Annotated in this window: 49 protein-coding genes (1 of these 49 running past the window's edge); 34 read left to right on the top strand and 15 right to left on the bottom strand. The window is 50.4% G+C overall.

Translation table 11 applies throughout. The annotated features are described in order from the left end of the window. Positions 1–300 carry the beginning of an acetylxylan esterase gene (locus TJ79_RS10650; protein ID WP_040950280.1) on the bottom strand. Its footprint begins 660 nt before the window's first position, so only the first 300 of its 960 coding nucleotides appear in the window; its start codon is at positions 298–300; its stop codon lies beyond the left edge, outside the window. A gap of 365 nt (positions 301–665) precedes the next feature. Between TJ79_RS10650 and TJ79_RS10645 the strand changes: the two genes are divergently transcribed. The 7 genes from TJ79_RS10645 (at position 666) to TJ79_RS10615 (ending at position 11,221) form a co-directional block, all read left to right on the top strand. Then, complete coding sequence (locus TJ79_RS10645; protein WP_040950279.1) at positions 666–2,468, top strand: sensor histidine kinase; 1,803 nt, start codon at positions 666–668, stop codon at positions 2,466–2,468. Next, entirely contained in the window at positions 2,461–4,023 is a 1,563-nt protein-coding gene (locus TJ79_RS10640; RefSeq protein WP_040950278.1) for a response regulator transcription factor, read from the top strand. Before TJ79_RS10645 ends, TJ79_RS10640 begins: the two co-directional genes overlap by 8 nt. Before the next feature lie 301 nt (positions 4,024–4,324). Then, positions 4,325–5,260 (top strand): ABC transporter permease, encoded by a 936-nt coding sequence (locus tag TJ79_RS10635; protein WP_238322951.1) that lies wholly within the window; start codon positions 4,325–4,327, stop codon positions 5,258–5,260. Between the two features lie 22 nt (positions 5,261–5,282). Next, complete coding sequence (locus TJ79_RS10630) at positions 5,283–6,185, top strand: carbohydrate ABC transporter permease (RefSeq protein WP_040950329.1); 903 nt, start codon at positions 5,283–5,285, stop codon at positions 6,183–6,185. Between the two features lie 99 nt (positions 6,186–6,284). Continuing rightward, positions 6,285–8,027 carry an ABC transporter substrate-binding protein gene (locus TJ79_RS10625; RefSeq protein ID WP_040950276.1) on the top strand — a complete coding sequence of 581 codons (1,743 nt, stop codon included), beginning with the start codon at positions 6,285–6,287 and terminating at the stop codon, positions 8,025–8,027. Between the two features lie 174 nt (positions 8,028–8,201). Next, positions 8,202–10,595 carry a glycoside hydrolase family 95 protein gene (locus tag TJ79_RS10620; RefSeq protein WP_040950275.1) on the top strand — a complete coding sequence of 798 codons (2,394 nt, stop codon included), beginning with the start codon at positions 8,202–8,204 and terminating at the stop codon, positions 10,593–10,595. A 170-nt stretch (positions 10,596–10,765) separates the two neighbouring features. After that, positions 10,766–11,221 (top strand): Dps family protein, encoded by a 456-nt coding sequence (locus TJ79_RS10615; protein ID WP_040950274.1) that lies wholly within the window; start codon positions 10,766–10,768, stop codon positions 11,219–11,221. 103 nt (positions 11,222–11,324) lie between these two features. Here the strand turns inward: TJ79_RS10615 and TJ79_RS10610 are convergent, their stop codons facing one another. Then, positions 11,325–12,287, bottom strand: a complete 963-nt coding sequence (locus TJ79_RS10610; RefSeq protein WP_052339478.1) for a DMT family transporter — start codon at positions 12,285–12,287, stop codon at positions 11,325–11,327. Between the two features lie 14 nt (positions 12,288–12,301). Next, entirely contained in the window at positions 12,302–12,871 is a 570-nt protein-coding gene (locus TJ79_RS10605; RefSeq protein ID WP_052339477.1) for a M15 family metallopeptidase, read from the bottom strand. Between the two features lie 16 nt (positions 12,872–12,887). On the opposite strand from TJ79_RS10605, the gene TJ79_RS28675 reads away from it, so the two are divergent. From TJ79_RS28675 to TJ79_RS10545, 12 genes are all read left to right on the top strand, one after another. Continuing rightward, positions 12,888–13,154 carry a hypothetical protein gene (locus TJ79_RS28675; RefSeq protein WP_420319384.1) on the top strand — a complete coding sequence of 89 codons (267 nt, stop codon included), beginning with the start codon at positions 12,888–12,890 and terminating at the stop codon, positions 13,152–13,154. A gap of 167 nt (positions 13,155–13,321) precedes the next feature. Further along, positions 13,322–17,116: a glycosyltransferase family 39 protein gene (locus TJ79_RS25905; RefSeq protein ID WP_052339475.1), complete on the top strand. Its 3,795-nt coding sequence runs from the start codon at positions 13,322–13,324 to the stop codon at positions 17,114–17,116. A gap of 51 nt (positions 17,117–17,167) precedes the next feature. Further along, positions 17,168–18,238 carry a glycosyltransferase family 2 protein gene (locus TJ79_RS10590; protein ID WP_081756834.1) on the top strand — a complete coding sequence of 357 codons (1,071 nt, stop codon included), beginning with the start codon at positions 17,168–17,170 and terminating at the stop codon, positions 18,236–18,238. Then, the gene (locus tag TJ79_RS10585) at positions 18,235–18,747 is read left to right on the top strand and encodes a GtrA family protein (protein WP_052339474.1); all 513 of its coding nucleotides are present in this window, start codon (positions 18,235–18,237) and stop codon (positions 18,745–18,747) included. The genes TJ79_RS10590 and TJ79_RS10585 overlap by 4 nt, the downstream gene beginning before the upstream one ends. 112 nt (positions 18,748–18,859) lie before the next feature. Then, positions 18,860–20,188, top strand: a complete 1,329-nt coding sequence (locus TJ79_RS10580; RefSeq protein WP_040950271.1) for an MATE family efflux transporter — start codon at positions 18,860–18,862, stop codon at positions 20,186–20,188. A gap of 135 nt (positions 20,189–20,323) precedes the next feature. Then, complete coding sequence (locus TJ79_RS10575) at positions 20,324–20,893, top strand: RNA polymerase sigma factor (protein WP_052339473.1); 570 nt, start codon at positions 20,324–20,326, stop codon at positions 20,891–20,893. Further along, entirely contained in the window at positions 20,890–21,771 is an 882-nt protein-coding gene (locus TJ79_RS10570; RefSeq protein ID WP_040950270.1) for a DUF4367 domain-containing protein, read from the top strand. The genes TJ79_RS10575 and TJ79_RS10570 overlap by 4 nt, the downstream gene beginning before the upstream one ends. A gap of 72 nt (positions 21,772–21,843) precedes the next feature. After that, positions 21,844–22,083 (top strand): hypothetical protein, encoded by a 240-nt coding sequence (locus TJ79_RS10565; protein WP_040950269.1) that lies wholly within the window; start codon positions 21,844–21,846, stop codon positions 22,081–22,083. A 286-nt stretch (positions 22,084–22,369) separates the two neighbouring features. Then, positions 22,370–23,596, top strand: coding sequence for a globin-coupled sensor protein (locus TJ79_RS10560; RefSeq protein ID WP_162162940.1), 1,227 nt, complete (start codon positions 22,370–22,372; stop codon positions 23,594–23,596). A gap of 116 nt (positions 23,597–23,712) precedes the next feature. Next, positions 23,713–26,052, top strand: coding sequence for a YcdB/YcdC domain-containing protein (locus tag TJ79_RS10555; RefSeq protein WP_040950267.1), 2,340 nt, complete (start codon positions 23,713–23,715; stop codon positions 26,050–26,052). 194 nt (positions 26,053–26,246) lie between these two features. Further along, positions 26,247–28,001 (top strand): sensor histidine kinase, encoded by a 1,755-nt coding sequence (locus TJ79_RS10550; protein ID WP_052339472.1) that lies wholly within the window; start codon positions 26,247–26,249, stop codon positions 27,999–28,001. 117 nt (positions 28,002–28,118) lie between these two features. Further along, complete coding sequence (locus TJ79_RS10545; RefSeq protein WP_040950266.1) at positions 28,119–29,687, top strand: response regulator; 1,569 nt, start codon at positions 28,119–28,121, stop codon at positions 29,685–29,687. Positions 29,688–29,761: 74 nt separating this feature from the next. Here the strand turns inward: TJ79_RS10545 and TJ79_RS10540 are convergent, their stop codons facing one another. Next, entirely contained in the window at positions 29,762–31,243 is a 1,482-nt protein-coding gene (locus TJ79_RS10540; protein ID WP_040950265.1) for a glycoside hydrolase family 5 protein, read from the bottom strand. Positions 31,244–31,998: 755 nt separating this feature from the next. Between TJ79_RS10540 and TJ79_RS10535 the strand changes: the two genes are divergently transcribed. From TJ79_RS10535 to TJ79_RS10520, 4 genes are all read left to right on the top strand, one after another. After that, positions 31,999–32,919 carry an ABC transporter permease gene (locus TJ79_RS10535; protein WP_040950264.1) on the top strand — a complete coding sequence of 307 codons (921 nt, stop codon included), beginning with the start codon at positions 31,999–32,001 and terminating at the stop codon, positions 32,917–32,919. Positions 32,920–32,941: 22 nt separating this feature from the next. After that, complete coding sequence (locus TJ79_RS10530) at positions 32,942–33,880, top strand: carbohydrate ABC transporter permease (RefSeq protein WP_040950263.1); 939 nt, start codon at positions 32,942–32,944, stop codon at positions 33,878–33,880. A 54-nt stretch (positions 33,881–33,934) separates the two neighbouring features. Further along, positions 33,935–35,524 (top strand): ABC transporter substrate-binding protein, encoded by a 1,590-nt coding sequence (locus tag TJ79_RS10525; RefSeq protein WP_040950262.1) that lies wholly within the window; start codon positions 33,935–33,937, stop codon positions 35,522–35,524. Between the two features lie 116 nt (positions 35,525–35,640). Further along, positions 35,641–37,695 carry a beta-galactosidase gene (locus TJ79_RS10520; RefSeq protein ID WP_040950261.1) on the top strand — a complete coding sequence of 685 codons (2,055 nt, stop codon included), beginning with the start codon at positions 35,641–35,643 and terminating at the stop codon, positions 37,693–37,695. A 125-nt stretch (positions 37,696–37,820) separates the two neighbouring features. On the opposite strand, the gene TJ79_RS10515 is transcribed toward TJ79_RS10520, so the two are convergent. Next, positions 37,821–39,209 (bottom strand): SpoVR family protein, encoded by a 1,389-nt coding sequence (locus TJ79_RS10515; protein WP_040950260.1) that lies wholly within the window; start codon positions 39,207–39,209, stop codon positions 37,821–37,823. A gap of 247 nt (positions 39,210–39,456) precedes the next feature. Here TJ79_RS10515 and TJ79_RS10510 point away from each other — a divergent pair, with 247 nt between their 5' ends. Genes TJ79_RS10510 through lipB form a run of 3 tightly spaced genes read left to right on the top strand, consistent with a single transcriptional unit; the run spans position 39,457 to position 41,301 of the window. Further along, positions 39,457–39,720, top strand: a complete 264-nt coding sequence (locus tag TJ79_RS10510) for a lipoyl domain-containing protein (protein WP_040950259.1) — start codon at positions 39,457–39,459, stop codon at positions 39,718–39,720. Further along, positions 39,717–40,577 (top strand): lipoyl synthase, encoded by an 861-nt coding sequence (gene lipA / locus TJ79_RS10505; protein ID WP_040950258.1) that lies wholly within the window; start codon positions 39,717–39,719, stop codon positions 40,575–40,577. Before TJ79_RS10510 ends, lipA begins: the two co-directional genes overlap by 4 nt. Position 40,578: 1 nt before the next feature. Continuing rightward, the gene (lipB, locus tag TJ79_RS10500; protein ID WP_052339471.1) at positions 40,579–41,301 is read left to right on the top strand and encodes a lipoyl(octanoyl) transferase LipB; all 723 of its coding nucleotides are present in this window, start codon (positions 40,579–40,581) and stop codon (positions 41,299–41,301) included. A gap of 74 nt (positions 41,302–41,375) precedes the next feature. On the opposite strand, the gene TJ79_RS25900 is transcribed toward lipB, so the two are convergent. The 3 genes from TJ79_RS25900 to TJ79_RS10485 form a co-directional block, all read right to left on the bottom strand. Next, entirely contained in the window at positions 41,376–41,840 is a 465-nt protein-coding gene (locus TJ79_RS25900; RefSeq protein ID WP_052339470.1) for a DUF2231 domain-containing protein, read from the bottom strand. A gap of 13 nt (positions 41,841–41,853) precedes the next feature. Then, entirely contained in the window at positions 41,854–42,582 is a 729-nt protein-coding gene (locus TJ79_RS28670; protein ID WP_420319385.1) for a sensor histidine kinase, read from the bottom strand. 574 nt (positions 42,583–43,156) lie between these two features. Then, on the bottom strand, positions 43,157–43,849 hold the full coding sequence (locus tag TJ79_RS10485) for a response regulator transcription factor (RefSeq protein ID WP_040950257.1): 693 nt from the start codon (positions 43,847–43,849) through the stop codon (positions 43,157–43,159). Positions 43,850–44,143: 294 nt separating this feature from the next. Here TJ79_RS10485 and TJ79_RS10480 point away from each other — a divergent pair, with 294 nt between their 5' ends. The 3 genes from TJ79_RS10480 to TJ79_RS10470 are packed head-to-tail and all read left to right on the top strand — an operon-like array spanning position 44,144 to position 46,531. Then, a complete protein-coding gene (locus TJ79_RS10480) occupies positions 44,144–44,764 on the top strand; it encodes an FMN-binding protein (RefSeq protein WP_040950256.1) in 621 nt (206 codons plus the stop codon). Then, complete coding sequence (locus TJ79_RS10475) at positions 44,764–45,687, top strand: FAD:protein FMN transferase (protein WP_040950255.1); 924 nt, start codon at positions 44,764–44,766, stop codon at positions 45,685–45,687. The genes TJ79_RS10480 and TJ79_RS10475 overlap by 1 nt, the downstream gene beginning before the upstream one ends. Continuing rightward, entirely contained in the window at positions 45,680–46,531 is an 852-nt protein-coding gene (locus TJ79_RS10470; protein WP_052339468.1) for an RnfABCDGE type electron transport complex subunit D, read from the top strand. The genes TJ79_RS10475 and TJ79_RS10470 overlap by 8 nt, the downstream gene beginning before the upstream one ends. A gap of 4 nt (positions 46,532–46,535) precedes the next feature. Here the strand turns inward: TJ79_RS10470 and TJ79_RS10465 are convergent, their stop codons facing one another. Further along, positions 46,536–47,423, bottom strand: coding sequence for a helix-turn-helix transcriptional regulator (locus tag TJ79_RS10465; RefSeq protein WP_238322938.1), 888 nt, complete (start codon positions 47,421–47,423; stop codon positions 46,536–46,538). A gap of 157 nt (positions 47,424–47,580) precedes the next feature. On the opposite strand from TJ79_RS10465, the gene TJ79_RS10460 reads away from it, so the two are divergent. Beyond that, a complete protein-coding gene (locus TJ79_RS10460; protein WP_052339467.1) occupies positions 47,581–49,548 on the top strand; it encodes a glycoside hydrolase family 127 protein in 1,968 nt (655 codons plus the stop codon). Positions 49,549–49,594: 46 nt separating this feature from the next. On the opposite strand, the gene TJ79_RS10455 is transcribed toward TJ79_RS10460, so the two are convergent. The 5 genes from TJ79_RS10455 to TJ79_RS10435 all read right to left on the bottom strand — a co-directional run bounded on the left by TJ79_RS10455 (position 49,595) and on the right by TJ79_RS10435 (position 53,078). Next, positions 49,595–50,026 (bottom strand): DUF6442 family protein, encoded by a 432-nt coding sequence (locus tag TJ79_RS10455; protein ID WP_040950254.1) that lies wholly within the window; start codon positions 50,024–50,026, stop codon positions 49,595–49,597. Continuing rightward, on the bottom strand, positions 50,023–50,226 hold the full coding sequence (locus tag TJ79_RS10450) for a helix-turn-helix transcriptional regulator (protein ID WP_040950253.1): 204 nt from the start codon (positions 50,224–50,226) through the stop codon (positions 50,023–50,025). The genes TJ79_RS10455 and TJ79_RS10450 overlap by 4 nt, the downstream gene beginning before the upstream one ends. A gap of 173 nt (positions 50,227–50,399) precedes the next feature. After that, positions 50,400–51,209: a histidinol-phosphatase gene (locus tag TJ79_RS10445; RefSeq protein ID WP_040950252.1), complete on the bottom strand. Its 810-nt coding sequence runs from the start codon at positions 51,207–51,209 to the stop codon at positions 50,400–50,402. Between the two features lie 29 nt (positions 51,210–51,238). Continuing rightward, complete coding sequence (locus tag TJ79_RS10440) at positions 51,239–52,141, bottom strand: LysR family transcriptional regulator (protein ID WP_040950251.1); 903 nt, start codon at positions 52,139–52,141, stop codon at positions 51,239–51,241. A gap of 145 nt (positions 52,142–52,286) precedes the next feature. Beyond that, entirely contained in the window at positions 52,287–53,078 is a 792-nt protein-coding gene (locus tag TJ79_RS10435; RefSeq protein ID WP_040950250.1) for a TIGR01457 family HAD-type hydrolase, read from the bottom strand. Between the two features lie 231 nt (positions 53,079–53,309). Between TJ79_RS10435 and TJ79_RS10430 the strand changes: the two genes are divergently transcribed. The 3 genes from TJ79_RS10430 to TJ79_RS10420 all read left to right on the top strand — a co-directional run bounded on the left by TJ79_RS10430 (position 53,310) and on the right by TJ79_RS10420 (position 55,584). Further along, a complete protein-coding gene (locus TJ79_RS10430) occupies positions 53,310–54,092 on the top strand; it encodes an SDR family NAD(P)-dependent oxidoreductase (protein WP_040950249.1) in 783 nt (260 codons plus the stop codon). Positions 54,093–54,229: 137 nt separating this feature from the next. Further along, complete coding sequence (locus TJ79_RS10425; protein ID WP_040950248.1) at positions 54,230–54,811, top strand: RNA polymerase sigma factor; 582 nt, start codon at positions 54,230–54,232, stop codon at positions 54,809–54,811. Then, positions 54,811–55,584: a DUF4367 domain-containing protein gene (locus TJ79_RS10420; RefSeq protein WP_040950247.1), complete on the top strand. Its 774-nt coding sequence runs from the start codon at positions 54,811–54,813 to the stop codon at positions 55,582–55,584. The genes TJ79_RS10425 and TJ79_RS10420 overlap by 1 nt, the downstream gene beginning before the upstream one ends. 41 nt (positions 55,585–55,625) lie before the next feature. Here the strand turns inward: TJ79_RS10420 and TJ79_RS10415 are convergent, their stop codons facing one another. After that, positions 55,626–56,231, bottom strand: a complete 606-nt coding sequence (locus TJ79_RS10415; RefSeq protein WP_040950246.1) for a hypothetical protein — start codon at positions 56,229–56,231, stop codon at positions 55,626–55,628. 240 nt (positions 56,232–56,471) lie between these two features. On the opposite strand from TJ79_RS10415, the gene TJ79_RS10410 reads away from it, so the two are divergent. Next, the coding region (locus TJ79_RS10410; RefSeq protein WP_052339466.1) for a DEAD/DEAH box helicase at positions 56,472–57,671 on the top strand (1,200 nt) is incomplete at its 3' end.

The following is a 57,671-nucleotide window of genomic DNA, read 5'->3' as shown; positions in this document are numbered from 1 at the left end:
CTCCGGATCACCCTTGGCTCCGGTATAGCCGTGGAAATGGACAATGCAGGGTAACTTCCCGTCTGAAGCCGACGGCGGAAGCAGATAATGGGCGTGAATGGGCGTCTCCGCATCGCCTTCGTAAACGATTTTGTAAGCTTTGACTCCTTTGAGTGGCGTAAGAACCTGATCTCGCGTGAATCCGACGGGACCACTGTTTTTCGCTAAGATGCCGTTCCAAAAAGTATCAAAGTCCGGTTGTCTGTAATCGGTGGAGACAAAACTTTGTAACTCCATATGGCGTCTCAAGATTGCATCCATGTTCCAGCCTCCGATGAAGGGATTGCGGCTTGGGAGCCGACCCGCTCATTGTAGCATGATTTCCGGGTCATGGTAATTTATTCCTGCTTTATTGTTGTTCCCAAATTCGTGAGGAAAGTTCGATTCATCTACCTCTGACGAATCGACATCGTTTACCCCATTGCGGGTTACGGGAAAATCGGGAAGTAGTGCAATGTTGACATTTGAATAATTTGACCTGAGAAATCACTAATTGTAACATGAATTGTACACTGATTATGATATGTTTTTGTCCGAGTGTTCATTTTAAAATAGAGATAAGTCCTATTTTGTCAGAGGTGAAATCGCTTACAACAACTTCATTTTCAACAAGAAGGAGAACACTTATGATCCGGTTAATCCGGCTGTTCTTTCGCAAGACTAACGACTTGAAGATCCGCAACAAGCTGATCTTTTCCTTTTTGTTTATCGTCGTCGTGCCGGTGCTTATCGTCGGTACTTATTTGACCAGCGAGCTTCGGCAAATGGCCCTGGACAGCGCCATAAACCGCGCAAGCGAAAACGTGGCTAAAGTGAAGAAGCAGACGGAGGAAACCCTCAAGGTTCTTAACGATATATCGTATATCTTAAGCTATGATAAAAACTTGGCGGAAATCGTCAACAAGCATTATGAATCCGCCTATGACATCGTCCGGGATTACCGGGATTATGACATCATCCGCAAGTACATCCAGTTTTACCCGGAGCTGTCCAGCATCCGTTTTTACATGGACAACCCTACCTTGATCAACAATTATGAGTTCATTCCACTGGACGCAGCGACAGCACAGAAGTACTGGTATCAAAAAGGCGCGGAGGGTAAAGGGAAGATCGTCTGGTACGCCATAGAGGACGAAACGAATAACAACTCGGTTAAGTTAAGTCTTATTCGCCGAGTCAAATTCAATCAATACTTCAGCTTCGGCATACTCGTCATCGCCGTCAATCCCAATGTGTTGAACACGATCGTAGCCGAGGAGCCTTTCGATACGATGATCGTGGACGATAACAATTACGTGATCGCGGCAAACCGCCAAACTTTGCGGAACCGGACGCTGGAGGGCATTCATTTCACCCAGGAAGAAGGCCAACTGAAAACCGGCATCTACTCGGGGAACGTAAACGGCAAGCTGTCGAAAATTTTGGTGGAGGATTTGCAACCATCGCTAAGCTTGAATGGTTTGCATATCATCTCCATCATTCCCGTCGCCAACATCACGAGCTCGGCTAAAGCAATCAGTTGGAAAGGCATCGGGATTATTTTGGTCAGCCTTTTTGTTGGCGTCATTTTATTCTATGGATTCTCCCAAATGCTGACACGCCGCATCTACATCATGAGCCGGCAGATCAGCCGGGTGTCCATGGGCAATTTGAATACGGAGGTCAAAGTTGACGGGAACGACGAAATTGGCCAGCTCTCCCGGCAGCTCAATTCCATGGTCATCAGCATCCGAGAACTAATGGACGAGGTAAACGACTCCCACAGGCAAAACGAAAATCTGCTGGTCAAGCAAAATGAAATCAAATTCAAAATGATGGCGAGCCAAATCAATCCCCACTTCCTGTTCAATGCATTGGAGTCCATCCGGATGAAGGCGCATATTAAAGGGGAAACGGAAATATCCAAGGTGGTGCGCACCCTCGGCAAGCTGATGCGGAAAAACTTGGAGGTAGGCGGGCGGAACATTACACTTAAAGATGAGCTAGAGATGGTTCGCTGCTACCTGGAAATTCAAAAATTCCGTTATGGTGACCGGCTCTCCTATGAGATCGACGTGGAGCCTTATGCGGAGAAAGTCAGCTTGCCCCCGCTAATCATTCAGCCCTTGGTCGAGAATTCTGTTATCCATGGCCTTGAGAACAAAGAGGGAACCTGTACCATCCTTGTAAAAGCGGAGATGGAGGGTGACTTGGTGCATATTCATGTTACGGATAACGGCGCCGGAATGAGTGCGGAGAAAATTGAACAGATTTATGAAGCGATCAACGACCCCGAGGATCGGGAAGGCAACCGCATCGGGCTGCGTAATGTCCATCAGCGACTGCTCCTGTATTACGGGGGAAATAACGGCTTGCATATTGAAAGCGAGCTGGGCGTTGGAACGCACATTCATTTTATCATCGAGGCAGGGAGGGAATGGAATGTATAAAGTGGTGATTGTCGATGATGAGCCTTCCATTCGCGAAGGGCTCCGGACGATAGTCGGTTGGGAAGATTACGGATTCGAGGTTGTGGGAGCGGCAGCAAACGGCAATGAGGCGCTAGCGCTGCATCAAACGCTGTCCCCCGATTTGATGATCGTTGATATTCGCATGCCCGGCATGGACGGCTTGCAATTGATCGAAAGGTTGAGGACGATGGATTCACAGGTGCATTTCCTCATCCTCACCGGGTATGCGGATTTTGAATATGCCAAAAAGTCATTGTCGCTGCATGTGGACGGCTATCTCCTGAAACCGGTAGACGAAGATGAGCTGGCCGAGTATTTGCAGCTTCTCATCGAAAAGCTAACCAAGGAGAAAGTGGCGGAAACCGAGCTTCGGAATTGGAAAAGGGAGCTGTTCATTCACAACCTGCTGGAATTTCCCCACCAAATGCAATCTGATGATGCCGAAGCGGAAGCGGAACCGCTCGGCCTATTGTGGAAAGCCTATCAAGTGGTGATGCTCAAGCTGCTCAATCCCGATGAGAATCCCGAAACGACACTTCTCTTCAAACGAAAGCTGTCCGAGCACTTTGATCAAAAAGGAAAAGGCCTTGTTTTCTATAACGGTCCTTATCTTGGAATTCTGTTGAAAGACGTGATCAAGTACGAGCAAGGGCTGAAGGCGATTTCCACCGAAATTGCAGGCATCGCCAAGAGCGGCGATTTTCAATTTTATGGCGCAGCTAGCGACGTGGTCTACCGGTTGCAGGAAGTGGGACACGCCTGCGAATCGGCGCTGCAGTTGGTTAGACTAGCCTTTTTCTATGAGAAATCAGCCATTATATCAAAGGATTCCATTCCTTTGACGGCACCCGGTGCCGCTGCGGTGGGAAGAAATGAGGAAGAGGAGCGGAATTCACCGGATGAGCGTCTCTATTACGCTCTGGATATTGGCAGTCGGGATGCGGTTTTGTCGGCAGTGGAAGAGCTTTGCTTGGCAGCGGCTGATGAGATGTCGGAGCAAACGGCGAAAGACCGGGCTTTTCACTGGATCAATGACGCTTTGAACAAGCTGCTCGCGGCACGTCCGGAGTTGAAATCCGAGCTACAGGCCATGACGCCTTTGGCAAGAGGCATTTACGAGCAAACGAACTTTGTGGAGATGCAGACCTACATACGTAAGCTGCTGCTTGATCTTTTGCAGCTTGCGGACAGCGGCAGCAACGATAACATCGTCAAGCAAATGATCCATTTGATTAACCGCAACTATCAAGACAATCTCAAGCTGGAGTCTTTGGCTGAGGTATTCAATTACAACAGCGCCTATTTAGGCAAGCTGTTCAAGCACCAGACAGGGGAGTTCTTCAATACCTACGTCGACAAGGTGCGGATCGAGAAGGCGAAGGAATTAATTTTGCAAGGGATCAAAATCTACAACGTGGCGGAACGCGTAGGGTACACCAATGTGGATTATTTTCACAGCAAATTCAAAAAATACGTGGGCTGCTCGCCGTCTGCCTACCGTAAATCGACAGTCGATGAGGATGGATTAGGGTAAAAAGCCCCCTTTCTGTTCCGTTCATAAAAGATAATGCGCCATGGGTCTTTTCGCTATTCCCGTAGAGGGGTAGTTGGAAAGACCCAAATTTTTTTCCGGAATATGGGTTTGGGTATCTAATTATTCTATGGGATTTTGATAAATTATTCGGGTATTTCCTGACTGCCGCGTTTTGTATGATGGTGGTACAGAGAAAAAGGACTCCACCTTGTATAGGAATGAGAGATCCAACAAGACTAGCGGTAGATTTTGCAGAGGGAGAGGATCGCAATTGAAAGCGGTAACAAATTTACCAGAACCGTTGGAAGCGGTTTCGGTCAAGAAGTCATCATCGTTTTGGAAAATATTCATTCAGCAGCGCTATCTGTACTTGATGTCGATTCCCTTCGTATTATGGGCTTTCGTCTTTCAGTACGTTCCTATTTGGGGCTGGACCATGGCCTTCCAAAAATTCAAACCGGGTAAATCCTTCAGCGAGCAAAAATGGGTCGGACTGGACAACTTCAAGGAGCTGTTCTCGGACGATAAGTTCTACCAGGTTATGCGGAATACGCTGGCTATGAGCTTACTGGGGCTGACCTTCGGATTCGTTGTCCCGATCTTATTCGCCGTACTTTTGAATGAGATCAGAGGAAGCATATTCAAGAGAACGGTTCAAACCGTCTCCTACTTGCCTCACTTCGTATCCTGGGTCGTCGTTGCCGGGATCGTCACCAAGATGCTGTCCATCGACGACGGTGTCATTAACAACTTGCTCGTGCATCTACATCTTATAGATGCCCCTATCAACTTTATGGCGAAAGGCAAGTATTTCTGGGGCATTGTCACCGTTTCGGATATATGGAAGGAAATGGGATGGAACGCCATTATCTACCTTGCCGCCATTACCGGGATCGACCCCGAACTTTATGAAGCGTCCAAGGTTGACGGAGCCGGACGCATCCGGCAGATTTGGAACATCACCTTGCCGGGTATCCGGTCCACCATCGCAGTCCTGTTTATCATGAACATCGGACACTTGATTAGTATCGGCTTTGAAAAGCAAATGCTGCTCAGCAACAACCTACTGACGGATTATTCCGAGGTGCTTGACCTCTATGCCTTGAAATACGGCTTGGCTATGGGACGATATTCCTTCGGTACGACCATTAACATCTTCGGTTCAGTGGTCAGTGTCATCCTGGTGTTCCTTGCCAACGGCATATTAAAGAAAACAACTAAAGAAAGCATCATGTAGGGAGGGTGCATAGATGATAGCCATGAAATCAAGCCGTATAAAAGCGCCCTTGTCGGAAAGAATGTTTGATGTTTTAGTACTTCTTGTCATGCTGATCGTTCTGGTTGTTACGCTTTATCCGTTTTTGAACGTTTTGGCGATATCCCTTAACGATTCCACTGATACAGTAAGAGGCGGCATCACCATTTGGCCGCGGGTGTTCTCCTTTGAAAATTACAAAACGGTATTCGCATACAAGGGACTGCTTACGGGGTTGAAAATTTCCGTACTGCGAACCGTCATTGGGACTGTCTTCGGTCTGATAAGCGCCTCTATGCTGGCCTACACTCTGAGCCGCATCGAGTTTCAGGCAAGACGCGCGATTTCCGTCTTCCTGGCGATGACGATGTACATTTCTGGCGGCATGATCCCAGGATACATCCTGTTCCGTGATTTGCACCTTCTTGGTTCCTTCTGGGTTTACGTTCTTCCCGGTCTGGTTAGTGCCTTCAACGTGTTTATCATCCGTTCGTTTATCGACGGCATTCCTTACGCGCTTCAAGAATCCGCTAAGCTGGATGGTGCCAATGACTTTACGATTTACTGGAGAATCATTCTTCCACTTTGTAAGCCGGTTCTCGCGACCGTCGCGTTGTTCCTGGCGGTGGGACAATGGAACTCCTGGTTCGATACTTACCTGTTCAACGGCTCCAAATCGAGCCTGACGACTCTCCAGTACGAGTTGATGAAGGTGCTGCAAAGCACCCAGGTGGGGAATAACGTCGATGTTCACTCGCAGGGCTTGAACTCGATGCTGACAAAGGTTTCGCCGGAGTCGGTGCGGATGGCCATCACCATTATCGTAACGGTGCCGATCCTTGCTGTTTATCCGTTCCTGCAAAAGTACTTTGTCAAAGGCATGACTTTAGGCGCTGTGAAAGCGTAAGATTAACTCCGGTATAAACAGGAGACCTTAACCGTATAGGATCAAGCGTCTCCTGTTATACAATATATTTTATATTTCATAAGGGAGGTTTCACCAAACATGAGAGGAAAGACAGCAAAAGGTTTAAGCATGTTCCTCAGCGCTGCTATGATCATGTCGATTTTTGCGGCGTGCGGTAAATCAAATGACTCAAAAGAATCCGCCAGCCCAGCTGCCGGCTCCAGCACAGCTCCTAGCGCAAGTACTGAAGCGAGCAAAGCTCCTGCGGAAGATCTGACTCCGATTAAGTTCAGCTTCTTCAGCGAAGACCCGAACCCGAACTGGAACAATATGCAGGACGAAGTCGGTAAAGTGCTCACCGAAAAAACCGGCGTTACTCTTCAAGCGGAATTCGCCGTCGGCGATCCTCAACAAAAAGTTGCTCTGATCGCTTCCAGTGGTGACTATCCAGACTTGATCAGCGCTAAACAAGACGTTAGCAAGCTGGTTGACGCTGGCGCCGTTCTTGACTTGACCGACTTGATCGATAAATACGCACCTAACATCAAAAAGGTGCTTGGCGATCAAATCAGCCACGCCCGTTATAGCAATGAAGACAAAGGTATCTACGCTATTCCCAGCTACGACGGCATCGGCCAAAAATACTTTACCGCAGGCGGCGGCTTCGAGCTTCAACATGCGGTAGTTAAAGAGCTCGGTTACCCGAAAATCCGTACCGTTACGGATTTCGAAAACGCTATCAAAGCATACAAAGACAAGCACCCGACTGTCGACGGCAAGCCGACTATCGGTCTTACCTTGAACGCTGACGACTGGCACATGTACATCTCTGTCACCAACCCGGCCTTCCTGGCAACCGGTGGACCGGATGACGGCGAATACTACATCAACCCGCAAACCTACGAAGCCCAATATCACTTTACACGTCCAGAAGAAAAAGAATACTTCAAATGGCTGAACCACATGAACGATATCGGCCTGTTGGACAAGGAAAGCTTCACCCAAAAGTATGACCAATACAAAGCGAAAATCGCTACCGGTCGCGTTCTCGGTTTGATCGACCAAGACTGGGATTACGGCGACGGCGAGAAAGCGCTTAAGGCAGCAGGCAAGTTCGATCTGGGATACGGCCACTATCCGGTAACTGTATCCGATAAATACGAAGACCACTCTTTCCAATCCACCGGCTTCTCCGGCGGTAGCGGTGTCTCCATCTCCAAGAATTGCAAAGACCCGGTTCGCGCCATCAAGTTCCTGGATTACCTGGCTTCCGATGAAGGCCAAGTCCTGATGTTCTGGGGTATCGAAGGCAAACACTACACCGTTGAAAACGGCGTTCGCACCGTTATTCCTGCAGTCAATGACCGTAAAATCAACGACGCAAGCAACTTTGCAAAAGAATCCGGTATCGGTAACTACAACCTGCTGAGCGCTCACTATGGCGACGGCGTGAAGGATCCATCCGGCAACTACTACACCACGAACTTCCCTGAGCAAATCGTGGCTGGCTATAACGATGTAGAAAAAGAAGTGCTGAAAGCTTACGGTGCCACTAATTATGGAACCTGGAAAGACCTGTTCCCGAGCGAGGACAAATTCCCAGTTAAACCTTGGGGCGCTTCCTGGAACATCCCGATTTCCGCAGATTCCGATTTGGGCGTAATCGAGCAAAAGCTGAAAGACATCACCTGGAAACGTATTCCTGAAATGATCATGGCTAAGCCGGATCAATTCGACAAACTGTGGGATGCTTACATGGCTGAGCTGGATAAATCCGGCGTGAAGAAAGCCAACGAACTCAGAACCGAAGCGATTAAACAACGTTTGGAACTGTGGAAATAAGCATACGTCAATAAAGCAAAACAAGCGAACAGGCCCGGTATATGCGGGCCTGTTTTCAAGTTTAAGGAAGCGGACAATTGTCGTGACGGTTGCCCTTTCAAGGGTTACAATAATGGTTAGCGGTTTTATTGTACCGATACATTGTGGGAATAGCGTATGATCAGGAGGAATGTCATGACGTATAGCAGAGAAATAGAGTGGAGCGCGGATAAGCCATGGCTTCTTTGGTACAAGCAGCCGGCGGCTTGCTGGGAGGAAGCGCTGCCCGTAGGAAACGGAAGACTCGGGGGCATGGTATACGGCGGCAGCACCAAAGAACGGATCCAACTGAACGAGGATACATTGTGGTCGGGTTTTCCCCGGGATACCAACGACTACGATGCTTTGCGGCATTTACGGCCGGCAAGAGAGTTGATTTTCGCGAACAAGCTGGTGGAAGCGGAGAAGCTTGTAGAGGAAAAGCTCACTGGCATCGGCTGCGAATCCTATATGCCTTTAGGTTATGTTAAGGTGGAGCATGCAGGCTATGCAGAGGAGGATCGGTCCGGATATAGGCGCGAATTGAATCTGGACACCGGTATCGCCCTCACGTCATATACCTTAGACGGTGTCGCCTATACCCGTAAAGTGTTTGCCAGCGTTCCCGATCAAGTAATGGCGATTCGCTTGGAGGCGTCACGTCCAGGCTCCATTCAGGCGACGGTAAGTCTGGAATCCTTGCTGCGGAACAAGATCAGCTTGGGCCGGGCGGGAGAGATCGTTCTCTCCGGCCAGAGCCCGAGTCACATTGCCGATAACTACCGCGGCGATCACCCTAATTCCATCCTGTACGAAGAGGATCGGGGTCTCCGTTTCGAAATCCGTCTGCAGGTCTTGACCGATGACGGCTGGATGGAACCGGCGGAAGATGGAGCGATTCGGATTTCCGGCGCCAGCGGGGTAACGCTATTTCTGGCGGCGGGCACCAATTTTGCGGGCTATGATACGGATCCCCGCCTGAGCCAGGTGGATGTATCCCAGCTTTGCAGAGGACATCTGGATGCCGCTGTCGTCTTAGGTTATAGCAAGGTTGCAAACCGGCACCTCGCCGACCATCAAGCATTGTTCCGCCGTGTCAATTTGCACCTCGGGGAGACGGAACCGTCGGCGGCTGAGCGGCCGACCGATGAACGCTTGGCCGCATACCGCAACGGAACAAGCGATCCAGCACTGGAAAGCCTGCTATTCCAATATGGCCGCTACCTGCTGATGGGCAGTTCACGTCCAGGTACCCAACCTGCCAACTTGCAGGGAATATGGAACGAGCATGTTCAACCGCCCTGGAACAGCGATTACACGATCAACATCAATACGCAGATGAATTATTGGCCGGCGGAAGTCTGCAATTTGAGCGAATGCCATGAGCCGCTGTTTGAAATGCTCGGGGAGTTAAGCGCGACAGGCGCTCGCACCGCCCGCATTCACTATAACAGTCGCGGCTGGACCGCACATCATAACGTGGATATTTGGAGAATGTCTACTCCGACGGACGGACAAGCCTGCTGGGCATTCTGGCCGATGGGTGGGGCTTGGCTTACCCGCCATCTGTGGGAGCACTACCGCTTTACCGGAGATACCGATTTCCTTCGGGAAAAGGCTTATCCGATCATGAAGGGAGCCGCGTTATTCTGTCTCGATTGGCTGACGGAAAATCCTGACGGTTATCTCGTCACCGTACCTTCCACCTCGCCGGAAAACAAATTCCTAACGGCAGACGGCCAGCCCTGTGCGGTTAGCCAGGCTTCCACGATGGATATCACCATCATCCGCGAACTGTTTAGCCATTGCGTCGAGGCAGCATCACTATTGGATACGGAAAGTGATTTCCGGAATGAGCTGTTGGCCGCAAAGGACAAACTGCCCCCATTCCGTATCGGTCGGCGCGGGCAGCTTCAGGAATGGTATGAGGACTATGAAGAGAGCGAGCCGGGCCACCGTCACTTCTCGCATCTATACGGAATGCATCCTGCTGCATTGATCAACCGCAAGGATTGTCCGGAGATCGTAGAAGCCGCCCGCAAAACGTTGGAGCTGCGGTTGGCCAGCGGAAGCGGGCACACTGGTTGGAGCTGCGCATGGCTGATCAACCAGTTTGCCCGGCTGCGGGATGGTGCCTCGGCCCATCGTTACATCGAAACGCTGCTCAGCCGCTCCACCTATCCGAATCTTTTCGACGCACACCCGCCTTTTCAGATTGATGGTAATTTTGGCGGAACGGCGGGCATTGCCGAGATGCTTTTGCAAAGTCATCTGGATGCGGTGGAATTGTTGCCTGCGCTACCTGCCCAGTGGAACGACGGATTTATTACCGGTCTTAAAGCCCGGGGTGGTTTCCAGGTTGATCTGCAATGGGAGAACGGCAGCCTGAAGCAAGCGGTGATCACATCCGTCAAGGGCGGTCTATGTCGCGTCCGCTATGAAGGAGCCGCTTTGGCAATAGTTGATGCAGATGTCCAAAGCGAAGAAGTGGATGGAGATCTTGTCTTCTACGCCGAGCCCAATCAAACGTACGTCATTGCACGGCGGTAAATCCAAATCGTATAAGCGCTTCTCGGGATTCTCTTGTGGAATTTCGGAGGCGCTTTTTTTTGTGGTGATTCTTCATGGAATCTTCATGATGAGGAATGCTAAGCATGTTAAGATTAGCACATGGAATTGAATTTAGAATAAGTCTAAATATAATAAAGGAGGATTTGAACATGACAACATTGCAAATTAAAGAAAGCCGGGTATCCGCAGGACTCAACAAGCAAATCGCCAACGGGTTTGTTCTTTATACGAAGCTGCACAACTTCCATTGGTATGTGAAAGGTGAATCCTTTTTTACTCTCCATGCCAAATTTGAAGAACTGTACAATGAGACCACTGCTCATGTGGATGAACTGGCGGAGCGCTTGTTGGCTTTGGGCGGCAAACCGGTTGCGACTCTGAAGGAATCGCTGGCACTTGCTACAATCAAGGAAGCTCGTGGTGGTGAGACTTACAAGGAAATGGTCAGTGCCCTTGTGGAGGATTACAGTAAGCTGCTGAGTGAACTAAAGGAAACGATGGATACGGCAGCCGCTGAGAATGATAAAGGAACCGAGGATCTTCTTCTTGGCATCCGCACGGGATTAGAAAAACATCTGTGGATGCTCAGTGCTTATTTGGGGTAATGGCTGAGTTGTGCAATAAAAACAGGCAGATGAGAAAGCCGCTTCTTTCTCATCTGCCTGTTTTGTGTTAATTTATGGAATATAGAGTGTGTGGTTTTTGGTGTTATGCGGTTCTGCCCGATTCAGTACCAGACCAAGCGTTTCCCTGAGTGGATTGCGTTAAGGCACCTTCCGCTTTCTTATCCCGCTTGAATTCCGCCAGGATGATGCCGGCGAAGATTAATGCACAGCCGAAGGCGGTTTGCAGCGCCATCCGCTCATCGGATAAGACGATGGCGGCTGCAGCAGCAAATACCGGCTCCATGCTGAAGATGAGCGCCGTGTGGGTTGCCGATGTGTAGCGCTGGAAGAAGGTTTGCGCCCAATAGGCGAAGGCCGTCGCAAACACCGCTCCGATCACCAGGGCGCGGATGACTGCCGGCTTAAACAGTACGGATGCCGACAAGCCTTCCTGCCAAGGCTCAGTCGCAAAGGAGCCGGCGAAACTGAGGAGCGAGACAGCGGCAAGCTGAACGAACACCAGGGAGTAGGCATCATGTTCCCGTTCCTGGGTGAAGCGGCCAGTCATCAGAATGTGCAGCGCAAAAGCAAAGGCGCCGATGAGCACAAGGGCGTCGCCATATTGAAAGGGCTCCGTCTTATCGAGAGAGACGACAGCAAACCCACATGCGGCAACCGCAACGCCCCACACCGCCATCCGCGATGGCTTGGAGCGAAAGATCACGGTAGAGAGAATGGGGACAAGGACAACGTTAAAGCCGGTAATGAAGCCTGCTTTGGCCACCGTCGTGTGCTGCAGGCCAATGGTTTGAAAGGTGAAGCCTGCAAACAGCATAATGCCCAGCAACGATCCCCGTTTAACGGTTGCCAGATCCAGCCTCTTGCCTTTGCCGGTGATGGGCCTCCATACTAGCAAAATGAGCAAAGCTGCCAGTAAAAAACGAACCGCCAAATATGATAAGGGCGGCATCGCTTCTACAGCTTGTTTTACAAAGACAAACATGATGCCCCATATGAACGTAACGAACAATAGGACAATGTCGGCCATATAGCCTTTTTTCATCATGAGACAGGTTTCTCCTAGTTGCCCGATGCAGGGACAGCCAATTGATAAAACTCCTCGAGAGTAGTGCCTTTCGCCATTACTTGCTGAGCGACATCTTTGCCGACATAACGGACATGCCAAGGTTCATAGGCGTACCCGGTGATATTTTCCTTACCGTTTGGATACCGGATGACGAAGCCGTACTCCGCGCAGTGGGCGGCGAGCCATTTTCCTTCGGGGGTGGTGCCGAAGTTTTCTTCCAACTGAAAGCCGGCGCTTTGACTGGATACGTCCATGGCGAGACCGGTTTGATGCTCGCTCGTTCCCGGCTTAGCACTGTAACGGGAAGCATGCTCTTCGCCTTGGGTTTCTACATAATGATTGTAAAGGCTCTTCTGAGTTGCATAGGAACGGTAGCCGGATACTGCGTAGAGCGTTAAACCGTCATTGGATGCGCCGGCAAACATTTCTTCGAGCGCGTCAGCCGCTGCTTTGCGCAGCTTGCGTTTTTCCACTTTTTCCTTGTAGGGAAAAGGAACATTTGGTTCGACGAGATCGTCTGGAATATAGTTGGAGGGAAGAGCGCGGTTCTTGTTGGCAATCACTTGTAAGCTCTCCGGGTTGGCAACGGCTGTTATCGATGAGTTCGAAGAGTCTGTAGGTTTGCTCGTCGCTTTACTCGTGGGTGCTGACGTTGGGGAGATCGCACTGCTTGCCGCTGTCGATTCGGGAGTTTTCGTGGGGTCAAGGGTAGGCTCTGAAGTTGACGGAACGGAAGAGACAATTGCGGTCGGCGGTGCTTCGGTTCCCTTTGAGGACGAGCTGCCGCCGCAGCCGCCGATGATTGCGGCCGTTCCCAAAACGGCGGTGATACCCGCCATGGTGTAGCATTTCTTTTTCATTGGTTTAATACCTCCTGCCCGTACATTATAGCACGAGTGTGCTGGGACGGGGCAATTTTCCGGAATATGATCCGGCGCAGAGGTGTCTGTTCTTTCTCGTCACAATTTGGCATAATGAACAAAGACAATTGTTTGTGGAAGGAGAAGTCATACTTGTTCAGAAAATGTGCAGGTCTCATCCTTTTTTTGATCCTCCTTGGGACAACCCCGTGTTTTGCCGATGGGAGTAATCTCATTAAGAACGGCAGCTTCGAAGATCTGAATGGCGATCAGCCCTCATCCTGGCTGCAGGATATGTGGAGCAGCGAAGCAACGAATTTTTCCGTCGTCCAAGAGGATGCTCACACGGGGCAGCATGCTGCCTACATCGAGAGCTACCAAGCCAACGATGCCCGCTATGTGCAGAAGGTTGCGGTCAAACCGGATACGACCTACAAACTGTCCGCCTATGTGAAGGTAATAGGGGGAGAACCCAATCAAAAGGGTGCGAACGTATCGATAATCGGCGTTAACGATACATCTGTCGACTTCAAAGATACAGCTGGAGCTTGGCAGCAGGTGGTTTTATATGGAACCACTGCCGACAATCAGGATGAGCTTGAGGTTGCTGTGCGTCTGGGCGGCTATGGCAGCACGACCACAGGCAAAGCCTATTTCGATGACGTGGCATTAGAGAAAATCGATGCCGTACCGGCAGGCGCCCAGGTTATTTCTTTCGCCACGGCGGCTCCCGAGAATCCGGACAATTTGCCCGATTACGTATCCGCTATGGGAATTGCCGGTTACGCGCTGATCTTCTATGTATTTTTTATTTATGTCTACCAAAGATGGTTCCGCCGCAATCAGGAGGGGCTGCAGCCGAACAAACGCTTGGATTTCACGCTTTTGGTGATTATGGGCGCCGCATTGTTTATCCGCTTATATATCGCCGGGACCTCTCCTGGATATGCTAACGACATCAGCAGCTTTAAAGCTTGGGCGGAAAAAGCAGCTGCGCATTTCTCGGGCTTTTATGAAGGGGGAGCCGACTGGTTTGCCGACTATCCTCCGGGATACCTTTATGTGCTGTTTATTATCGGTAAATTGGCCTCCTGGTTTCATCTGTCGTGGGCAGGGAAAGGTGCCTTGATTTTGGTCAAGCTGCCGGCGATCCTTGCCGATTTGGGGATAGCCTGGCTGTTGTATCGCCTCGGCGCCAAGCGTCTTGGCAGTTCGGCAGGTTTCGGCATGGCACTTCTCATCTTGTTCAATCCGGCGTTTATTGTGGATTCCGCCGCATGGGGGCAAGTCGATTCCTTTTTCACCCTGTTCATCCTGGCTTCATTCCTGCTCTTAACAAGCAACCGTTGGGAGTGGGCGGCCGTTCTCTTTGCTTTGGCTGTCTTGATCAAGCCGCAGGCGCTTATCTTTACCCCGGCGATTCTCTATCCGGTGTTCCAGCAGTGGAACTGGCGCCGTTTCCTCACCAGTGTCGGGTATGCGGCAGGAACCTTTTTGCTGCTAATCCTTCCTTTTTCCATCCATAAAGGGAATTTGCGCTGGATCATTGACTTATACCAATCGACGTTAAGCCAGTACAACTATACGACGTTGAATGCTTTTAACTTATACACGCTTTTGGGAATGAACTTCCAGTCGGCTGACACGAAGTTAATCTTTATGTCGGTACAGACCTGGGGCAATCTGTTCATCGTCGCAGCCGTCTTCTTGACTGCTTTGCTTTATTTCAGCAAGCGTACCGTGCACCCGGCGAAAACCATTTATACCGCGCTGCTACTTATCGTGATGGTATTCATGCTGGCGGCAAAAATGCATGAACGCTACATGTTCCCGGCTCTCGGATTGCTGCTGATTGCCTACCTTTTCTCGAAAGATAAACGCTTCCTGCACCTGTTCGCCGCATTTAGCATTACGCAATATTTGAACATGCATCATGTGCTGCATTATGTGTATCAAGGCCAGTCGGCCATTCCGAAGCTGGATAATATGCTGCTGGCGGTATCTCTCGTCAACCTGCTGCTGTTCATCTGGCTCGTCAAGATCGGCTATGACTTATGGGTAAGAGATCGTACGATCCCGTTGGAACCTGCAAAAACCGTGACGGCTCTTCCAACTGATCCATCTGCTGTCCCTGGCTTGCTCCACCCGGTAGGAGGAGCGGACATGAGCCGCTTCACCCGAAAGGATTGGCTGTGGATGGGCGGGCTCACCCTGGCCTATGCCATTGTCGCTCTGGTTCATCTCGGCTCCCATCACTCGCCGGAAACGTCCTGGAAGCCGGCTTATAACGGATCGGTTGTCATCGATTTAGGCAGCGTACACTCGCTGGAACGGGTCAACTCCTTTGATGGGATCGGTGAAGGCAAGTTCCAACTGGATTTTGCCGAGACGCCCGATAACTGGGGAAATCCGGTTACCATCGAAAACACGTACACGACGGTTTTCTACTGGAATGTGCAAAATCTGAACGTTTCCGCCCGATATGTTCGCTTGACGTCGATAAGCTCGGGATTTACTCTAAATGAGTTGGCCTTTTATGAAAAAGACAGCGATACCCCGGTTCCGGTTTTATCCGTAAATGAGGACGAAACCAAGCCTCCGGTCAAAGGCACGGCCAATAACCTTTTTGATGAGCAGAAGTGGGCAGTGAAAAAACCTACTTTTATGGACAAAACCTACTTTGATGAAATCTATCACGCCCGCACGGCTTTTGAGCATATCCACCTGATGAAGCCTTACGAGAACACCCACCCGCCGCTGGGCAAGCTGTTTATTGCTCTCGGGATCAAGGTGTTTGGCATGAACCCCTTCGGCTGGCGCATCTCTGGTACTCTGGTAGGGATCTTCATGGTTCCGCTCATGTATCTGTTTGGTAAAAGGCTGTTTCACCGTTCCGAATGGGCGCTGCTCGCTAGTTTTCTCATGGCGGTCGACTTCATGCACTTTGCCCAAACGCGGATTGCGACCATCGATTCTTACGGCGTTTTCTTCATTATCATCATGTTTTACTTCATGTACCGGTATTACAGCCTGAGCTTCTATGACGTGCCGCTGCGCAAAACCCTTGTGCCGCTTTTCTTGTCGGGCTTATTCTTCGGCATCGGGGCGGCCAGCAAATGGATCGCGCTTTATGGCGGCGCTGGGTTGGCGCTCATTTTCTTCCTGTCGCTCTTTGAGCGGTACCGGCAGTGGTCCACAGCCGGACAGCTGCTGGCAATGCCTGAGACGGCGAATCAGCCGGAGCGGCGGAGCAGGTATGAGCACATCCGCAAAACATTCTTCCCAAGCACCGCTAAAACGGTAGGCTGGGCCTCGCTGTTTTTCGTTATCATTCCGACGATGATTTACAGCCTGACTTTCCTTCCGTACATGATGGTGAAGGGCGAGCCGAAAACCGTCCACCAACTAGTCCAGTATCAAAAGGATATGTGGGACTACCATAGCAAACTCAAGGCTACACACGGCTTTTCTTCCACCTGGTATGAATGGCCGTTTATGACGCGGCCGATCTGGTACTATAGCTCGCCGCCGGATTTGCCACGGAATGAAGTGTCCAGCATCTCTTCTTTCGGCAACCCGGGCATTTGGTGGGTCGGCCTCGTGGCCTTTATCGCCATGTTGTGGATTATCCGCAAAAAGCCCCATCGGGGCATGGTCGTGGCGGTCATTGCGTTCTTTTCGCAGTACGTTCCTTGGATATTGGTCACCCGGCTGACGTTTATTTATCACTATTTCGCCATGGTACCGTTCTTGATTTTTGCTATTGTCTATCTGTGTAAGTATTTAACGGAGAAAAATCCGTCGTGGCGAAAAGCGGTGTGGGGATATGCCGCCGTTTGCCTCATCCTGTTCATTATGTTCTACCCGGTGCTGTCCGGTATGGTGGTATCCAAATCCTATGTGTCCACCTTCCTGCGCTGGTTCGATTCTTGGATATTCTTCAGTTGATAGCCGGATCGGCTTTTGCCCGTCTGCCATGATCTTAAGGAGGTTCTTCCGATGCTTGAACGCATCCGTTATTCCATTGTCATTCCGATGTTCAACGAAGAAGCCGTAATTGCCGAAACCTATAAAAGGCTGCGGCTCGTGATGGACGAGCAGCCGGAAAATTACGAACTGGTTTTTGTCAATGACGGGAGCCGGGACGGCACCGCAGGCATCGTACGGGAATTGTGCAAAACGGATGAACATGTCCGGCTTGTCGATTTTTCCCGCAATTTCGGCCATCAGGTCGCCATCAGCGCCGGAATGGATTACGCTCAGGGAGATGCCATCGTGGTCATCGATGCCGACTTGCAGGATCCTCCCCAGGTCATTTTGCAGATGATCGCGAAGTGGAAAGAAGGCTACGACGTCGTATACGGTAGACGGCTGAAGCGCAAGGGTGAGACGCTGTTTAAAAAAACGACGGCCAAAATGTTCTACCGGCTGCTCAGGAGTATGACCAACGTCGATATCCCTGTAGATGCTGGGGACTTCCGGCTTATTGACCGGAAAGTTTGCGATGTTTTGAAGAACCTAAAGGAAAAGAACCGCTATGTGCGGGGGCTAGTCAGTTGGGTCGGCTTTCGCCAGACTTCGGTGGAGTATGTGCGGGAAGAGCGCTTTGCCGGCGAAACCAAGTATCCTTTGAAAAAAATGCTGCGATTTGCTTTGGACGGCATTACTTCCTTCTCTTATAAGCCGCTTAAATTGGCTACGTATATCGGGATGGGCTTGTCAGCGGTGAGCTTTGTCTATCTCGTGGTCGTCGTGATTCAGAAGTTGATGCATCAGACTCAGGCAGGGTGGGCATCCACTGTCGCCATTAATCTATTTTTCAACGGGATTATGTTAATGCTGCTGGGTGTGATCGGTGAGTATATCGGCCGGATCTACGATGAGACGAAGGACCGCCCGCTTTATATCGTTCGCGAAGCGAAAGGATTCCAGCCAGGCGTTCAGCAAGATAGCTTGGAGCAGCCGCAGCGGTTGAAAGGCTATGAAGGGCTGTGGATTCGAGTAGACGAACATCCGGATGAAGAGAAGCAGCCGGTCGTTAGCGGCGAAAGCCGGAGAACCCCTGTATGAGCCTGCGAAAAGGACTGGAGAGATACGGACAGTTTATCCGCTTCAATCTGGTCGGACTTGTCAATACAGCCGTGGATTTCGCTATTTTCACCTTGCTGATAAGCTTCCATGTACCTGATAAGCTTGCTCAAACCTGCTCTTATGCGGCAGGTACGCTAAACAGCTTTCTGCTGAACAAATACTGGACGTTCCGGCATAAAAAGACCGGAGAGCAAGAGATTCCTGCTCCCATATCCAACTACCAGACGAGCGCGCCGCGGAGCGGTTTCGCAAGACCGAGCCGCAGCAGCTGGCTGCAAGCTCTGCGCTTCGCCATTTTAAACGCGGCAAACCTTGGCTTGTCCGTTTTGCTCCTAGGTCTATTCACAAGCCGGATGGGACTGTCGTCTCTCGCTGCCAAAGCGGTAGTAACGGTATTTACGATGCTGGTCAATTTTGCCGGCAGCAAGCTGTGGGTGTTCCGCCAAACGAAGAGTACCGGAGAGGCGGGCATTCCCCAGGGTGATTGAAGCTGTTTCAGATGCATATGATGTTTACTTAGCCCTTCTGATTGCCAATCGGTAAATTGGCAGCGGAAGGGCTTATTTATTCGAGGATGACCTCAAGAAAAGGCGGACAACGATGACGAAAAACTGGAAAATGATTCTCGCGCTGGCGCTGCCTTCTCTCCTGGCCTTCGCCACCTCCACCTTGACGGGTACGATCAACCTTATCATGGTAGGAAAGATGGGCACCATTGCCATTGGGGCGGTCGGAGCCGTCAATATTATCATGTATAACGCCTGGGCTTTATGCTCCGGGCTAGGACACACCATCAACTATTTGGTGGCGCAAGGTTATGGCGCTAAGGACATGAAGAAGGCCGTGGAGCGGACGACGCTGGCTCTGTACATTTGTGTCCTTGTCGCACTTGTCACCATTTCCCTTGGCCTTTTTGCCCCTAAACTGCTTATGGGTATAATCAGTGATTCCTCAGCCGTTATTGATGCGGGAGTGCCTTACTTGCGCATTCGCTTTTTTGCCCTCGCCTTTGGTGCTACTACATTTGTTATGCAAGGCTTTCTGCGGGGAACGGGAGATACGAAAACGCCGATGTATTTTTCTCTGATCGGCAACTTGCTGATGATCTTTTTTACCTATACGCTTACCTATGGCAATCTCGGGTTTCCGGAGCTTGGGCTACCCGGCGCCGCTTGGGGAGTTCTCATCGGGGAAGCGTTCAGCTTCTTCGGCTGTGCCTACATGTATTTCGTCAAGAGGCACAAAACCTTTACGACCCGCATCCTTGTGCCTGTGAATCCGGCGGAAGCCCGATTAATCGCGGTGGAAAGCGGCAAACTGGGTATTCAGGAGTTCGCTATGAGCCTAGCGATGTTTATTTTCACCATGTTCGTCGCCCGGATCAGCGACACCGCACTGGCCGCCAACGAAGTGGCGCTCAGCGTTATGAGTTTGGGCTTCATGCCCGCCTTCGCCTTCGGAGCGACAGCGACGATTCTCGTCGGGCAGGAGGTAGGCCGGAACAACCCGGAAAAAGCCCGCCGCTACGGAACCGATACCGCCATACTGGGAACCTTTTTCCTGCTGGCTCTCGGGATCGTGGAGTTTATTTTTCCCGAACAAATCGCGCGAATCTATATCGATCAGCCTGAAGTGTATAAGCTTGCCGCAGATTTGCTGCGCATCTCCGCATTCCTTCAGCTTTTTGACGGGCTGTTCAACTTTTACGGCGGGTGCTTGCGCGGCTTAGGCGATACCGGGTTTCTGGTCAAAGCATCCTTCGGCCTCAGTTGGATTGTGTTCATCCCCCTCGCTTATTTGCTGACCTTTGTTTTGCACATGGACAGTATCGGTTCCTGGATCGGTCTGTACACTTTTATCACTTTGTACGGCATCGTGGTGTTGATCCGGTTCTACCGAACGGAATGGGGAAAGCTTGCGGTGAAGTAGGCGGAATGACTGTTTCCCGACTTAAATCTAGCAATGAGAATAAATTCACATGCAATGTAAAAATCTTCCTTGCCGTCCCCTACGGGGCTATGATTAACTGGTAATAACAGACAGTTGTCATGGGGTGGGGTTTTGGTGTCCGAAGAGGTATTTGCTCTGCTGCGTGGAGATATAAACAAGCTTGACGGCGAAACGCAGCGGCAGCTTTTTATTGCCTTTCGGCAATGTGTATATCGAGATATTTACTATTTACTGGCCGATCACGCACTGACCGAGGACGTGATTCAGGAGGCCTTTTTTAAGGCTGTACAAAACGGTCCGCAAACCCGTGAAGACTCCAATATGACGGCATGGATCCGAAAGCTCGCGCGGAATGCCTCCTACGATATGCTGCGAAAAAATAAAAAATATCGTCATATGATGAGCGTCGATTCCGTTATGCTTGATGAACAAGTTGAATATCCGGAACTGCCAGCGATGTCGGTAGAGGAAGTCGTGGAGAAGATGATCCGCGATGAGACCTTGCTCAACGCAGTGAGTGATTTGAAGCTGGATTATCGAGTCGTTCTGTTTCTCCACTATATTATGGAGCTGACCTACGCCGAAATTTCTGCTGAGCTCGGCATCACCGAACAAGTGCTAACTCAGAGGCTGGCAAGAGCAAGGAAAAAGCTGGCGAGCCATTTCCAGGAGAAATGGGGGTGAACAGGGTGATTCGGCGAGACGATTCTAGCAGCACATTTTGGGAGTCGGCGTATTCCTCCTCATTCAAGCAAGTTCACGAGCAAATTCAAATCCCGGAAGGGGATGCAGCTTGGGCCGATGTTAGCCGGAAGCTGCAACGAAAACGGGGCGGGACCCGCCTGCGGCACCGTTTATATCGTTCTGCAGCCGTCGTGCTGATGATTTCGCTTATGGCATCGATTACAGTCATTCCGACTCGCGGCACCGCCTTGGTTCATGTATCCCATTGGATCCAATACGGAAACGGCATCGTTCATGTGTTTACGGGTGTGCGCAATCCCGACCGCACGGGAGCGAAGACGGCACCTCCGCCGGACTACGATACTTTTGTCGATTCTGGCCATGGCGCGGAAGGCATTCCCCCAGCTTCTTCACCGCCTTCGATACCCGGCAAAAAAAGTGAGACTCTTTCTAGCGAACAATCGGAAAACGGTGTGGTCACCGTGAACACCGTGGAAGAGGCGGCGAAGCTGCTTCCGGAGCTGGAGGTTCCCGATTTCATTCCTGACAATTTCAAGCTGGAGTCGATCACTCTCATCAAGGGCTTCATGAATGAGGCGGTTAGTGCTCATTTGGCGTATCATGACGATGCTACGGGAGAGACTCTCTCCTATAACTTCGATAAAGCGACGCAAGATCCCAATAATGCCACCGGATCCACGTTTCAAGCGGACGATGTAAAGGAGATCAAGGTTAACGGTAATTCCGGCTATTTTTTTTCCAGCAAGGTTGGAATGTCATCGATCATCTGGTTTGTGGACGGAATAACCCTCGTAATCACGAGCATGCTGCCGGATGACGAGATGATGAGAATTGCCGGCTCTGTGAAACAGCCTTAAGAAGAATTGGCGATTAAATGAAATGATTCTTGTCCATAGGAGCCCGTAGTGCCGACAAAGGTGGGATGTGACTTGCAGGCAGTTCTTTCCGGCAAAACGGACGTGTTGCGGAAACATGAGCAATTGATTTTCAGCATCGCTTTTTACCTGCTCAAGGACACCGACCGGGCGATGCAAACCTCGGAGAATGCTCTTAAGGAATTGGCAGGCGATAGCTCATTCTTGAACGATGGAGAAGAGCTTCAGCGTGAGAAGGCCCGCTCCGTTGCGATGCGGTTTGCATTGATGAATTTTTATACGGAATGCCAATAGAATTGCACGTAGATATCCTCTGCCTAAGCAGAGGTATTTTTTTCTGTTTTTTTTGAGTAAATCCGGCAGAAATCGACATAGTTGTATTGACAATAGATCGTTTTGCGAGCCATGATAGCTTAACGCCTTAGTATTCAGCCCTATTTAGGAGATGATCCAATCCACCATGAGTAAATTTTCCTTTCAAGAGTTTTCCGGTTTTAAGCGCGGTAAAAAAAATTCCAGCCCTCCATCTGCACCCTCTGGTCACGCGTTTCTCGAAAACGTACAGAAGATGAATGTGAAAATGGAAATTACGGAACCTGATTTGATGGACCAGTTAGCCATGATTAATCTTACGGAAGAAGATTTGAAAATGGCTAAAGCGCTTCAGCCCTTGCTTGCCGAACACATGGACGAAGTGACAGATTCCTTTTACCAAAGCGTGCTTAAGGTTGGAAAATTGGAGCAGATCATCAACTCCCACAGTACAGTGGAAAGGCTGAGACAGACCTTGCACAGGCACTTAACGGAGCTGTTCAGCGGACAGATCGACGATGCCTTTATAGAAGCACGGCTGCGTATCGCCAAGGTGCACCAACGGATCGGTTTGGATTCGAAGTGGTATATGGGGGCTTTTCAAAGCCTAATCCATACATTTACAGACATTATTATGGGATATCCCGAGCTTGCCGCTAACCGTTCCGAGATCATCCGGACTCTGGGAAAGCTATTCAGCCTGGAGCAGCAGCTTGTTCTGGATGCCTATGAGAAAGAAAATATTAAAGAGAAGAACAACCAATATGAAGTTGTGAAAAACGAACTGAAAGACAGACTGGCCCATGTCAGTCAAGAGCTGGCGGCTTTGACCGAGCAAACCTCCGCCTCCGTTCAAGAGTTGGTTATGACCAGCACCAAAGTGAATGATACGTTTTTAAGCGGGCTTGAAGTCTCACGAGAAGCGGAAGCTTTGGCGGGAGCAGGAAGCAAGCAAATCAGCGAAATGGATGTGAGCATGGCTTCGATCACAGCCAGCGCATCGGTGATGGAGGATGCGGTTCAGCGGTTGGATAAATCGTCGGAACGGATCGGCTCGATCATTAAAAAGGTGCAGGACATCGCCGATCAGACGAAACTGCTGGCGCTAAACGCATCGATTGAAGCAGCGCGGGCCGGTGAGCACGGGCGCGGTTTTTCGGTTGTGGCGTCGGAGGTGCAGAAACTTTCCAGCGATACCCGGCAAACGGTGGATCAGATTAACGAGCTGATTGCGGAATCCAAAAAAGTGACCGGACAAGTAGTTCATTCCATCAGCGAGGTAAGAAACGTCGTTGGAACCGGGCGGGACGAATTTGATAAAATCCGTGCCATTTTCCAAGATATTCTCAGATCCATGCAAAAAAGCATGAAGGAAACGGAGCGGGTGGAAGAGGAATTGTCATCGCTCATCTACGGGATTGAGGAGATTGGCGTTGCAACCACCCGGGTTTCGGAAAAAGCGGAAGGCCTGAATCTGACCACTCTTGATCTATAAAAAAATATTGGACGACAAAGCTGCAACTCCGCAACCTTTTTCAGGAAGACCCCGTCAATTGTATTGCCAGACTTCACCATGGTTTGGTATACCATTTCTCGAAGGGGAGAATCATGATGGCCGTAAGAAAGAAAATACTGATCGCCGGCTTGTCCACGGCTTTCCTGTTGTCCGGCGCTGGATCAGCCTTCGCCGATACATCGGTCACGGCTAAAGCGGTACCTGTAGCGGTAGATGGGGTTGCCTCAACAACGGATGCCGTATCGAGCGACGCCGCCACTGCCAAGCTGTCGAAAGACGAAGCACTTAAGCGGGCGAAGCAGCAAGTTGATATTCCGCAAGATTTCAAGCTGAATTCATCTAATCTTTACTATGATTCGTATCGGAAATACCCGACATGGAGCTTTAATTTCTCCCTTGAAAAAGACGGCAATTATTACGGATCCGCTTATGTAACCGTCGAAGGGAACACCGGTGAATTGCTGAACTTCGATTTATATGACAACGATCCCGCCAAGAAACTGGAATATCCGCCGAAAACGGATTATGCCGCGGCTAAGCAAATTGCCCAAAAGTTGCTGGAGAAGATGGATCCTCAATACGTGAAGAGCGTCGTGTACAACGATACGGACGAGAAAAATTTCCGAATTCCGCTGCAAGGCGACGTGCGCTACAGCATTCGCTACGACCGAGTTGAAAACGGCGTCTCTTATCCCGATAACTCGATTTACTTCAATATCGATGGAAACGGGAAACTGGTCGGCTATAATCTCAACTGGTTCAAGGATCAAAAATTTGCCTCTGCCACACCGGAACTCAAACAGGATAAGGCGCTGGCTACATATTTCGAGAAAAACAAGCCTTATTTGCGCTATGCGTTGGTCACTCCCCGCGGCGGAAAACCTGAAGCCGTGCTCTCGTATAATCTCAATCTCGCTCCGATCGATGCAAACACTGGCGATTTATTGACTCAGTACTATTTGCCGGTTCCCACAGATTTGAAGACGATCACGGAAAAGCCACTGGCGCCGAAGCCTGCTCAGGGACAAAATTTAACTGCCGAACAAGCGGTTGACAAGGTGAAAGCCATTTATGCTATTCCGGCAGATGCTGTGCAGACGGATCGCAGTTACAGTGAATATTCGGGCAACATTCCGGATGAAACGGTTCCCCAGTGGAACCTGAACTGGCGAGTCGGCAAGGATGGCGATCCGAATACCGTTTTCTATAATGCCACCGTCAATGCCAGCACGGGAGTCGTCACTAACATCAATCATTATTTGAATGGTTCGGTAACGGATAGCAAACTAACGAACTCTCCGCTAAAGAAGGATCAGCTGCAGGACAAAGCGGTCGAGTTCTTGAAAAAAGTCGTACCTCATATGACAAATGAACTGATCGTATCGATGCAAAGCGAAAAAAGCTTCGATACCCGTAAGTTTACTTCTAATGACCATTATGTTAACTTCGATGTACGCCGGGTAGTGAATGGGGTAATCGTCGATTGGGATAATGCCACCGTGTCGATGGATGTGTTTACAGGAGAAATATCCAGCTATTGGAGCAGTTTCAGCAGCTTTGAGCTGCCGACCTCTTTGCCGAAAACCATCGGCGTTGACAAAGCTTTCGAACTGCTGATGAAAGACACGGCTCTTGAACTGCAATATTCGACCTATTCATCCGTATCCGCCTACGATGAAAAGATGGCGATTATGATCGCAGCAGGCAAAACAACTACGGAAGATCAAACGGCAAAGCTTGTTTACACGCCCGTTAGGGGATATAACGATGAAGGTGGAGTTTTGGACGCTGCAACCGGACAATGGCGTAAGTCCGATACCGGCGAAGTCTTCACTCCGGGTAAAGTCACTGCAACGGATATTCAAGGCCACTGGGCGGCGATTCCGCTGCAGCTCATGTTGGATTACAAAGCGCTCGACGTGACCGATGGAAAGGTATATCCGGATAAAGCGATCACCAAAGGCGAAATGATCAAAATGCTAGTCATGGCGATGAACGGCGGCGGCTATACTCCGTATTACGACGCGTCGAAACACGCCAATTCCTTCTCTGATGTAACGGGCTCCAGCGCCTTGTTCGGCTACGTGGAGTACGCGGTGGACAACGGCATCATCGAAAAAACCGGCGGCACATTCAATGCCGACGCCAAGCTGACCCGCGAGGATTTGGCCGAATTGATCGTTCGCGCTCTTGGCTATAACAAACTATCCCAGAAGGACGGTCTGTTTAACCTGAACGTGAAGGACGCCGCCCAAATCACGAAGAAAGGCCAAGTGGCTATCGTTCTGTCACTCGGAATCATGACCGCATCAGACGGCAGCTTCCATGCCAAGGACGAAGTAACTCGAGGAATGGCGGCTATGTCCTTCTACAAATATTTGCAGGCCCGGCTGGCGCTGCAGGATGTCCCGCTGAATTATTACGGCAGAATGTAATTCATGTTCCTTAGCATAATGGTTTGATAAAATTCGCCCCGGCAGTCAACTGCCGGGGTTTTTCGTGCCGTTTTCCTTGGGACGGAATCATTCCATACTTGGCAGGTTCCCATTTTGCATGGTACATTGAGGGATATTGTAACCGCTTAATTAGTGGTCAAGCTGAGGAAAATCTAGCAAGGTGGTTAGGTACGATGAAGAGAAGGAAACGCTCCCGGATGTACATGCCTTTTTCCTATAAAATGATGGTGCCGTATCTCATTCTCGTTCTGCTTACGGACATTCTCGTCGGTTATATCTCGTATACGATGCTTATTCAGTCCCGAACGGAGCTGGCGCAGACCAGCATCCAGACGGGGATGGAGCAGACCCGCAATACGATCCAGTACCAGATCGACGAAATTCAGCGGATGTCCGACACCTTGTTCGGCAGCGTCCCCTTCCAGCGGGCGATTCAAACCAATGGTGAGCGGCTCGACATTTATTTAGCCATGCTGGATGAAATCGTACCCCAGATCCAAGCTCCGCTCAAGTTGTTTGGCAACCATGTCCGCATGATTTTGTACGCAATGAACACCAACTTGACCTATGTGCCAGGAGACGATTTAAGCCAACCCATCCAGCGGAGCGACTACTACATCCTTCCCTATGAAAATATCGAAAACAGCAGCTGGTACGAGACGTTTCAAAAGATGAAGCTGGACAATTCCTGGGTGCAGATTGAAACAGACAAGGAGCTGGACAACATCTCCCACGTCCGCAAGCTGGTTTCCTACAGCGATTACAAGACCACGATCGGCTATATCCGCATCATGATCAGGTTGGACGATCTGCTGGGTAATTTCAACGCGTTTCCCATCGAGCAGGGTGTGGTTCTTCAGTTGCAGAACAAGACAACAGGGGCGAGTCTCTATCAGCGGGGGCAAATGCTTCCGGACCATCATCAAGATGCGTATCTGAAGCTGCATGAGGACATTCCCGGCACGGTTTTCGCTATCGATACCTTTGTCCCTTACTCCTATTTGAAAAAAGATGCCAACCGGCTGCAGATGGTCATCATCGCCGTCTGCTCCATAAGCTTCGCGGTTATGGCATTTATCGGCTATATTGTGGCCCGCCTGTCGGGGCGGAAGATGGCGCGGATCGTCATGCTGGTGCGCTCTTTTGAGGAGGGCAACCTGCAGCGGCGCATTCGATTTACGGGTAACGACGAGTTCGTGCGTATCGCAGATGCCTTTAACGCCATGGCGGAGAATATCCAGGACTTGATCAAGAGTGTTTATATCGAAGGATTGCAAAAAAAACAGGCGGAGCTGGAGGCACTCCAGGCTCAGGTAAATCCGCATTTCTTGTACAATACACTATCGACCATCGGCAGCCTGGCGAATTTGGGCGAGACCGAAAAAGTGACGGATATGGTCAAAGGGCTTTCCCGCTTCTACCGGCTGTCTCTCAATCAGGGCAAGGTGTATATTTCTCTTGAAAAAGAGCTGGAGCAAGTCGGCACGTACCTGGACATTCAACGGGTCAAGTACGCGGACGGATTTACGGTCTCGGTTTCCGTAGAGCCCGAGATTTTGCAGGTGGAAGTGATCAAGCTGATTCTCCAGCCCTTCGTGGAAAACATCTTCAAGCATGCTTGGTTCGGCGACACGATCGCCATCACGATTAACGGCCGGCGTGTTGGAGAGGCCATCGAGCTTATGATCATCGACAACGGGATCGGTATGCGGCCGGAAACGATGAAGGGGCTTTTGTCCGGCCCGAGCCAAGCGGGAGGGTATGGATTGAAAAACGTCGATGAGCGGATCAAGCTTCGCTATGGGCCTGAGTTCGGCATTGAAATCGCAAGTATCTACGGGGCGGGCACAGCCGTGCGCATTCGGCTTCCTTTTTCTCTGCCGCAAGAAGTGCGAGATGAAGAGACGGCATTAAAAATCGTTGAATAAGTTTATATTTTCATTGTCCGCCGCCATATTGCCGCAAACGGGATATGGGTTATTCTTAATCAGAGGGAGTCTGTCATCAGCAGCTCTACTTACCGGCCGGGAGGGGAACTAACGAGTATGAGCGTTTCCATATTGCTGGTGGATGATGAAGCGATAGATTTGGAATGGCTGCGGCGCCGGGTGGTGGGAAGCAAGGAGAACCTGCGGGTGGTCGGTACGGCCAATAGCGGATTTGCCGCGCTGAAGATCATCGAACAAGAACGTATCGATATCATTTTGTCAGACATTCGCATGCCCATTATGTCCGGCATCGATTTTGCACGTAAAGCCAGGGAGATCAACCCAGACGTCAACATTGTGTTCATCAGCGGCCACGAGGACTTTCAATACGCCAAGGAAGCCATATCTTTAAGGGCGTTCAATTACTTGTTGAAGCCTGTGGACGATACGGAATTGTCGCAAATGCTTTCCGCTCTTGTGCGTAAAGTGGAAAACGAGCGAGAGAGCGAACGCAGCTTTTCGGAAGCGCTGTCCCTCGTACACGAGGAGCTTTTGCTCCGTTGGTTCAAGGATAGTACGCCCGGGCCGGTCGAGGCTCATGTCCGTCAATATTTGGAGCCGAAGTTAACGGATGGATGCACCATCGCCTTGGCTGAGCTGGACGATTTCGAGTGGCGGATCGAAGAGTACTCCCCGTTGGAACGCAAGAACATGGCGAAACAGGTTGCCGACGTGATCGGGGCATTTATGGAGGAAACGGGTTTCGGTCAATTTGTCGAAAGCCCTCCCGCTCGTTTTTTGCTTCTCGCCACCGTTCCTACGGAGTGGGTGGAAGGGATGATCGAGCAGCTGCTGGAAAAAATCCGCAAGACGCTTCCTTGGACCATGACCATCGGAACAGGGAGGGCGGCTTACGATTTGGAGCAGTTGCATGAAAGTTTCCGGCAGGCTCAGGCTGCCTTAAGCGCGAAATGGCTGCTCGGCAAAAACCGGCTGATCTGTGACGCATCCACATTCTCGCCAACAGGAAGTGCACCGTCCGACGTGGATGACAAAGTAGACGGCCTGCTAAAGGCGATTTTGGAGTACGATCTGGTCGCTATCGATGATCGTTTAATGGAGCTTTTCGGTGCAAGCAAGGGCCTCTCTCAGAACGACGTCTATAATCTCATCATCCGCATTATCTCCAAGCTTCACGGGGATTTGCTGCAGATGAAGGAGAATCTATACGAGCTGCTGAAATGGGAGTCGCACCAACCGGACATGCTGTTCCGGTTTGAAACGGTCCACGATGTGCTCAGTTGGCTGCGCAAGCGATTTTTTGAACTATCGGAGCTCTTGTATACGAAACGGCGCAAGATGAAGCGGAAGCTGATTGAAAACATCATGGCGTTCGTTGAAGATAAACTCGATCAGAAGATTACACTGAAAGAAGTGGCGGCGCATTTTGAGTTTACCCCCAATTATCTTGGTTTCTTGTTCAAAGAAGAGACGGGGGAGCACTTCAGTGATTATCTTAACGCGCGGAAAATGGAGCGGATCTGCCGACTGCTGACCGATCCGGCCAAGAAGATCTATGAGATTGCAGACCTCGCCGGGTATAAGAATATCATCTATTTCAACCGGCAGTTCAAGCAATCCATGGGCATGACCCCGGGAGAATATAGGAAACGGTACAAGATTTGAAACCGGAATAATGAGGCCGCGGATATTTGATCCGCGGCCCTATTATTTTTTTACCCGTTTTACTTCGTGACGAGCTAATTAAGGGTCACGTTGTCAACGTAAACGGCTGTCTGCCCGCTGCTGTTCGCCGAGGAGAGGAATTCCACGCCGATCTCTCTGACGTTGCCAAGATCGGAGATGGAAGAAAGATTGATGGATAGCGTCGTACCTCCAGATGAATTAAGTTTGACGGAAGTTCCCGCATTCCAGGTCCAGGCTGATCCGGTCTTAACATAAACCCTGGCGTAGAGACCGTCGCCTACAGAGCCCCAGGAAGCATGTTTGACGGTGGCGGTTAACGTTGTTTTGCCACTAAGGCTACGGTCTTGTGTGAGGAGCAGATAATGCTTGGAGTTGCTGGACATGATGATATCCGACTTAAGAGAATAGCTGCCTTTGGACGACCACTCGGTTACGCTCCATGGACCGGCGTATACATTTGAACCGGTCCAGCCCTGCGTATTGCCTTCGAAGTCGTATATAGTGGCTGCGCTACTGTTGCTGCAAGCCGACGACTGTCTCCACTCCGCGTACGGGGCACTGCCGGCAAGAATGCTTTTCAAATAGTTGCCTGCCGCCGTGAGACTTCCATCCGTATTGAAAATGCTTGCGCTTTCCGCCTTGTCATTGATTGCCCAGTTGGTGAACGAAAGATAGTTCTGGTTCATCCAGTCAATCCACTGATTCGTGGAGTCGTAATTGATGTTGCCGTTGCCGTCCGCATTTTCGAAGCCCATTTCGGTCACGAACAGCGGAATCCCCTTTTTCAACGCATAGTTGGCTTTGTCTCGAAGCGACTGAAAATGAGAACCAGCATAAAAGTGCAGGGTATACGCGATATTGCTGTAGGCGGTAATCGGATTGTCAGCGGCCTTGTCCACATCCTGGGACCAGGTCGGCGTACCGACGACGATCAGGTTGTCGGAATATTGGCGAATGGAAGGAATGACTTGTTCGGCATAGCTTTTGACTGTATCCCAAGAGATTTGAGTGGGTTCGTTATAAATCTCAAAGATAACGTTGTCGTAGCTTCCGTATTGCTTAGCCATTCTGCTGAAGAAATCCTTGGCGGTGTTCACATTGTTGTGCGCGCCACTCGAGTGCCAGTCGATGATGACATAGATGCCCTTTGCAATCGCTGCATCGACCACGTCGCGGACTTTGGATTCATCCGCTGTGTTGTATGGATTGCCGGAATCGTCCACGCCGTATGCCGCTCTCACGATTTCCACTTGAAATTCATCGACCATCCGATTCACCGTAGTGGCATTCCAATAGGGACCCGACCAATTGCTCCAGAAGAAGCTTGCCCCTTTTACCATCATAGGTTGATTCGTTTTGGAGCCGTTGATCCGGTTTCCGCTAGCTTTCATCTCACCAAAGTAAGTGACAGGGTTTGCGCAGGCGGCTGCCGAGGCAGGGGTTGCAGGGCCGGCGGCTTGAAGAAGCAGCGTCAATAAACTGAAAAGCATGATCATGACGGACAGCTTGGCGAATGTGACGATAGATGGTTTCATAATTCATCTCCCCTTTGTCATGGTTTGGTCACGAGCCAAAGCCGATGCATTGACCCGTACAATCAAAAAACAGAAGTAAATGTAAATAAAGCAAATGTAAGCGTTTGCTATTTAAGATTATTTACATCGTTGAATAAAATCTGCGTAACTACGAGTGCATTTAATAAATGCAAAAAACAGGGCGGAATTATTAAAACTAAGAACTTATAAAAAGAAGTGAGGAAGGCATTGCCTAAAAGGGGATCATCTGAAGCAGGGTAACTCCATCGCGGAGCAGTAATTGGCTATAGCCGTGGATGAATTTTTGCACTGGAACTTGCAGAACGGATTTGTTAAGTACGACAGTTCTGGTTGCGCTTTCAATTAAATATTTTGTCACCTCCCTCACGCTGTTTATCAATCATAAAATCTTCAATTCCCGAAATAAACAATACCAATATTTAGCAACAGCGAATACATGAACAATCAGCTGTATAATTCATACAAAATTAGATAAATATGAGTACCTATGTAACTAGATTTCAAAAGTAGATGATAGAAGCCTTACGGGGGGCTTTCTCGGGCCGCATAGCTGCTGATCCAAGGTGTTAAACCTTTTCGCTTGCTGGTATTTGCCTAAAACAGGTATGCATTTCAACGGATCGTGGAATCGGTATAAGTTTTTGTTGCTTGGCTGAATGATGTCGAAACTGGGCTTGCCGCTATAATAAATCTATGACAGGAGATCATCCGCACATCTTTGGGGGAGAGTAACCATGAAATTAAGGAGATTCTGGATCGACGTACGTAAATATAAAATCCTACTGCTCATGCTGGCACCGGCCGTTTTGTTTTTTCTGCTGTTCGCCTACGTGCCCATGACCGGGATTGTACTCGCCTTCAAGCAATACAACCATCGGGGAGGCATCTTTGGAAGCCCATGGAACGGCTTGTCCAATTTCAAGTTTTTCTTCCAATCGGGAGACGCTTGGCGGGTAACGCGGAACACGGCGCTCTATAACATTGCTTTTATCGTAGTGAACAATGTGCTGCAGATCTTTGCGGCGATTATGCTTTTTGAAGTGGCGGGGAAATGGTTCCGAAAAATCGCCCAGACGATGCTGTTCCTGCCCTATTTTATTTCCTGGGTCGTTGTCGGAGCCATCGCTTACAATTTGTTCAACTTCGATGTGGGCACGATTAACTCCGTCTTGAAATCCTTGGGGCTGGATCCGATCGATATTTACAATAACTCTTCGTACTGGCCGTTCATCCTTGTGGCGGTAGCCGCTTGGAAATCCCTTGGCTATGGCACGGTGATGTATCTGGCGGCGATTACCAGCATCGATACCGAAATGTACGAGGCCGCCGAGATCGACGGTGCGAACATCTTTCAGCGCATTCGCAAAATCACGATCCCCAATCTGTATCCGACGGTCATCATTTTGGTGTTGTTGGCGATTGGCAATATTTTCAGAGGCGACTTCGGGATGTTCTACAACATGGTCGGCAACAACGGGCTGTTGTTCTCCTCGACAGACGTGATCGACACCTTCGTATTCCGGCTCTTGATCTCATCTAATGAAATCGGCATGTCCGCAGCCGCAGGCTTCTATCAATCCATCCTCGGCTTTGTCACCATATTGTTGGCTAACTACGCGGTTCGGAAATACGATAAAGACCGGGCGCTGTTCTAATTACGGGAGGGAGGTAACCAACATGAGCGCATCGCTTACACAAACAAGCACCAAAACTTCCAGCGGGAAGCCCGGGAAAATGATGGGGGACCGCCTGCTGCTGCAAATCATCGGCTATACTGTTCTTGTCCTTTTGGCCGTCTTCTGCATCCTTCCGTTTCTGCTGGTGGTCAGTTCATCTCTAACCGCCGAAACCGCCATCGTGGAAAAAGGCTTTCAGCTCTTTCCGACGGATTTTTCCACAAATGCATACCACGTTTTGTTCAAGTACCCGAAGGATATGATCAATGCCTATACGGTGACGATATCGGTAACGGCCATCGGTACGTTGGTCGGTCTATTCCTTACCTCGATGACCGCCTATGTGTTGGCGCGAAAAGACTTTAAATGGCGTAACGTGTTCTCTTTCTACTTTTTCTTCACAACGCTGTTCAGCGGAGGGCTTGTTCCCTGGTACTTGCTGATGGTGAATTACCTGCAATTGAAGGATACGCTGCTGGTGCTGATTTTGCCGCTCTTGATGAATGTCTTCTACATCATTGTGATGAAGAGCTTTATGAGCAGCATCCCGGAAGCGATTACGGAATCAGCGAAAATCGATGGAGCTGGCGACTTCCTCATCTATCGCAAGCTGATTCTTCCTTTGGCGAAGCCGGCCCTTGCCACCATCGGCTTGTTTATCGCCCTGGGGTACTGGAACGATTGGTACAATGCGCTTCTGTTTATTTCGGATTCAAAGCTTATGCCGCTGCAATATTATCTCTATCGACTCCTTGGCAATATGGATGGCATGCGCAAAGCGATCATGCAATCCGGTGCGGTGATCACCAGCAACAACCTGCCGACAGAAAGCTTGAAAATGGCCATGACATTGGTGGCAACAGGTCCGATTTTGCTGGCCTATCCGTTTGTTCAACGTTTTTTCGTGCAGGGCTTAACGATCGGCGCTGTAAAAGGATGACCACGGGGATACCCGGTTATCATACATTACCTTAACTTAGGGGGAACTTCGATCATGAAGCAAAGAAAAAGAAGTCTCATGCTGGTGCTTGCACTTGTTCTTGCCTTCTCGGCACTGTTGTCCGCATGCGGCGGCAGCAAGGACAAATCGTCGGAATCCACGACCAAGCCATCGGTGGCGCCATCGGCGTCAGCGGCAGCAACCGCTTCAGCAAAGCCTGCTGATCCAGGACTGGATACATCTAAAGAAGTCAAGCTGAAGATGCTTCTTGTAGGCGGCAAGCCGGTTGATTACGACGAAGTGTTCGCAGAGCTGAATAAACTGACGAAGGAAAAAATCAACGCAACCGTTGATGTCGAGTTCCTCGATTGGTCGGATTGGCAGCAAAAGTACCCGTTGAAATTCGCTGCCGATGAAAATTTTGACATCGTGTACACTGCCAACTGGGCGTTCTATAACGATCAAGCGCTGAAAGGCGGCTTTCTTGAGCTGACGGACGACATGCTGTCCAAATATGCACCGCAAACATGGGCCGCAATGCCCGCTGCTTCCTGGAATCAAGCCAAGGTTCAAGGCAAATTGTACATGGTTCCCCAAAACAGCACGGAAGTCACCGACAAGGTCGTGCTGATCCGCGAAGACCTGAGACAGAAGTACAACCTGCCGCAGGTGAACAGCATGGATACCTACGCCGCTTATTTGAAAGGGATCGCCGCCAATGAAAAGGGCATCCAGCCTTTCGGAGCGAAGCCGGCGGACGGTTGGAAATGGCACGAATTGGATCAAATCACGCTGGAGCAAGCAAACGACTGGAACCTGGTCGACTATAACGCACCGCTTGCTTACAAACTGGACGACAACACCGGCAAGCTGTTCAACGTTTACGATACGCCGGAATTTACGAAGCTTCTCGCCTACTACAAAGACTTGGCCGATAACGGAGCTTGGTCGAAAAACATCGTTAGCAACAAGAACGACGTATGGCAGGACGTAAAAGCTGGCAAAGTCACCTCTTATGCTCAAAACATCGGCACCCTGGGTAACAATATGGCCGAAATGAAACGCGACAAGCCGGAATACAATGTTCAAATCGCCGACTTGACGCCAAACAGCAAGAAAATCGGTTCTATCTCTACACAGAACGGTTTGGCCATTCACGCGACTTCCAAAAATGTGGAGCGCTCTCTGATGCTCATCGATCTGCTGCAAAACGATAAGCAAATCCACGATCTCACCATGTACGGAATCGCCGGAAAACACTATCAACCTGAAGGCGACGATAAAACCGCAGCAGGACCTAGCGCTGCCAATTATACCGGCTTCTCCAACTGGGGTTGGAACTCTCAACTGAACCGCCGTGACACCTCCTTCCCGGATGAAGCGCAAGCCATTTCCGACGGCTGGAAGAGCAAAGTCTATAACTTTAATCTGGAAACCTTCGTATTCGATGACAGCAAAGTGAAAAACGAAGTCGCCAACATCGGCAACGTGATGCTCCGTTACGCGATTCCGCTGGAATACGGTCTGGTTGATCCTGTAAAAGGCCAAGCAGAACTGCTGAAGCAGTTGAAGTCCGCCGGCATCGACAAGGTGCAAACGGAAATGCAAAGCCAAGTGGACGCCTTCCTGGCGGCCCAGAAGTAAATGGTTGAAAAAGGAGGCGGGCGGCTTCAACGGCGTCCCCTCCTTTTTTTCGTTTCTAGAATGTGGCATCATGATGAAAGCGAATACAAGTGATTACAGAAAGTGAGTGGAATGCCATGAGTCAAAAATTTCCGCCGATCAGCAAAAAGTTGCCTGTCTTCATGCACGGCGCCGATTACAATCCCGATCAGTGGCTGCATGATCCCAAGGTGCTGGAGGAAGACATCCGACTGATGAAGCTGGCGAACTGCAACGTAATGTCCGTCGGGATCTTTTCCTGGGTATCTCTGGAGCCGTCTGAAGGGGAGTATACCTTTGAATGGTTGGACGAGGTGTTGGACCGTTTTGCCGAAAATGGTATCTACGCTTGGCTGGCTACTCCCAGCGGGGCGCGTCCGGCATGGATGTCACAGCATTACCCTGAGGTTCTGCGGGTAGGGGCAAACCGGGTGCGCAATTTGCAAGGCGGGCGGCACAATCATTGCTATACTTCTCCCGTTTACCGGAAGAAGACGGCGGAGATGAACCGCAGATTGGCTGAGCGGTATGCGCAGCATCCTGCGGTGGTAGGCTGGCATATCTCCAACGAGCTTGGCGGCGACTGCAATTGCGAGCTTTGCCAGGAAGCTTTCCGCGGCTGGTTGAAGGCAAAGTACGGAACTTTGGATGCGCTGAACCGCGCTTGGTGGACGGCCTTCTGGAGCCATACGTACACGGACTGGTCGCAGATCGAATCTCCCGCGCCTCACGGTGAAATGATGGTCCACGCGCATAATCTGGATTGGCGGCGGTTCGTCACGGATCAAACCATCGATTTTTACCGGGTAGAGATCGCTCCGCTGAAGAATGCCAATCCTGAGCTGCCCTGCACCACCAATATGATGGATTTATTTGAAGGATTGGATTATCGCAAGCTGGCGGAAGAAGTAGACGTCGTATCGTGGGATGCGTATCCTAAATGGCACAATGAGACGTCCGATGGCCGGGAGGCGGTCTGGTTTTCCTTCAACCATGATCTGTTCCGTTCCTTGAAGAAAAAGCCGTTCATGCTCATGGAGAGCACGCCGAGCCTGACCAACTGGCAGCCGGTGAGCAAACTGAAGCGTCCGGGCATGCACCGGCTCTCGTCTTTGCACGCCGTTGCTCACGGTTCGGATACGGTGCAATATTTTCAATGGCGGAAAAGCCGCGGTTCCAGCGAAAAGTTCCACGGCGCGGTCGTAGACCATGTCGGGCATGAGCATACCCGGGTGTTTCAGGATGTAGCGACGTTAGGGGAGACCCTCGGCAAGCTGGATGACGTGTTAGGAACAACGGTGCCCGCGGAAACGGCGATCTTGTTTGATTGGGACAACCGCTGGGCGGTGCGTGACGCCCAAGGGCCGCGGAACATGGGCATCGGCTACGAAAATACCGTGATGCAGCATTATCGCGCGTTTTGGGAAATGGGTGTGCCAGTGGATGTCATCGGGGCGGAAGATGCATTTGACGGGTACAAGCTCATCGTTGCACCGATGGTTTATTTATTGCGGCAGGAGACGGGAGAGAAGCTGCATGCTTTTGTGGAGCGGGGCGGAACGCTGGTGGTCACCTATTGGTCGGGCATCGTCGATGAAAACGATCTGTGCCATTTGGGCGGATTTCCGGGACCGTTGCGGAAAACGGTAGGCATTTGGGCTGAAGAGATCGAAGGACTGCCGGATCATGACTGCAATTCCCTGGTGATGGCCGAAGGCAACGGGTTGGGGATCGCTGGCGAATTTGAGATTCGCGAGCTGTGCGAACGCATTCATCTGGAAGGCGCCCAGGCGCTGGGCGTATATGGCTCGGACTTTTACGCCGGGGAGCCAGTGCTGACGGTGAATGCCGTGGGCAAGGGCAAGGCGTATTATCTCGCCGCTCGGGTGAGCGAGGATGCCTTTTACGATGCGTTCTATGGCAAGGTAGTGGAGGAAGCAGGTATCCGCCGGGTGCTGGATGCAGATCTGCCGGCCGGCGTTACGGCTCAGCTTAGGACCGATGGGGATAGGGAGTACGTGTTCCTGCTGAATTTCTCCGGGACGGCCTGCGAGGTGGAGTTGGATCGGGAGTACGCCGACGCGGAGACCGGGGAGCAGTTGAGCGGCAGCTTGGTGCTGCCTGTGAACGGGTCGCGGGTGCTGCGGTCTTAATATCACCCCGCTGAAAAAACCAGCAAATTGATCGTACCCCTATCAATAGACAGATGAAAACGCGCATCGATCCTCGGTCGGTGCGCGTTGTTTTTATTTGGCTTGAAACTCCTGAATCCTCACATCTACAAAAACTTGCGGTTCGTCTTCTTTCCGTCGTAGGTGAACAGAACTTTTTTATCCTCGACGACGCTCTCCAGGTGGACGCTTTTTCCCCACAGGCGGTGGATGTAGGGCATCGTGCGTTCGACGTATTTCAAATCCAGCTCGATCCCCTCAAAAGAATGCTGCATGTACAGTTCCCCGTTGCCGAGAAAATCCCCATCCTTCACAACGATATAGGGAAACCCGCCGTTGATCCGCGAAAAAACCAGCTGATCCCGCACGTTTTCCCAGGCTTTATCGGTAATTTTCCACTCGGCGCCCTTTTTCTCGAAGACGTACAGGTCCAACTCGTCAGTCAGCTCTTTGGTCAAGTAATTGCGGATAAAGGACGTATCGGAATCGAACTCCCGCACCTCGAAAATTTTGTCCCGGTCCCACCGTTTTTCGATGTCCTCAAAGATTTTAACCCCGAGATAGTAAGGATTGAGCGTGTGCCGGGACGGCTGGACGACGCTGGAATTGAGCTTGGAAAACTCGATGGTCTCCTCTTCCGTCAGATCCAACTCCCGGATAATCCGCTGGTGCCAGTAGGAAGCCCAGCCTTCGTTCATGATTTTCGTTTCCATCTGCGGCCAAAAATAAAGCATTTCATCCCGCAGCATCGTGAGGATGTCCCGCTGCCAGTCTTTCAGATGAGGCGCATATTGTTGGATGAACCACATGATGTCTTTTTCCGGGCGAGCAGGGAACTGCCGTTCTTTGTTTTCTGCTGGCAAGTAAGCCTTCGTTTCAGGGTCCAGCTGCCAAAGATCCTCGTATCCGGTGAGAGGGCGGTCCGATTCCTTCGACTTGGACGGATCCCGGCGGCGGTCGCGCTCACGTTCTTCCTTCGCGGCACGATCAGGCTTCACCACAGCCGGATCAACGTGCTCCTGAATGGCAAGGCAGGCGTCTAGAAATCCTTCCACCTCCGCGGTGCCATATTCGATTTCGTACTGGCGTATGCGTTCAGCCGTCGCCGACATGCTTTCCACCATTTTGCGGTTGGTCCCAGAGAAACGGGCATTGTTTTTGAAAAAATCGCAGTGGGCCAGCACGTGGGCGACGATCAGCTTGTTTTGGATTAAAGTGTTGCCATCCAGGAGAAAGGCGTAGCAGGGGTCGGAGTTGATGACCAGTTCGTAAATTTTGCTGAGTCCCAGGTCGTATTGGGTTTTCATCCTGTTGAAGGACTTTCCGAAGCTCCAATGGCTAAAGCGCGTCGGCATTCCGTAAGCTCCGAACGTATAAATGATGTCAGCCGGGCAAATCTCATACCTCATCGGATAAAAATCGAGGCCAAATCCTTTGGCGATTCCGGTGATCTCTTCGATGGCGGCCTCCAACTGCTTGAATTCTTCCGCTTGCATATCCGTTTCCCTCCCTTTGCCTTACTATATTCGCGGGGAAGCGGCTTGAACACTTCACAGGAGGTGGGAAGATTCGAAGCATCTAGATCGACTGCAAGGACTATAGCGCGATATTGACATAATCGCACCTGCATGGATTGGATTTCTTGTACATAAAACTATGGCGAAAATTTGAACAAGTGCGTCGCTTTCGCTAAGATAGTAACGTTGGCTATAGACAAGATGAACATGAAACGGAGGAGCGAGAATGGCAATCATCTGTGCGCCGGAATTGGGAAGAACGATGGGAAAAGCAAAGTTGAACAATTGGTTGAAAAAACAGAATGAGGTTGTCGTACGGGACGAAGTTTTATGTGAACTGGAATTGGATAAAGTAAGCATTGAAGTGGCGGCGGATTTCAACGGGATAATCGATGAAATCTATGTAACGGAAGGGCAACCGGTCAACCCGGGGGATCGCCTTTGCCGGATATCGCCGGCTGACGGGAAGGAAGGGGCTAGCGCGCGATGATCGATAAAAAGCCCGAATGGCTAAAAGTAACCTATACCCAGAGCGAAGCCATATCCGAGCTAAAATCATTGATGGAAACCAAACGCCTGCACACGGTTTGTGAGGAAGCCCGCTGCCCCAATATTTTCGAATGCTGGCAGCAGCGGACGGCGACGTTCATGATTCTGGGCTCCATCTGCACCAGGGCGTGCCGATTTTGCGCCGTGGACAGCGGCCGCCCTAATGAACTGGACTTGCAGGAGCCGGAACGGGTGGCGGAATCGGTGGCGGCAATGGGACTCAAGCACGCGGTGATTACGTCCGTCGCCCGTGACGATCTTCTTGACGGAGGAGCATCGATTTTCGCGGCATGTATCACGGCTATTCGTGAACGAACTCCCGGTGTTTCCCTCGAGGTGCTGATCCCTGACTTCATGGGAAATGATGATGCTTTGCGTGTCGTTTTGGAAGCGAAGCCGAATGTGTTGAACCATAATATCGAGACGGTCAAAAGACTGTCGGATAAAGTTCGGGCTAAAGCGAAGTACGACCGTTCTCTACGGCTGCTCACTCGTTCGAAGGAAATCGATCCAGCCATCGCTACCAAATCCGGCATCATGCTGGGGTTGGGCGAGTCCTTAGATGAAGTGCGGGAAGCTTTGTACGATTTACGGTCGTCGAATGTGGAGATTGTCACCATTGGGCAATACCTGCAGCCTTCTTCAAGCCATCACCCGGTGATCCTCTACCGGACGCCTGAAGAATTCGAACAGCTAAAGAAGGATGCTTATCAAATGGGGTTCAGGCATGTGGAATCCGGTCCCCTTGTCCGATCTTCCTATCACGCGGGTGAGCAAATGACCGGGGAGCGTGGGTAAGGTGGCGGAAAAACAGACCGTGGAAGGCCGGTGGTTGGGAACCGTTCCTTACGCTCAAGCACTTGAACTTCAAAGGGAGTATGTGAACCGGGTGCGGGAAAGCAAACAGTCGTACCTGTTATTCTTGGAGCATACTCCGGTCATTACAATGGGACGCTCGGCAGAGGAGCAGCATATTCTTGCCGACCCGGTGGAACTGGAGAAGCGGGGAGTCGATTTGGTGTACACCGATCGGGGAGGAGACGTGACATTTCACGGCCCGGGACAATTGGTGGTTTATCCGATTTTTGATCTGGCCCAGTGGAACCATGAGATATCCGGGTACGTTCGCATGCTGGAGGAAACGGTCATTCGGTCATTGGCCGTATTATACGACTTGGAAAGCACCCGATCGGACGGGTTTCCCGGCGTTTGGATTGGCGAGCGGAAAATATGCGCCATTGGCGTGAAAGCAAACCGGTATATCGGCTCCAGAGGATTTATCATGTCTCACGGCATCGCCTTGAACGTGAATACGGACCTGTCGTATTTTGATACAATCGTTCCTTGCGGACTGCACGACAAATCCGTGACTTCTGTCCAACGGGAAACGGGTGAAACGCAGGTGACAATGGAGCCTCTTGTAGAGCAGCTAAAGGTTCAGTTTGAGGATATTTTCCAAATTCGCATTACGGAGTCTCAAGAGTTCCTATATGGAACTCCCCCATATCAAGCTCATGCATGAAATCTGAATGCCAAAAAGCCGGAAGAAGCCGCACAGCGGCCGCTTCCGGCTTTTGTTTGTTTCTCACTCCATACTCATGGTTTTGGCGGATTTACCATCGTTCCATTTGCTTTCACGCCGACCCCATCCGTATATACCATCTTGCCCCCATAGTAGCCGGTACCCAAAACAAGCGCGCCGGAAGCGATCGAGAGGACGAGATAAGCGACCAAAAAAGTTTTCACGAAGGGTTTGTTACCCCGGATGATTTGCCAAAGCCGCCACAGAGCGAGCACGGTAACCACCCATGCTGTAAAATCGGCAAGCGTCGAGTGGATGTCAAGGTAAGTGGTGTTTCCCCGTGCGTCTTCCTCCGGTCCTGTCAATACAGCGAGCCATGCCCCCGCGGCTGCGATCACCCACAACCATGCTCCTTGTTTTGGTAATAGGGAGCGGTTTTTCACGGCAAGAACGAGATCATAACAAAGACCGATAATAATTAGGGCAATTGGAAAGTGGACGAGAATGGGATGAATATGGTTGGTAATTTCAGAAAACATCGTTTTTCCCCCTTTAGTTAGGATTGGTTTTACGAATAGGCAATTTTACCGTAAATGTAGAACCCCGATTGATCTCGCTGGATACGTTGATTTGCCCCCCGTGATTACGGGTAATTTGAGCGGCAATAGATAATCCCAAGCCGGTTCCTCCCAGATGGCGTGATCGCGCTTTGTCAACGCGGTAGAATCGCTGGAACAGATGCGGCAGATTTTCCGCCGGGATTCCGCACCCTTTGTCTTCGATGGATAGTTCCACTTCCGCTTCTCCGCTCTTGCCTATATGTACCGTTATAGCCCCGTCGGTAAAGGAATATTTGATCGCATTGTCCAACAAAATGTAAAGCAACTGATTGATCTGATCGGGATCTCCCCCATATAAAAACGTTCCTCCCGGAAGCGTATCCTCCAAGCGGATGTCTATCCGTTTATCCTTTGCAATCGTCTGTATTCGTTCTATCGCCGAATATACGGTTTGACGCAATTCGAAAGTTTCCTGTCTGCTTTGCAGTGTGTCTGCTTCCCCCCGGGCTAGCATAAGAAGTTGATCGGTCAAGCGAATCATCCGTGCAATTTCATCCTTCATATGGCCTAGAACAGTCTGATGGATAGCGGGCAGCTGTTTTTTTTGCTCCTCCAGAATTTCTACAGACGATTGCAAGACGCTTAAGGGTGTACGCAGTTCATGGGATGCATCCGCTGTAAACTCCTGTTGTCTCTTGAAGGAGCGGACGATCGGAACCATTGCCCCGCCGGCAAATATATGCCCAGTCACCGTTGCAATGAGTAGGAGAACGAAGGTTAGTCCGAAAATCAGCCATTTCATTTCGTTCAGCAAAATCATCATCTTGCTGATGTTCTCACCGATGTAAATAACGCTTCCTCTTCCGTCATTAGTGGCGATACGGTAAATGGCATACACGTTGCGGCCTTCGCTTGAATGCTGCTCCATGCGCTGATAAGTGGAGACGTCCGTTTTTTTTACGAGCTGCTGAATCTCATCATTTGAAAGGGGGACGCGGTCGCCCGAAGTGGAGATGATGTTGCCTTGAACATCGCGTACAATGGCGAATTGATCAATCTGTAAAAACTCCCACTCCATACCTCCTTCATGAGGGTGGCCCAAACTCTCTATCGATTTGATTCCCGCCGTATGGTGAAGCCATTCCTGCACCGTTTTATTACCTGCCTTATCCAGACGGCTATGCTCATCCCGAGTCATAACGCCCGATAAAATGAAGTAAAAAGAAGCCGCCATGATCACGAGTATCAGAGCAATAATGCTGCTGTAAATAAACAGCAGTTTTCGACGCGTCTGTTTAATCATGGTCGTCTTCTCCCTTATCGGTTAACCGATACCCTCTGCCGTGAACGCTTTGTACCATTTTAAAATCGAAAGGATCGTCAATCTTTTTGCGCAGAAGCTTTACCGTGGCGTCAACGGCATTCAAGGTTACTTCGGTCCCGCTTCCCCAAACGTGGGTTAAGATACGCTCTCTCGACAGGACTTCTTCTGGATGCCGCATCATGAACGCCAATAGCTGGAGCTCCCGTTTCGTCAAATAGATGGACATCCCGCCTCTCGCAACTTCCTGGGTTAGGGGATTCAAGGTAAGATCCCCAAGGGAGTACGCTTCTTCATAGCCGTTTGTCTGCTTGCGCCGATCTAATGCGAAAATGCGGGCAAACAGCTCTTCGAAAGCAAACGGCTTTACCAAATAATCGTCAGCCCCCTGAAGGAGGCCATTCACCCGATCCTGTACCGCGTCCCGTGCGGTCAGCATCAATATCGCAGTCTTATCTTGTTGGTCCCGCCATTCCTTGCAAAGGTCAAGGCCGGTTTTTCCGGGCAGCATCCAATCCAAAATATAAAGATCATAACCTTCCGCGCCCCGGAAATCCTCCGCATCCTCTGCCATTTGCGCCCAATCCACTTGATGCCCAACCTGACCCAGCTTGTATTGAATCATGAAGCCGAGTTTGTCGTCATCCTCAACCAACAGTATTCGCATATATATCCCTTTCCTTATTTTCCCTATCCAATGTCTTATCTCACATTATAAGAGAACGATTATGAAAAAATAATGAAAGATCAGTGGCAATATTAGGATCTAATTTCATGATTTTTTCATGCGCCGAATTCTAAGATTGCAGAGAAAACGCTGCAAGACATACATGCCGCTGTCGAGGCATCAGCGAATGTATGAAATTTCAGCACAGGCCGCCTGAAGCTAACCTACACGAGAAAAGGTTATTTCAGGGCAGGGTGCAGCGGATTAATGTTTTTATCGATAGGAGATGATTATATGGCCGTAAGTGGCAAGAAGTTTATCGTCATGTGTTCAACCGCCATCGGCATTATTTATGCAACCGGGTATTCCGTCACCCAACCGGTAACCGCTCAGGAGGAGAGCAATATACAGAATAGCTGGACGGCATCCCCCGAACCCAGCGTCAGAAGCGGACCTACAGTCGCGCCAAGCCCGACTCCGTCAACGGACTCTTCAAAAATTATTCCTCCAGGAGCGAGGTTTCATAACCGGCATCAAGCTGAGCAGCCGTTTGCCGCATCAACCCCGAATGTCAGCGAGAGTCCGTCAGCAGCGCCCAAATCGGCTTCGGCCGCCGACTCGAATCAAGGGTCATCCACTCTCCAAACAAAATATAAAGACGGCACGTACAACGGCTCCGGCACAAACCGCTTCGGTACAGTCGAGGTGAGCGTTACGATTAAGAGCGGGAAAATCTCTGCGGTTGAAATCACGAACTGTGCAACCCGATATCCGGAGTGGGTCATCGATTCTCTTCCCACAGAAGTCATCGCCAAGCAAAGCCCGGAGGTCGACACCGTAAGCGGGGCAACGCGCAGTTCGGAAGATTTCATCAACGCGGTCAATGATGCTCTCAGCCAGGCGGAGCAGGCGTGATGGCGGCGATGCGCATGATCACCCACTCATTCATCGCTATGGATACCGTTGTGAACCTCAAAGTTGTGTCTAATGATTCGGCGGAAGCGGTGAACGAGAGCATAGAACGAGCTATTGCAGCCTTTCGGCTCGTAGAGGAAACGTGCAGCCGATTCGATGGGAACAGCGAGTTGAGGAAGCTTTCACTAACCATTTCCAGTCCGCAGCGGGTCAGCCCGCTACTCTTTGAATCCTTGCGTTTTGCCAGGCAGCTAGCCGAAACGACGGGGGGAATCTTCGACCCCACCATCGGACAACTCTTGGAACGGAAAGGCTTCGCCCGTCATTATTTGACCGGTAGCAGTCCCGCGCCTTTACCTGATTCTCCGGTGTCTGTTTCTTTTCGAGACTTCGAACTCGACGAACATAAGCGGACGATCACCTTGTTCAAGCCGATGCTGCTCGATTTGGGGGCGGTGGCCAAGGGAGTGGCCGTGGATTTAGCCAAACGGGAATTAGAGGAGCACTGCGGCTATTTAATAGAAGCCGGTGGCGATTTATTTGCCGGCGGACTGAACGGGCATGGTGAGCCCTGGCATGTCGGCATCCGCCATCCGTTGGAAACGGACCGCACGATCAGAGTCCTGCGTATTTCAGATATGGCAGTATGCACATCGGGCAGCTATGAGCGGAGAAGCCCGCTGGATGGCACAACGCACCATCTGCTTGATCCTCATACGAAAAGCTCCAGCGATGAACTGCTCAGCTGTACGGTAATCGCACCGTATGCCATGCTTGCCGACGGTTTTTCCACTGCTGTATTTTTACTGGGGCGGAGTCGCGGGTTGGAGATGCTCAATTCTATGGGCTTTGAGGGATTGCTGATTTCTTCGTCATGCGACCTGTCCACGACTGCTAAAATGAAGAGGTATGTGTATGAATAACATCCATTTGATCGGCCAACGCCAATTAAAGGAAAGTCCGAAACGGAAAAAACGGAAACCAAATTATTTTAAGACGCCAAAAGGAAACCTCTTGATCATCCTTATCGGACTGGCGGCATTGGTCTCGATTGCGACTGTCTCTTATCACGGATTATTGAACATGGGGGTAGCAGTCGTTACTTCCGTTCTTCTTGATTATGCCGTAATGCGGCTACAGAAAAGAAAACGGCTTGTTCCCGATGGCGCTCTTCTCACCGGTATCATCATCGGGATGGTGATGAGCCCCGTTACCCACTGGCAGATCGTCTTCCTTACAGCGGCGATTTCAATCGCTTCCAAGCATTTGCTGGCGTTTCGCAAAAAGCCAATTTTCAACCCGGCGGCTTTCGGATTGCTTGTCGTTCTTTTGCTTTTTTCCACCGGACAGGATTGGTGGGGAGGGCTGCCCGATTTATCCGCCTGGTTTCTGATTGTACTACTGGCCGGAGGGTATTGGGTCACGTCCAAGGTTCGTAAATTTCCGCTTGTTTTTACTTTTCTTGGCCTTTATTTTTCTGTTTATCTGGCGATTGCCATGTTTGGAACAGCGGATGTAAGCGACATGTTCCGCGTTCCATTTCTAAACTCAGCGTTGTTTCTGGCGTTTTTCATGATGACCGATCCCCCTACCTCGCCCAGCAAACCGATTGAACAAGTCCTGTTCTCACTGGTCGCTGTCGGCATAAGCGCATGGATCAATTTGTCCTTCGGCGGATTATCCTTCCTGCTTGCGGGGCTGCTTTCCGCCAACCTGTGGCATACGATCGTATCGGCGATCAAACGGGCAGTAGATAAAACACGTTAACCGTTTATCCTTGGCCAATGAGAAACCTTTTCCGGTACTTCAGCGGAGAGATCCCGACCTGTTCACGGAAGGAGTTTGAGAAATAGGGGGTGTTGCGGAATCCAACTCGCTCGGCGATGAGGGACACCGGCCACTCCGTTTTGACCAGAAGCAGTTTCGCTTGCTCCAGGCGGTAGTTGTGGAGGTAATCTTGAGGCGTGCAGCCATACACCTCTTTCATGCAGCGGACGATATAATTGACGTGAAAATGCAGTGTTTGCGAGAGAACATCATTGGTGATGTCCTCGGCGTAATGTTGCCTAAGATAGGCTTCGGTTCTTTCGGCGAGCAAGATGGCGGCGGCGGATGTATTCGTTTTGCTCCCTGCCTCCATTAAGCTCAGTAATTGTTGAAAGTGCTTTTGTTCCTCCCAAAAGGCGAGGGACCGCCTCTCTATGCCCAAATCCAGCAAGCGCTGCATCGTGAACCGCATGCTATCCGGATCAGGAGCATTTCCATACTTGGGAATAATGATCCGGTAGGGATCATATCTGCCGCTTAGGTCGAAGCCGGATTGCCCGCCCATTGTTTTAACGGGAGAGAAGCGAAGATCAGGTTCATCCTGACCCTGAACCCACCCACCGGAAGCTTCAAAATGAAGCCAATAAAAAACAGTCTCGCTCTCGCAAGGCTTGACGCTAAAGTGATGCCGATCCGGCAAGAGCAGCAGAAACTGGCTGGCGGATAGCTCCCACTGCCTCGTTTCTTCTCCGATAAATAGAACGCCTTCCACTACGTAAAGCAAGTCAAATACGCCGATCCGGTAACGGTTCGGGTGCTGATCGCCGCACTGATAGGTCGTGGACTCCGCTTTCGATATAATAAGGCATGGGGGGCGCTGTGAGGGCGACATAGAGAGATTCACTCATATCGTTTGCGTTTCGTCCTTCTGTGTTGAATTTTATAAAAAAGAGGTTGATTCGGATACTGGCATAGGCTGATTTTACACAATAAAATGAGAATTGTACAAGGTTTGGATAGAGTATATTTTCGGGAGGTTTCAGAAGCGAATGATATCTTTGAAAGCAACTCAAAATAAACCGCTGCAAAAGGTTCGCATCGACGACGGGTTTTGGTCCGACTATCAGACGAAGGTGCGGGATACGGTGATCCCATATCAATGGGAAGCGCTGAACGACCGGATTCCCGGCGCTGAGCCCAGCCATGCCATCAAAAATTTCCGCATTACCGCAGGGCTGGAGACCGGAGAATACGGGGGAATGGTCTTTCAAGACAGCGACCTGGCCAAATGGCTTGAGGCCGTTGGTTATTCCCTGGCAGTCCATCCCGATCCGGAATTGGAAAAGCTGGCGGACGAAGCGATCGATCTGATCGTCCAAGCTCAGGGTGAAGACGGTTATCTGAATACGTATTTTGCGTTGAAGGAGCCGGGCAAACGTTGGACGAACTTGACGGAGTGTCATGAGCTGTACTGTGCGGGCCATATGATGGAAGCGGCAGTGGCTTACTACCAAGGAACCGGCAAGCGCAAGCTGCTGGATGCCATGTGCCGGTTTGCGGATTATATCGGAGAAGTGTTTGGTGCTGAGGAAGGGAAGATGCATGGCTATGACGGCCATGAGGAAGTGGAGCTTGCCCTCATCAAGCTGTACGAGGCGACAGGGGAAGAGAAGTACTTGCGGCTCAGCCAATACTTTATTGACGAGCGTGGAAGCAAACCGTCCTTTTTCACCGAGGAATGGGAAAAACGCGGCGGCATCTCCCACTGGACCCAAACAAAAGTGCCCCTTGATTTGGCCTATTATCAAGCGCATCGGCCGGTACGGGAACATGACAAAGCAACAGGGCACGCGGTCCGGGCTGTTTATTTGTACACTGCGATGGCCGATCTGGCGCGGTTGACCGGAGATGAGGGATTGTTTGCCGCATGCCGCAGGCTCTGGAATAACATCACTGAGAAGCAGATGTATATAACTGGCGGCATCGGTTCTACTCATCATGGCGAAGCGTTCAGCTTCGATTACGATTTGCCGAACGACACGGTTTACGCGGAAACCTGCGCCTCCATCGGTTTGATTTTCTTTGCCAAGCGCATGCTTGAGTTGGAAGCAGACAGCAAATACGCGGACGGAATGGAGCGGGCGCTCTACAACTTGGTGACGGCCAGCATGTCCAAGGACGGGAAGCACTACTTCTATGTCAATCCGCTCGAAGTATGGCCGGAAGCAAGCGTTAAAAATCCCGGCAGGCACCATGTTAAAGCGGAACGCCAAAAGTGGTTCGGGTGCTCCTGCTGCCCGCCTAATGTGGCCCGTTTGCTAGCCTCATTGGATCAGTATATCTACACATCAACCGCCAATTCGATTTACACGCATCTGTATATCGGAAGCGATTCTCATTTTGAGCTGGAAAATGGCGTCGTCGATTTGAAACAAACCTCATCTTTTCCTTGGAACGGCGATGTATCGTTTGCAATCGGTTTGCCGTCTTCAACCCGGTTTACATTGGCTTTGCGGATTCCGTCATGGTGCGATGGTTTGCCGCAGCTCGCGATCAACGGAGAGGTTGCGTCTCTCGATTCATACAAGGAGCAAGACGGCTACCTCCTCATCGACCGCATGTGGTCCGATGGTGATACTATTAACTGGAGCTTGCCGATGAAAGCCAGATGGATGGAAGCTCATCCGGAGATTCGGGCAGATGCCGGAAAGGTTGCTCTCCAGCGCGGACCTTTGGTCTATTGCCTGGAGGAAGTGGACAATGGAGCGCCGATTGCTTCCTTGGCAGTTCGTGTAGATGAAAGCCTGCAGGAACGGTTTGTGCCGGATTTGTTCGGCGGCGCCGTCGTTGTAGAAGGCCAACTCTTCCGGGTTGACTCGGCTTCTTGGAAACAAGAATCGACCGCATATCGTCCATATCAGACGGCCAGCCAAAAAACCGCTTTCCGCGCGGTTCCCTACTATCTATGGGGAAATCGCGGGCTAGGCGAAATGGCGGTCTGGGTAAGGACGAAATAAATTAGCAAGCTAAACGCCGCCCAAATTGAAAAATGGGCGGCGTTTTTTACATTTCCTTATCAAACTTAACGCGATAATAAACTCCGCCGCCAATAACAAACAAGTAAGCGAATACCAGCAGCAAAATCACGAGGACGTCGACATTCATTAAAGCAAATGAAATCATTAACGCGCCGAATACAAGCACCATCATGTCGTATGCTTTCGCTTTTGCACGGTAGCTAATGGCAAGATTCCGTTCATCATTCTTTTCGATTTCCATTCGTTTTTGCACATTGGGGTTATTCTTCAGGGCCTTTCGGCTAATGACATTTCCCATGCCATGGCCGAAAAGACCGCAACCAAGGCCAATAAGAATATATGGCAATGCCTGTAAAGTGCTTTGTAGGTTATCGATTGTTTTCAACAAAAATAGCCCGGCTCCAAGCAACAATATGCCAGCTAACGCAAGGAAAGAATCATGGCCACGCTTTTTCATTGTTCATCCTCCTCATAAATGAATATTTCTTCAATACTCATGTCGAAATAGCGGGCTATTTTGAAAGCTAAAAGAATCGACGGATTATATCTGCCATTTTCAAGAGAGCCGATGGTTTGCCTGGAAACTTCGAGAGCAGCCGCTAAATCTTCCTGCTTTATACCGCGTTGTTTACGTATTTCTTCCAAGCGATTCTTCAAGATACCCCTCCTCCTATGGAAAGTACACTTTCCATTACCAAATTATCACTCGCCGCATATAATGTCAAGTTTACTTTCCATGGACATAAAAAAAAGGGCTTCTTTGCTGGCTTAAACTTGCCGCAGAGAAGCCTTGTCTATTTTGCACGATTAATGAGGTACAATGTGGAGCGTCAGATCGGAACACGCTGGATGCGTTTTTGCCGGTAAAAGACCCATTCCTTGAAGCCGATTTCCCGCAGTCTTTGCAGTACCTGATCCCATTCGTCGCCGACTCGGTCGGGAACGTGAGCGTCGGAGCCGAAAGTAACCGGGATGTGGTGATAAAGCACCCGCTCCAAAATGTCATCGGACGGGTACCACCCGCCGACCAGCTTGGTTTTTCCGGAGGTATTGATTTCTACCGCGATATCCAGCCCTTTGATGGCCTTCAGCGTTTCTTCGATCATGCGTGTGGGAATTTGGCTAAATGCCGGGTAATTCCCCTTCATGGCGTCGATATGGCCGAGAATCTGAAACATGCCGCTTTCCGCCGACTGGCGAATCAACCGGTAATACTCGTCTTTCACCTGAACTTTGTGGAAATCGCTTAAGTTTTTCCAGCGGTTTTTGTTAAAGATGCTTACGCCGTTTTCGGTTTGGTGCACCGAGCCGATGATATAGTCGAAGGGATAAGGGGCATACATTTCCTTATACAGGTCCGCCTGTTTCGGGAAAAAATCGGATTCGATGCCAAGCAGCACCTCGATCCGATCTTTATACTCTTCCTTCAGCTTCAGTACTTCGGAGATATAATGAGGAAACTCGCTTTTGGCCATGGCGATGCGGGGTTCCGCTTGATCTTCAGCACTTGCAAAATAAGGCGAATGATCGGAGATGCCGATCACCTGTAGCCCGAATCCGATAGCGGCTTCGATATAATCGCGGATGTTGCCTGACGCGTGCCCGCAACGATAGTGGTGGGTATGCATATCGAATTTCAAAAGTGAGTAACTCCCTTCCGTGATGTCGATTATTCCGAACCGAGGAAGTGCGTTTGCGGCATGCCTTTCAGGTCATTCAAGAATTGCTGCATAGCGGTGCTCAAATACCGCCCAGACTTGTAAAGGATGCCGACGGGATGGCTGATCTCCAGCTCATTGATGCGGATCATTTTAAGTGTGCCCATTCGAAGCTCACTGGTGATGGACATTTTGGAAATGACGCCGACGCCTAGATTCATTTCGACCACGCGTTTGACTTCTTCGCTGCTGGACAACTCCATTACGACGTTGGGCGAGAAATTCATCTCTTTGAACACCTGATCGGTAAACCGACGTCCGGCTGTGCCCGGCGACATCAATATAAATGGCAGATGGACTAAATCCTCGAGAGAAGCATGGGTAACCTGGGCTAACGGATGGGCAGGAGAGACGACTAGTTCGAAGGTGTCATAATACAAAATGGAGCTTTCCAGATGCGGGCTGCGGTCAAAAAGGTAAGAGATGCCGATATCGACGGTTCCATTTTCAACAGCGGTGATGATTTGCGAGGAAGTCATGGAATGGATGGTGGGCTTGATGAGCGGATACTGATTTTGAAAGTAGGAGAGCACTCGTGGAAGCACCTGCACGGCGATGGAGGTTGTCGTGCCGACATTGATTTGCCCTTGAGGCGTGTTCTCCAGATCCGCCAGCCGCTGCTTCAGCTCATCGACCGTGTGAAGGATGCGGTAGGCATGCTCCAGAAAAAGCCGACCGCTGTCCGTCAAGCTGACAGGTTGATTGCGGTCCACAAGCACGGTGCTGAATTCATCCTCCAGACTTTTGATCTGGGCGGATACGGCCGGTTGCGTCAGATTCAGCAACTCCCCAGCTTTACGGAAGCTCATCGTCTTCGATATCATCACCAGCGTGTCCAGTTGGTTAATATTCATGCGATCTCCTCCAGGGCATTTATTCTGGTTATTGAAAATCCGATCATAATAAAAAAAATTTATATTCCTACCATTATACGAAAAGCATCTGTCGAGGGCAATAAAAATTTGCCGGTTTATCGAGGGCGGGCTGGTTCGCAAATCTTTAGGGCAAAAGCCGCGTCAGCTCCATCAGATGATCACAGATTTGATCAGGCTTGATTCCCAACTGGTGTACGGCAGCATCGATATCGTGGGTCGCCGCTACGCCAGTCCGCACCAGGGCTGTGCGGCACCCGGCTGCTGCTCCGCCGCATATATCCGTTCGTAAATTATCTCCGACGACCCAGATGTCTTTTGCCGGAAGCCCCATCTTCTCAATGGCGTATTCCATAATAATGGGCGATGGTTTTCCGATGATCACCGGCTCAGTTTGCGTTGCCGTCCGGATTGCGCCGCCAAGAGAACCGGCTCCTGGGGAGTATCCCCGCTCGTTTGGAAGCAGATGATCGGGATTGGTGAGAATGTACCTGGCACCGCTTAAAATATATCCGACGGCGGTTTCCAGTTTGCTATAGGTGAATTCTCGGTCGATGCCGCTGACGACGAAATCCGGGATATCGCCATCCCCCTCTTTGATAAGTTCCAATCCGGCTTCCTTCAGTGCCAGCTCCAAACCGCGTTCCCCGATCATGTACACTCGCTTGCCTTGATTCTGGTCGGCAATAAAACGGGCCGCCGTCTGGGAAGAAGTATAGACATCCTCGTGGGAGGCCTGAATGCGCGTGATCCTTTGAAGATGTTCCGCAACTTCCTCCGGCCGGCGGGAGGAATTATTGGTGACAAACAAATACGGGATATTTCGTTTTTGCAAGGTTTCAATGAACTCAGCCGCATGTTCAAGCGGGCGAGTACCGGAATACATCGTTCCATCCAAATCAATAAGAAATCCAGTCATGGGTTTTTCTCCGTTCTCTGCTTCTAGGCGAATCCGTTTCGTTTGATATGTATGGTATCGTACCAGATGGTGCGAAGTTTATCCATGTGAACAGCACAGACCGATGAAGAACTCCACTCCCTAAGAGAAGAGGGGAACAAACCTTTCACTTGGTTATCCATTGTCCTTTTCCAAATCTTACCCCATAATAAGTAAAGAGTTTGTAACTTTAAGATAGATAGAGGGGTTTCCATGGTAAAAAGACTGGACGGCAAAGTAGCCGTAATTACTGGCGCTTCCAGTGGAGTTGGAGCTATTATTGCCCGCGACTTGGCGGAGATTGGAGCCATACCGGTTCTTGCTGCTCGATCGGAAGCGAAGCTGCAGAAAGTAGCGGCTGCGATCAAAGATGAACATGCTTGTTATGTCTTGGATGTCCGTTCGGATGAGCAGGTCCGTGAAGTGATGGATGCGGTTCGCGCTAGATATGGAAAAATCGATATCTTGATTAACTGCGCTGGTTTTGGCGTATTTGAATATACAGTTAATACTTCTTTACATACGTTTGAAGACATGATGGACGTCAACTATATGGGAACTGTCCGCTGCATCAAGGATGTGCTTCCGCACATGCTGGAGGCTGGCAATGGAAATATCGTCAATCTCGCTTCAATGGCCGGCAAATTGGGCTCCGCGAAATCCAGCGGATATGCAGCTTCCAAACATGCGGTGCTGGGTTTTACCAACAGTCTACGGCAAGAGCTGGCAGGGACGGGCGTAAGGTTGTCCGCAATAAACCCCGGGCCGATAGACACGCCTTTTTTTGAAACGGCTGATCCGACGGGCGGTTACGTGAACAGCATCAAATGGATGATGCTTCCGCCAGAACGGGTGTCCGCCGCGGTCATCAAGGCGATCGTAAAGGGAAAAGATGAAACCGACATGCCGCGGATAGCGGCTTTCGGAATAAAACTATACCAGCTATTTCCAAGGTTGGCCGATCGGTACGCCGCAAGACTATTCAACAAAAAATAAACAAAACCGGCGGCTTCTGCCCCGGTTCTTTTCGTCGTTCTTTGATTGATCAAGTTGCGATTCTGTTAATCATTGTTAACGGGCGGCGAATCTTATAAAATGGAAATAGGTTCCTTTGCCTTTTTTGGAGGTCAGCTATGTCGAAACATTTGGTGCTGCTATTTACAACGGATTATTACGGGCTGGCCCCGAGTCTTCAGCAGCAGGTTTATTATGAATACTATCATCTGGTGTACCCGTTAATATTTTTCATCATCAAAGATCACGGGGCGACGGAGGATATTATTCAAGACTCTTTTATGCGCGCCATTCGGAAGTCTTCGCAGCTGCAGGATTTGGAGAAGATGGAAGGCTGGATTAAGACGCTTGCCCGCAATACCACTTTAAATCATATTAAAAAATTTTCCAGAAATCGGAACGAGCTGGATTCCAATATTGTCTACCTTGATGTTGAGCATCCCTATTCATCGCCTACGGATCCTTTGGAGCCGGTGGACAAGCAGGTGGAGCTGCGGATGATGAAGCAGTCTATTGCCTTTTACATGGATCAGCTACGGCCGGATTATCGGCAAATTATCGAAATGCGCTGGATTCACGATATGTCATACAAGGAGATTGCCGCTACTTTACGGACAACGGAAGGGGCCGTCAAGCAGAAGCTATTTCGCGCAAGAGAGCAGGTCAAACAACGCTTGCAAAATGATTGGGGGCTGAAGTAATGGACATGAAAAACATCGATGATCAATTCGACGAATTATGGTCCGCCGCCCTGGAACAAAGCTATCAAATCGAAGTACCCGATCCGGGTCCTTCATGGAAAGTTATTTCAAAAAAGCTGGAAGATAGGAAGAAGATGAAGCGCAGGCTGAAGAGATTGCGGAGAGGCGGCGCCGTAGCCGCTGCGTTTCTTGTCGGCGCGATGTTATTTTCCGTACCGCTGCAAACAAAGGCTTACCTGCCTGTTATGAAAATCGTGAAGAATGTCGGCGGGGGAATCTCCAGTATTTTCTATGGGGATACCGAGGATGATCCGAAGAAGGCCGTTACTTCGGCGCCGCCCGGGTTTGTGGAGACGAAACAGGGAGATGATAAGTCCGCGGTCGATAGCGATAGTAATTCTGGAGAGTACGGTTCCGTCGATGAGGCGCAAAAATCGGTACCTTACCCGATATTGAAACCGACTTATGTTCCGGATGCTTATCGGTTAACGAAAGTAAGCTTAATTCAAGCAGTTTATCTAACCCTGCTATACAAAGATGATACCGGGAAAATCATCATTGTAACTCAGAACAAACTCACCGAGTCGGAGCGGATTGGAAATGCAGAGGGGAATGAGAACACAAAATCCGTGCTGGTGAATGGAAACGATGGATTGATTATTACCAATAAAGCTTCTACAAAGATTACTTGGGTCCAGAGTAACTTCACTTTCTCGATAATGGGAGCTTTATCGGAGCAAGAACTGATTGACATGGCGAAATCTATGCGGTAATAAAAAGCGGGCGAATCGGTCGGATTCGCCCGCTATTTTTTTCACTGCGTTGCTAATGCTGCGGGGGAGTAGGAATACGCGGTTTCGTAAACAAGGCCTTTTTGAACCACATGATAGGACATGGTGCGGTAATAGTACCCTTTCCATATATTCGTTCCGCCTGAAGCGGCTGCCGCTGTTGTATCTTTCAATTGCTGTCCCGGCCCTGACAGGACAGAATTCCAGTTGGTTCCGTCATAACGCTGAAGGGTAGTAGAGACGCTCGCGAAATCAACAACTGTGTTTGCTTGCGTGATTCCCGTTATCACCATGGTAAGCGTAGCCTTGTTATAAATGGAAGAAGTGCAAGAGGAAGGCACGAGATATTGGTAATCGGATGAGGATGTAGCAGACATTACGCCGGATTTCGTGGAGGCGGTTGATTGCACGGGAACGAATTTGGCTACGAAATCGGAAGCAGGCGGTGCTGCAGTGAGAGCTCCAGTTGTAATGGTTTTGCTGGAATCGACAGGAGCGGTTGTCAGTGTGCCGTCCGAGATGTCTTTGCTTGAATCAACCGAAGCGGCCGAGACGGAAGGTACGAGAACGGCGAGAGATAGGATCAGGATGAGTGAGGAATACAGGACTTTCTTTGGCTTACGGAACACATCAATCACTCCTTTTGGATTTTGGCACTGCGGCCTTACGTAGCATAGGACAGTAAGAAAAATAGGTTCGTTTCGAAATCTGACGAAAAATATTGTGACAATTTTGTGAATATTGCTAATTTCGTTATTTTTTTCAAATATTGATCAACAATAATCGCCTTTGAAGGTTCGAGATTTGTGGTAATACGTTCTTGTCCCTTATAATGAAGCTACTCAAGTTAAGATTAAGGAGACTGTTCAATGTCCACATCATTAGAAAATTTTGCTTCGCTCCCTCTGCCGGAGAGATTGGTCGACAAATTGAGGGAACGGAAAATGATAGAGCCTACACAAATTCAGCGGGAAGCAATTCCTCTGGCTGTGGAGGGTAAAGATTTGATCGCTGAGTCGCAAACCGGCACAGGCAGAACCCTTGCGTATTTGCTGCCGCTCATGGCTAAGCTCGATCCGGAGCAGAAAGCGACCCAAGCGGTCATTTTGGTGCCCACCCGGGAATTGGGTATGCAAATCGTAAAGGAAGCGGAGTGGCTTGCGGAAGGCACAAAGCTGCTTGTCCAGCAACTTATCGGTGGAGCGGCATTGAGCCGGCAGGTGGAAAAGCTGCGGCTGCATCCGCAGCTGGTGGTTGGCACGCCGGGACGAATTGTGGAACTTATCAAGCTGCGCAAGCTGTCGATGCACCACGTGAAAACGATCGTAGTCGATGAGGTGGATCAGGTTTTCGATCTTGGCTCGCAGCAGGAAGTGGAGCAAATTTTAAAAGGCTCCTTGCGCGACCGCCAGGTGCTATTTTTCTCCGCGACGGTAACCCAAGGGATTCGGGAAATGGCCAAGCGTTGGATGCAATCGCCTGCGGAGGTTCGGGTTCGTCCGGAGCAAAAGACGGCGGAAACTCTGGAACATCTCTTCTTCGTATGCGAACAGCGGGCTAAGATCGAAACGCTGCGGAAGATTGTCCGCTCCCTCAATCCCCGTTCGGCTATCGTTTTCGTAAACGAAACGGATGACATTGCCGAAGTGGAGCAGAAGATCCGCTACACCGGCTTGTCCATCGCCGCGCTGTATGGCGAGGCCGGCAAGCAGGAACGGGCGAAGGTAATGGATGGCTTCCGCCGGGGCAAATTCCAGCTGCTGCTGGCCACGGATGTGGCAGCGAGAGGCCTGGATCTGCCCGGAGTCAGCCACGTCATCCAGTTTGATCCGCCCGTGGATGCGGACCATTATGTGCACCGCGCCGGACGTACCGGGCGCATGGGCCGCTCCGGCACCGTGCTGTCGCTCGTGACGGAGCGGGAGCGGTTTATCATCGACAAATTCGCCAAGCAGCTCGGCATCGAGATTGCCGAGAAAGCTGTCTACGGCGGCGAAGTTGTCGATGCGGCGGCGGCCCGCGGCCGCAAGGCGCCAGCGCCGGCTGGCGGCGGAGCGCGCACGGGCGCG

The sequence above is a fragment of the Gorillibacterium massiliense genome (assembly GCF_000455485.1).
GTDB lineage: Bacteria > Bacillota > Bacilli > Paenibacillales > NBRC-103111 > Gorillibacterium > Gorillibacterium massiliense.
The sequence above is the reverse complement of the archived record's forward strand: the minus strand, read 5'-3'. Positions and strand labels throughout refer to the sequence as shown.

What these genes read in the sequence shown, in the direction of transcription:
- TJ79_RS10625 (WP_040950276.1), top strand. Translation starts at nt 6,285, where the DNA reads ATGAGAGGAAAGACAGCAAAAGGTTTAAGCATGTTCCTCAGCGCTGCT.
- TJ79_RS10520 (WP_040950261.1), top strand. Translation starts at nt 35,641, where the DNA reads ATGAGTCAAAAATTTCCGCCGATCAGCAAAAAGTTGCCTGTCTTCATG.
- TJ79_RS10540 (WP_040950265.1), bottom strand. Translation starts at nt 31,243, where the DNA reads ATGAAACCATCTATCGTCACATTCGCCAAGCTGTCCGTCATGATCATG.
- TJ79_RS10485 (WP_040950257.1), bottom strand. Translation starts at nt 43,849, where the DNA reads ATGCGAATACTGTTGGTTGAGGATGACGACAAACTCGGCTTCATGATT.
- TJ79_RS10585 (WP_052339474.1), top strand. Translation starts at nt 18,235, where the DNA reads ATGAGCCTGCGAAAAGGACTGGAGAGATACGGACAGTTTATCCGCTTC.
- TJ79_RS10515 (WP_040950260.1), bottom strand. Translation starts at nt 39,209, where the DNA reads ATGCAAGCGGAAGAATTCAAGCAGTTGGAGGCCGCCATCGAAGAGATC.
- TJ79_RS10510 (WP_040950259.1), top strand. Translation starts at nt 39,457, where the DNA reads ATGGCAATCATCTGTGCGCCGGAATTGGGAAGAACGATGGGAAAAGCA.
- TJ79_RS10480 (WP_040950256.1), top strand. Translation starts at nt 44,144, where the DNA reads ATGGCCGTAAGTGGCAAGAAGTTTATCGTCATGTGTTCAACCGCCATC.
- TJ79_RS10615 (WP_040950274.1), top strand. Translation starts at nt 10,766, where the DNA reads ATGACAACATTGCAAATTAAAGAAAGCCGGGTATCCGCAGGACTCAAC.
- TJ79_RS10525 (WP_040950262.1), top strand. Translation starts at nt 33,935, where the DNA reads ATGAAGCAAAGAAAAAGAAGTCTCATGCTGGTGCTTGCACTTGTTCTT.
- TJ79_RS10430 (WP_040950249.1), top strand. Translation starts at nt 53,310, where the DNA reads ATGGTAAAAAGACTGGACGGCAAAGTAGCCGTAATTACTGGCGCTTCC.
- TJ79_RS10550 (WP_052339472.1), top strand. Translation starts at nt 26,247, where the DNA reads ATGAAGAGAAGGAAACGCTCCCGGATGTACATGCCTTTTTCCTATAAA.
- TJ79_RS10555 (WP_040950267.1), top strand. Translation starts at nt 23,713, where the DNA reads ATGGCCGTAAGAAAGAAAATACTGATCGCCGGCTTGTCCACGGCTTTC.
- TJ79_RS10645 (WP_040950279.1), top strand. Translation starts at nt 666, where the DNA reads ATGATCCGGTTAATCCGGCTGTTCTTTCGCAAGACTAACGACTTGAAG.
- TJ79_RS10460 (WP_052339467.1), top strand. Translation starts at nt 47,581, where the DNA reads ATGATATCTTTGAAAGCAACTCAAAATAAACCGCTGCAAAAGGTTCGC.
- TJ79_RS10610 (WP_052339478.1), bottom strand. Translation starts at nt 12,287, where the DNA reads ATGATGAAAAAAGGCTATATGGCCGACATTGTCCTATTGTTCGTTACG.
- TJ79_RS10425 (WP_040950248.1), top strand. Translation starts at nt 54,230, where the DNA reads ATGTCGAAACATTTGGTGCTGCTATTTACAACGGATTATTACGGGCTG.
- TJ79_RS10545 (WP_040950266.1), top strand. Translation starts at nt 28,119, where the DNA reads ATGAGCGTTTCCATATTGCTGGTGGATGATGAAGCGATAGATTTGGAA.
- TJ79_RS10630 (WP_040950329.1), top strand. Translation starts at nt 5,283, where the DNA reads ATGAAATCAAGCCGTATAAAAGCGCCCTTGTCGGAAAGAATGTTTGAT.
- TJ79_RS10530 (WP_040950263.1), top strand. Translation starts at nt 32,942, where the DNA reads ATGAGCGCATCGCTTACACAAACAAGCACCAAAACTTCCAGCGGGAAG.
- TJ79_RS10620 (WP_040950275.1), top strand. Translation starts at nt 8,202, where the DNA reads ATGACGTATAGCAGAGAAATAGAGTGGAGCGCGGATAAGCCATGGCTT.
- TJ79_RS10420 (WP_040950247.1), top strand. Translation starts at nt 54,811, where the DNA reads ATGGACATGAAAAACATCGATGATCAATTCGACGAATTATGGTCCGCC.
- TJ79_RS10470 (WP_052339468.1), top strand. Translation starts at nt 45,680, where the DNA reads ATGAATAACATCCATTTGATCGGCCAACGCCAATTAAAGGAAAGTCCG.
- TJ79_RS10580 (WP_040950271.1), top strand. Translation starts at nt 18,860, where the DNA reads ATGACGAAAAACTGGAAAATGATTCTCGCGCTGGCGCTGCCTTCTCTC.
- TJ79_RS10590 (WP_081756834.1), top strand. Translation starts at nt 17,168, where the DNA reads ATGCTTGAACGCATCCGTTATTCCATTGTCATTCCGATGTTCAACGAA.
- TJ79_RS10455 (WP_040950254.1), bottom strand. Translation starts at nt 50,026, where the DNA reads ATGAAAAAGCGTGGCCATGATTCTTTCCTTGCGTTAGCTGGCATATTG.
- TJ79_RS10475 (WP_040950255.1), top strand. Translation starts at nt 44,764, where the DNA reads ATGGCGGCGATGCGCATGATCACCCACTCATTCATCGCTATGGATACC.
- TJ79_RS10435 (WP_040950250.1), bottom strand. Translation starts at nt 53,078, where the DNA reads ATGACTGGATTTCTTATTGATTTGGATGGAACGATGTATTCCGGTACT.
- TJ79_RS28670 (WP_420319385.1), bottom strand. Translation starts at nt 42,582, where the DNA reads ATGGTTCCGATCGTCCGCTCCTTCAAGAGACAACAGGAGTTTACAGCG.
- TJ79_RS25900 (WP_052339470.1), bottom strand. Translation starts at nt 41,840, where the DNA reads ATGTTTTCTGAAATTACCAACCATATTCATCCCATTCTCGTCCACTTT.
- TJ79_RS10465 (WP_238322938.1), bottom strand. Translation starts at nt 47,423, where the DNA reads ATGTCGCCCTCACAGCGCCCCCCATGCCTTATTATATCGAAAGCGGAG.
- TJ79_RS10440 (WP_040950251.1), bottom strand. Translation starts at nt 52,141, where the DNA reads ATGAATATTAACCAACTGGACACGCTGGTGATGATATCGAAGACGATG.
- TJ79_RS10535 (WP_040950264.1), top strand. Translation starts at nt 31,999, where the DNA reads ATGAAATTAAGGAGATTCTGGATCGACGTACGTAAATATAAAATCCTA.
- TJ79_RS10560 (WP_162162940.1), top strand. Translation starts at nt 22,370, where the DNA reads ATGGAAATTACGGAACCTGATTTGATGGACCAGTTAGCCATGATTAAT.
- TJ79_RS10640 (WP_040950278.1), top strand. Translation starts at nt 2,461, where the DNA reads ATGTATAAAGTGGTGATTGTCGATGATGAGCCTTCCATTCGCGAAGGG.
- lipA (WP_040950258.1), top strand. Translation starts at nt 39,717, where the DNA reads ATGATCGATAAAAAGCCCGAATGGCTAAAAGTAACCTATACCCAGAGC.